Origin of the sequence: Alicyclobacillus acidocaldarius subsp. acidocaldarius Tc-4-1 (assembly GCF_000219875.1) — a bacterium.
GTDB lineage: Bacteria > Bacillota > Bacilli > Alicyclobacillales > Alicyclobacillaceae > Alicyclobacillus > Alicyclobacillus acidocaldarius_A.
In genome coordinates, this window is sequence record NC_017167.1 from 2693246 (window position 1) to 2749807 (window position 56562).

Annotated in this window: 56 protein-coding genes, 10 tRNA genes and 1 pseudogene (2 of these 67 only partly in view); 21 read left to right on the plus strand and 46 right to left on the minus strand. The window is 63.0% G+C overall.

Annotated elements, in window-relative coordinates:
* The 3 genes in view from TC41_RS13055 to TC41_RS13065 are tightly spaced (at most 1 nt apart) and all read right to left on the minus strand, a layout consistent with a single transcriptional unit that may run on beyond the window.
* On the minus strand, positions 1-1111 hold the 5' portion of the coding sequence (locus TC41_RS13055) for an FAD-linked oxidase C-terminal domain-containing protein (protein ID WP_014465549.1). Its footprint begins 419 nt before the window's first position; 1111 of the gene's 1530 nt are visible here — the first part of the coding sequence; its start codon is at positions 1109-1111; its stop codon lies off the left edge, out of view.
* Positions 1108-2436 (minus strand): (Fe-S)-binding protein, encoded by a 1329-nt coding sequence (locus TC41_RS13060; protein WP_014465550.1) that lies wholly within the window; start codon positions 2434-2436, stop codon positions 1108-1110. Before TC41_RS13060 ends, TC41_RS13055 begins: the two co-directional genes overlap by 4 nt.
* Before the next feature lies 1 nt (position 2437).
* A complete protein-coding gene (locus TC41_RS13065; protein WP_014465551.1) occupies positions 2438-3748 on the minus strand; it encodes an FAD-binding oxidoreductase in 1311 nt (436 codons plus the stop codon).
* A 218-nt stretch (positions 3749-3966) separates the two neighbouring features.
* Here TC41_RS13065 and pgaC point away from each other — a divergent pair, with 218 nt between their 5' ends.
* A complete protein-coding gene (gene pgaC / locus TC41_RS13070; protein WP_258165037.1) occupies positions 3967-5274 on the plus strand; it encodes a poly-beta-1,6-N-acetyl-D-glucosamine synthase in 1308 nt (435 codons plus the stop codon).
* Positions 5275-5360: 86 nt separating this feature from the next.
* Complete coding sequence (gene pgaD, locus TC41_RS13075; RefSeq protein ID WP_014465553.1) at positions 5361-5804, plus strand: poly-beta-1,6-N-acetyl-D-glucosamine biosynthesis protein PgaD; 444 nt, start codon at positions 5361-5363, stop codon at positions 5802-5804.
* A gap of 80 nt (positions 5805-5884) precedes the next feature.
* On the opposite strand, the gene pdo is transcribed toward pgaD, so the two are convergent.
* A complete protein-coding gene (pdo, locus tag TC41_RS13080; protein ID WP_014465554.1) occupies positions 5885-6532 on the minus strand; it encodes a protein disulfide oxidoreductase in 648 nt (215 codons plus the stop codon).
* A 230-nt stretch (positions 6533-6762) separates the two neighbouring features.
* Between pdo and TC41_RS16335 the strand changes: the two genes are divergently transcribed.
* Positions 6763-7155 (plus strand): SRPBCC family protein, encoded by a 393-nt coding sequence (locus TC41_RS16335; protein ID WP_014465555.1) that lies wholly within the window; start codon positions 6763-6765, stop codon positions 7153-7155.
* A 278-nt stretch (positions 7156-7433) separates the two neighbouring features.
* Here the strand turns inward: TC41_RS16335 and TC41_RS13090 are convergent, their stop codons facing one another.
* From TC41_RS13090 to TC41_RS13145, 11 genes and pseudogenes are all read right to left on the minus strand, one after another.
* Positions 7434-8114 carry a hypothetical protein gene (locus TC41_RS13090; RefSeq protein WP_014465556.1) on the minus strand — a complete coding sequence of 227 codons (681 nt, stop codon included), beginning with the start codon at positions 8112-8114 and terminating at the stop codon, positions 7434-7436.
* A gap of 4 nt (positions 8115-8118) precedes the next feature.
* A tRNA-Gly gene (locus tag TC41_RS13095) sits at positions 8119-8192 on the minus strand.
* A gap of 404 nt (positions 8193-8596) precedes the next feature.
* Positions 8597-9484 (minus strand): DUF1648 domain-containing protein, encoded by an 888-nt coding sequence (locus TC41_RS13100; RefSeq protein ID WP_237699955.1) that lies wholly within the window; start codon positions 9482-9484, stop codon positions 8597-8599.
* Positions 9485-9797: 313 nt separating this feature from the next.
* Positions 9798-9874 (minus strand) — tRNA-Ile (locus TC41_RS13105).
* A 110-nt stretch (positions 9875-9984) separates the two neighbouring features.
* Entirely contained in the window at positions 9985-10635 is a 651-nt protein-coding gene (locus TC41_RS13110; RefSeq protein WP_014465559.1) for a cyclase family protein, read from the minus strand.
* On the minus strand, positions 10635-12197 hold the full coding sequence (gene zwf / locus TC41_RS13115) for a glucose-6-phosphate dehydrogenase (protein ID WP_014465560.1): 1563 nt from the start codon (positions 12195-12197) through the stop codon (positions 10635-10637). The genes TC41_RS13110 and zwf overlap by 1 nt, the downstream gene beginning before the upstream one ends.
* A 117-nt stretch (positions 12198-12314) precedes the next feature.
* A protein-coding gene (gene prfB, locus TC41_RS13120) for a peptide chain release factor 2 (RefSeq protein WP_148260217.1) occupies positions 12315-13467 on the minus strand; the annotation gives its coding sequence in 2 pieces (ribosomal slippage) (positions 12315-13388 and positions 13390-13467; 1152 coding nt in all).
* Positions 13468-13644: 177 nt separating this feature from the next.
* The gene (gene secA / locus TC41_RS13130; RefSeq protein ID WP_014465563.1) at positions 13645-16035 is read right to left on the minus strand and encodes a preprotein translocase subunit SecA; all 2391 of its coding nucleotides are present in this window, start codon (positions 16033-16035) and stop codon (positions 13645-13647) included.
* Between the two features lie 150 nt (positions 16036-16185).
* Positions 16186-16727 (minus strand): annotated as a pseudogene (hpf, locus tag TC41_RS13135) (ribosome hibernation-promoting factor, HPF/YfiA family).
* A 146-nt stretch (positions 16728-16873) separates the two neighbouring features.
* On the minus strand, positions 16874-17998 hold the full coding sequence (locus tag TC41_RS13140; protein ID WP_014465565.1) for a glycosyltransferase: 1125 nt from the start codon (positions 17996-17998) through the stop codon (positions 16874-16876).
* A gap of 5 nt (positions 17999-18003) precedes the next feature.
* A complete protein-coding gene (locus TC41_RS13145) occupies positions 18004-19077 on the minus strand; it encodes a glycosyltransferase (protein WP_014465566.1) in 1074 nt (357 codons plus the stop codon).
* Positions 19078-19236: 159 nt separating this feature from the next.
* Here TC41_RS13145 and TC41_RS13150 point away from each other — a divergent pair, with 159 nt between their 5' ends.
* Positions 19237-20091 carry a methyltransferase domain-containing protein gene (locus TC41_RS13150; RefSeq protein ID WP_014465567.1) on the plus strand — a complete coding sequence of 285 codons (855 nt, stop codon included), beginning with the start codon at positions 19237-19239 and terminating at the stop codon, positions 20089-20091.
* A gap of 7 nt (positions 20092-20098) precedes the next feature.
* Here the strand turns inward: TC41_RS13150 and TC41_RS13155 are convergent, their stop codons facing one another.
* From TC41_RS13155 to TC41_RS13215, 13 genes are all read right to left on the minus strand, one after another.
* The gene (locus tag TC41_RS13155; protein WP_041695469.1) at positions 20099-22363 is read right to left on the minus strand and encodes a glycosyltransferase; all 2265 of its coding nucleotides are present in this window, start codon (positions 22361-22363) and stop codon (positions 20099-20101) included.
* Complete coding sequence (locus tag TC41_RS13160) at positions 22329-22736, minus strand: hypothetical protein (RefSeq protein WP_237699956.1); 408 nt, start codon at positions 22734-22736, stop codon at positions 22329-22331. Before TC41_RS13160 ends, TC41_RS13155 begins: the two co-directional genes overlap by 35 nt.
* Entirely contained in the window at positions 22729-24258 is a 1530-nt protein-coding gene (fliD, locus tag TC41_RS13165; protein ID WP_014465570.1) for a flagellar filament capping protein FliD, read from the minus strand. The genes TC41_RS13160 and fliD overlap by 8 nt, the downstream gene beginning before the upstream one ends.
* A 61-nt stretch (positions 24259-24319) precedes the next feature.
* Entirely contained in the window at positions 24320-25174 is an 855-nt protein-coding gene (locus TC41_RS13170) for a flagellin N-terminal helical domain-containing protein (RefSeq protein ID WP_008339169.1), read from the minus strand.
* A gap of 107 nt (positions 25175-25281) precedes the next feature.
* On the minus strand, positions 25282-26250 hold the full coding sequence (locus tag TC41_RS13175; protein WP_041695470.1) for a flagellin N-terminal helical domain-containing protein: 969 nt from the start codon (positions 26248-26250) through the stop codon (positions 25282-25284).
* A gap of 18 nt (positions 26251-26268) precedes the next feature.
* The gene (gene flgK, locus TC41_RS13180) at positions 26269-27732 is read right to left on the minus strand and encodes a flagellar hook-associated protein FlgK (protein WP_041695471.1); all 1464 of its coding nucleotides are present in this window, start codon (positions 27730-27732) and stop codon (positions 26269-26271) included.
* An 18-nt stretch (positions 27733-27750) separates the two neighbouring features.
* Positions 27751-28041, minus strand: a complete 291-nt coding sequence (locus TC41_RS13185; protein WP_041695472.1) for a hypothetical protein — start codon at positions 28039-28041, stop codon at positions 27751-27753.
* On the minus strand, positions 28028-28225 hold the full coding sequence (locus TC41_RS13190; RefSeq protein ID WP_041695473.1) for a flagellar biosynthesis anti-sigma factor FlgM: 198 nt from the start codon (positions 28223-28225) through the stop codon (positions 28028-28030). Before TC41_RS13190 ends, TC41_RS13185 begins: the two co-directional genes overlap by 14 nt.
* 144 nt (positions 28226-28369) lie before the next feature.
* A complete protein-coding gene (locus tag TC41_RS13195) occupies positions 28370-28924 on the minus strand; it encodes a sigma-70 family RNA polymerase sigma factor (RefSeq protein ID WP_041695474.1) in 555 nt (184 codons plus the stop codon).
* 25 nt (positions 28925-28949) lie between these two features.
* Complete coding sequence (locus TC41_RS13200) at positions 28950-29357, minus strand: TIGR03826 family flagellar region protein (protein WP_014465576.1); 408 nt, start codon at positions 29355-29357, stop codon at positions 28950-28952.
* A gap of 49 nt (positions 29358-29406) precedes the next feature.
* Positions 29407-30144 (minus strand): ComF family protein, encoded by a 738-nt coding sequence (locus tag TC41_RS13205; RefSeq protein WP_014465577.1) that lies wholly within the window; start codon positions 30142-30144, stop codon positions 29407-29409.
* Between the two features lie 27 nt (positions 30145-30171).
* Positions 30172-31461, minus strand: a complete 1290-nt coding sequence (gene pnpS / locus TC41_RS13210; protein WP_014465578.1) for a two-component system histidine kinase PnpS — start codon at positions 31459-31461, stop codon at positions 30172-30174.
* The gene (locus TC41_RS13215) at positions 31458-32177 is read right to left on the minus strand and encodes a response regulator transcription factor (RefSeq protein WP_041695476.1); all 720 of its coding nucleotides are present in this window, start codon (positions 32175-32177) and stop codon (positions 31458-31460) included. The genes pnpS and TC41_RS13215 overlap by 4 nt, the downstream gene beginning before the upstream one ends.
* Before the next feature lie 146 nt (positions 32178-32323).
* On the opposite strand from TC41_RS13215, the gene TC41_RS13220 reads away from it, so the two are divergent.
* Entirely contained in the window at positions 32324-33751 is a 1428-nt protein-coding gene (locus tag TC41_RS13220; protein WP_148260219.1) for a helix-turn-helix domain-containing protein, read from the plus strand.
* 1 nt (position 33752) lies between these two features.
* Here TC41_RS13220 and TC41_RS13225 read toward each other — a convergent pair whose 3' ends face one another.
* The 7 genes from TC41_RS13225 to TC41_RS13255 form a co-directional block, all read right to left on the minus strand.
* A complete protein-coding gene (locus TC41_RS13225; RefSeq protein ID WP_014465581.1) occupies positions 33753-34163 on the minus strand; it encodes a hypothetical protein in 411 nt (136 codons plus the stop codon).
* Between the two features lie 66 nt (positions 34164-34229).
* The gene (locus TC41_RS13230) at positions 34230-34895 is read right to left on the minus strand and encodes a response regulator (protein WP_041695932.1); all 666 of its coding nucleotides are present in this window, start codon (positions 34893-34895) and stop codon (positions 34230-34232) included.
* Positions 34896-35138: 243 nt separating this feature from the next.
* On the minus strand, positions 35139-36326 hold the full coding sequence (gene metK / locus TC41_RS13235; protein WP_041695477.1) for a methionine adenosyltransferase: 1188 nt from the start codon (positions 36324-36326) through the stop codon (positions 35139-35141).
* A 138-nt stretch (positions 36327-36464) separates the two neighbouring features.
* Positions 36465-37226, minus strand: a complete 762-nt coding sequence (locus TC41_RS13240; protein WP_041695478.1) for a WecB/TagA/CpsF family glycosyltransferase — start codon at positions 37224-37226, stop codon at positions 36465-36467.
* Between the two features lie 234 nt (positions 37227-37460).
* Positions 37461-38648, minus strand: a complete 1188-nt coding sequence (locus TC41_RS13245; RefSeq protein WP_014465587.1) for an MFS transporter — start codon at positions 38646-38648, stop codon at positions 37461-37463.
* Positions 38645-40387 carry a phospho-sugar mutase gene (locus tag TC41_RS13250; RefSeq protein ID WP_014465588.1) on the minus strand — a complete coding sequence of 581 codons (1743 nt, stop codon included), beginning with the start codon at positions 40385-40387 and terminating at the stop codon, positions 38645-38647. Before TC41_RS13250 ends, TC41_RS13245 begins: the two co-directional genes overlap by 4 nt.
* Before the next feature lie 35 nt (positions 40388-40422).
* Complete coding sequence (locus tag TC41_RS13255) at positions 40423-41244, minus strand: dienelactone hydrolase family protein (protein ID WP_041695479.1); 822 nt, start codon at positions 41242-41244, stop codon at positions 40423-40425.
* Positions 41245-41333: 89 nt separating this feature from the next.
* Here TC41_RS13255 and TC41_RS13260 point away from each other — a divergent pair, with 89 nt between their 5' ends.
* Positions 41334-41828, plus strand: coding sequence for a MogA/MoaB family molybdenum cofactor biosynthesis protein (locus tag TC41_RS13260; RefSeq protein WP_014465590.1), 495 nt, complete (start codon positions 41334-41336; stop codon positions 41826-41828).
* Between the two features lie 26 nt (positions 41829-41854).
* Here the strand turns inward: TC41_RS13260 and proC are convergent, their stop codons facing one another.
* Positions 41855-42673, minus strand: coding sequence for a pyrroline-5-carboxylate reductase (gene proC / locus TC41_RS13265; RefSeq protein ID WP_014465591.1), 819 nt, complete (start codon positions 42671-42673; stop codon positions 41855-41857).
* A gap of 25 nt (positions 42674-42698) precedes the next feature.
* On the minus strand, positions 42699-43475 hold the full coding sequence (locus tag TC41_RS13270; RefSeq protein ID WP_041695480.1) for an alpha/beta hydrolase family protein: 777 nt from the start codon (positions 43473-43475) through the stop codon (positions 42699-42701).
* A gap of 207 nt (positions 43476-43682) precedes the next feature.
* Between TC41_RS13270 and TC41_RS13275 the strand changes: the two genes are divergently transcribed.
* The 8 genes from TC41_RS13275 to TC41_RS13310 all read left to right on the plus strand — a co-directional run bounded on the left by TC41_RS13275 (position 43683) and on the right by TC41_RS13310 (position 44475).
* A tRNA-Tyr gene (locus TC41_RS13275) sits at positions 43683-43767 on the plus strand.
* Positions 43768-43814: 47 nt separating this feature from the next.
* A tRNA-His gene (locus TC41_RS13280) sits at positions 43815-43890 on the plus strand.
* Between the two features lie 5 nt (positions 43891-43895).
* A tRNA-Gln gene (locus tag TC41_RS13285) sits at positions 43896-43969 on the plus strand.
* Between the two features lie 54 nt (positions 43970-44023).
* Positions 44024-44099, plus strand: a tRNA-Ala gene (locus tag TC41_RS13290).
* 5 nt (positions 44100-44104) lie between these two features.
* Positions 44105-44179: transfer RNA gene (locus TC41_RS13295), tRNA-Asn, on the plus strand.
* 4 nt (positions 44180-44183) lie between these two features.
* A tRNA-Glu gene (locus TC41_RS13300) sits at positions 44184-44258 on the plus strand.
* 62 nt (positions 44259-44320) lie between these two features.
* Positions 44321-44396 (plus strand) — tRNA-Met (locus TC41_RS13305).
* A 3-nt stretch (positions 44397-44399) separates the two neighbouring features.
* Positions 44400-44475: transfer RNA gene (locus TC41_RS13310), tRNA-Phe, on the plus strand.
* Between the two features lie 12 nt (positions 44476-44487).
* Here TC41_RS13310 and TC41_RS13315 read toward each other — a convergent pair.
* Complete coding sequence (locus tag TC41_RS13315) at positions 44488-44685, minus strand: hypothetical protein (RefSeq protein WP_014465593.1); 198 nt, start codon at positions 44683-44685, stop codon at positions 44488-44490.
* A gap of 96 nt (positions 44686-44781) precedes the next feature.
* Between TC41_RS13315 and TC41_RS13320 the strand changes: the two genes are divergently transcribed.
* The gene (locus tag TC41_RS13320; RefSeq protein WP_041695481.1) at positions 44782-45123 is read left to right on the plus strand and encodes a hypothetical protein; all 342 of its coding nucleotides are present in this window, start codon (positions 44782-44784) and stop codon (positions 45121-45123) included.
* A gap of 80 nt (positions 45124-45203) precedes the next feature.
* On the opposite strand, the gene TC41_RS13325 is transcribed toward TC41_RS13320, so the two are convergent.
* From TC41_RS13325 to TC41_RS13340, 4 genes are read right to left on the minus strand one after another with little or no spacing between them, the layout of a single operon-like run.
* Positions 45204-46073 carry a PhzF family phenazine biosynthesis protein gene (locus tag TC41_RS13325; protein ID WP_041695934.1) on the minus strand — a complete coding sequence of 290 codons (870 nt, stop codon included), beginning with the start codon at positions 46071-46073 and terminating at the stop codon, positions 45204-45206.
* 17 nt (positions 46074-46090) lie between these two features.
* Positions 46091-47779, minus strand: coding sequence for an ABC1 kinase family protein (locus TC41_RS13330; protein ID WP_049784381.1), 1689 nt, complete (start codon positions 47777-47779; stop codon positions 46091-46093).
* Between the two features lie 57 nt (positions 47780-47836).
* The gene (locus tag TC41_RS13335) at positions 47837-48250 is read right to left on the minus strand and encodes a phasin family protein (protein ID WP_237699957.1); all 414 of its coding nucleotides are present in this window, start codon (positions 48248-48250) and stop codon (positions 47837-47839) included.
* A gap of 30 nt (positions 48251-48280) precedes the next feature.
* Positions 48281-49018 (minus strand): pseudouridine synthase, encoded by a 738-nt coding sequence (locus tag TC41_RS13340; RefSeq protein ID WP_014465598.1) that lies wholly within the window; start codon positions 49016-49018, stop codon positions 48281-48283.
* Between the two features lie 84 nt (positions 49019-49102).
* Between TC41_RS13340 and TC41_RS13345 the strand changes: the two genes are divergently transcribed.
* Entirely contained in the window at positions 49103-49339 is a 237-nt protein-coding gene (locus tag TC41_RS13345; RefSeq protein ID WP_014465599.1) for a hypothetical protein, read from the plus strand.
* Positions 49340-49360: 21 nt separating this feature from the next.
* On the opposite strand, the gene TC41_RS13350 is transcribed toward TC41_RS13345, so the two are convergent.
* Positions 49361-49633 carry a DUF1450 domain-containing protein gene (locus TC41_RS13350; protein ID WP_014465600.1) on the minus strand — a complete coding sequence of 91 codons (273 nt, stop codon included), beginning with the start codon at positions 49631-49633 and terminating at the stop codon, positions 49361-49363.
* A gap of 286 nt (positions 49634-49919) precedes the next feature.
* On the opposite strand from TC41_RS13350, the gene TC41_RS16030 reads away from it, so the two are divergent.
* From TC41_RS16030 to TC41_RS13365, 3 genes are read left to right on the plus strand one after another with little or no spacing between them, the layout of a single operon-like run.
* Positions 49920-50579 carry a peptidoglycan-binding domain-containing protein gene (locus TC41_RS16030; RefSeq protein WP_237700124.1) on the plus strand — a complete coding sequence of 220 codons (660 nt, stop codon included), beginning with the start codon at positions 49920-49922 and terminating at the stop codon, positions 50577-50579.
* 33 nt (positions 50580-50612) lie between these two features.
* Positions 50613-51497 carry an FAD:protein FMN transferase gene (locus tag TC41_RS13360; RefSeq protein ID WP_237699958.1) on the plus strand — a complete coding sequence of 295 codons (885 nt, stop codon included), beginning with the start codon at positions 50613-50615 and terminating at the stop codon, positions 51495-51497.
* Complete coding sequence (locus tag TC41_RS13365) at positions 51488-52156, plus strand: ferric reductase-like transmembrane domain-containing protein (protein WP_014465603.1); 669 nt, start codon at positions 51488-51490, stop codon at positions 52154-52156. The genes TC41_RS13360 and TC41_RS13365 overlap by 10 nt, the downstream gene beginning before the upstream one ends.
* 3 nt (positions 52157-52159) lie before the next feature.
* Here the strand turns inward: TC41_RS13365 and TC41_RS13370 are convergent, their stop codons facing one another.
* Positions 52160-53179, minus strand: a complete 1020-nt coding sequence (locus tag TC41_RS13370; RefSeq protein ID WP_041695482.1) for a LacI family DNA-binding transcriptional regulator — start codon at positions 53177-53179, stop codon at positions 52160-52162.
* Between the two features lie 333 nt (positions 53180-53512).
* On the opposite strand from TC41_RS13370, the gene TC41_RS13375 reads away from it, so the two are divergent.
* The gene (locus TC41_RS13375; RefSeq protein WP_041695483.1) at positions 53513-54490 is read left to right on the plus strand and encodes an aldo/keto reductase; all 978 of its coding nucleotides are present in this window, start codon (positions 53513-53515) and stop codon (positions 54488-54490) included.
* 42 nt (positions 54491-54532) lie between these two features.
* Here the strand turns inward: TC41_RS13375 and TC41_RS13380 are convergent, their stop codons facing one another.
* Together TC41_RS13380 and TC41_RS13385 are read right to left on the minus strand one after the other, a co-directional pair.
* Entirely contained in the window at positions 54533-55252 is a 720-nt protein-coding gene (locus TC41_RS13380) for a cytochrome c biogenesis CcdA family protein (RefSeq protein ID WP_041695484.1), read from the minus strand.
* Positions 55253-55287: 35 nt separating this feature from the next.
* A complete protein-coding gene (locus tag TC41_RS13385; RefSeq protein WP_237699959.1) occupies positions 55288-55923 on the minus strand; it encodes a peroxiredoxin family protein in 636 nt (211 codons plus the stop codon).
* 165 nt (positions 55924-56088) lie between these two features.
* Here TC41_RS13385 and TC41_RS13390 point away from each other — a divergent pair, with 165 nt between their 5' ends.
* Positions 56089-56562, plus strand: partial view of a hypothetical protein gene (locus tag TC41_RS13390; RefSeq protein WP_014465609.1) — the 5' portion only. Its footprint extends 27 nt past the window's final position; the window shows 474 of its 501 coding nt (coding positions 1-474); its start codon is at positions 56089-56091; its stop codon lies off the right edge, out of view.

The window sequence follows — 56562 nt, forward strand, 5'->3', positions numbered from 1 at the left end:
GAAACACGTTTGCAATCCTCAGCCCGTATCGCCGACTCACTTCGTCGATCTTCTGCAGCACTTCGGTGAGGCGCGTGCGCGGAATCACGCCGTCCTGCACGATGTAGTCGGGCGAGATGCGCCCCATGGCGCCAAACGCCATCTTGCGGCTCGACCACCAGAGCGCGCGCTCGGCGTCCGACTGCGCCACCCGCACCTCGCGCACGCGGTGACGGCGGCAGATGTCCACCACGCGCGCCATCACTTCGTCGACCCCCGCAGCGAGGCCATCCACTTCGATGAGCAACACCGCCTCGATGTCCGTCGGATACCCGACGTGATAGTTGCTCTTGTCGACGGCCTGCATCGCGAGCTGATCCATCATCTCGATGGCGGCCGGAATGATGCCCGCCCCGATGATGTCCGTCACCGTGTCGGACGCGTCGGCGACGCGGTCGAAGTACGCGAGCGCGGTGCGCAGCGCCTGTGGCTTTTTCAGGATGCGGACCGTGATCTCCGTCGCGATGCCGAGCGTCCCCTCCGATCCGACCAAAAGCCCGAGCAGATCGTACCCCGGCGCGTCGCCAAACGGCGCGCCGACGTCGATCACGTCGCCATCCGGCAACACCACCTTGGCCGCGACCACGTGGTTGGTGGTCACGCCATACTTGAGGCAGTGGCTGCCGCCAGCGTTTTCCGCGAAGTTTCCGCCGATGGTGCAGACCGACTGGCTGGACGGATCCGGCGCGTAGTAGCAGTCTGCGTGCGCGACCCGGCGCGTGAGCGTGAGGTTCACGAGCCCAGGCTGCACGACGGCGCGCAGGTTGTCAAAATCGACGGCGAGGAGCTTGTTCATGCGCGCGAGGCTGATGACGACCTCGCCCCCCGTCGGCGTAGCGCCGCCCGACAGCCCCGTGCCCGCGCCCCGCGGGAGGTACGGGATATCGTTCTCGTAGAGATAGCGGCAGATGCGCGAGACTTCGTCGGTCGTCTCCGGGAAGACCACCGCGCGCGGCAGCCCCTCTTCGGCCGTGTAGCCGTCGCACGCGTACGCCTTCACCTGGTGCGGCCGCCACAGGCAGCGCCGCTCGCCCACGATGTCCACGAGCCGGTCGATGTGGACGTCCCTCATCGCGATCCCTCCCTCTGATAGGCGAGATCGAGCACTTCGACGGTGTGCATGACGCGCAAGGGCTGGTTCCTGCGCTTGACGCCGAGCCGGATCTGCATCATGCAGCCGGGATTGCCCATGACAATCGCCTCCACGCCCGCGGGCACGTCGTCCATCTTGCGCTCGAGCAGTTCGTTGGCCATCGCCGGATGCGTGAGATTGTAGATGCCCGCACTGCCGCAGCAGCGGTCGGAATCCGGCATCTCGCGAAGCGTCAGGCCCGGCACCGACTTGAGGAGCGATCTCGGCTCGTACCGGATCTTCTGCGCGTGACAGAGGTGGCAGGCGTCGTGGTAGGTCACCGTCATCGGCAGCTCGGCCTTCGGCGGATCGAAGCCCACCTCGACGAGGAGTTGCGAGATGTCCCGCACGCGAGAGGAAAACTGCACGGCGCGATCCCGCCAGGCCGGATCGTCCCGGAAGAGCTCCGGGTATTCCTTCAGCGCGGCGCCGCAGCCAGCCGCGTTGATGGCAATATAGTCGGCTCCCGACTGCTCGAACACCTCGATGTTTCGCTTCGCCATCACGCGGGCCATGTCGCGATCGCCCGCGTGCACCTGGAGGGCGCCGCAGCAAAGCTGACCTTTAGGCACGCGCACCTCGACGCCATTTCGCACCAGGACGCGGGCGGTGGCCTCGTTCACGTCGGAGAAGAACACGTCCATGACACAGCCCGTGAAAAGCGCCGCTGTGGCTTTCTTCTCTCCCTTTGGTGCCATGGTTTCCGGCAGGACGTCGATGGCGGGCCCTCGCCCGATGTCCGGAATGACGTCTTCCATCTCGCGCATCTGCGCGGGAAGCACGTTCAGCATGCCGGTGGCGCGCGCCAAGCGCCTGAGACCCGAACGCTGGTAGAACCGCATCAGGCGGCGGATGGCGCGAAGGCGCGCAGGGCGCGGAAACACGCCGCGCAGGAAGAAGCGCATGATGGGATCCCGCTTTCCTTCCGCGTCACGCGCGTAAAACACCTGTCCGCGTGCTTCCTCGACGAGCGCCCCCACTTGCACACCGGACGGGCACACGGTCTCGCAGGCCCGGCAGTCAAGGCAGGTAAAGACGGGATCGATCACGCTGTCGTCGAGCGGCAGTTCACCTTCTGCGCACGCCTTAATGAGGTAGACGCGCCCGCGGGGCGAATGGTTCTCGTCGCCCCAGGCTTGATAGGTGGGGCAGACCTCCAGACAGAAGCCGCAGTGCACGCAGACGGAGTACTTTTCCTCCTCGGGCGCGTCCGGAAAGCGAAAGTCAGACCTTTTCTCCGCGACGGCCGTGGGCTCGTTCACCATCTCACATCCCTCCCCAAAAGCGGCCTGGCGATAAGAGGTGGTCGGGATCAAACGTCTGTTTGAGCCGCTGCATCAGGGCGAGCGACGCGGGCGCGAAGACCGGCTGATGCTTCGCGCGGACCTCGGCGGGCGCGCGTTCCACCACCATGTCGAGCGAGGCACCGGCCGCCAGATCCGCGATGGCGCCGAACGGCGCCTGGCGGTCAGCGATGGCGCGAGCCGGTTGGAACGCGATGCGCGCGACGCCGGTGAGCCCACCGGCGGAAAGCGTGACGCTTTCGGCTCGCTCGGCGAGTGCAGACGCCGCTTCCACCGCGCGCGGCATGGCGGCGAGAAGCGATGTGGGCGGGCCCTGTAAGCGGATACAGACCTGGCGCTCCGCGAGGCGTTGCGCGAGATCCGCCCACCATGCGTCCGCAGACTCACCTTCGACGACGTCCATGGCGAGGCCGAGATCGCGCGACATGGCGCGGATGGCGTCCGTCTGCGCTTTGGCAGAGGGTCTCGGCTCGTCGCAATCGACGGCAAGGACGAAGTCCGAGCCCAGGTCCGCATGCCACACCATTTCGAGGCGGCTTGGCACGAGCGTCGACTGCGCAATGCGCGAGCGCAGTTCGGTAAGCGATGCGGCTGGGCCGCGCACGAGAGCGGTCTCGCGGTGCATCGGCAAGGGCCGGAGTTTCAGGGTGATCTCCGTCACGACGCCGAGCGTGCCGCACGCGCCGATGAACAGCTTGGTCATGTCGTAGCCGGCGACGTTTTTCACGACCTTTGCACCCGTCCGAATGACGCGCCCATCCGCGAGGGCGACGCGGAGCGAAATGGCGAGATCGCGCAGGCTTCCGTAAAGAGCGCGGCGCGGGCCGCTGAGCCCCGCCGAGAGCAGGCCGCCCAAGGTGGCATCGGCAGGCGCGGGCGGATCGAACGGCAGCATGAGTCCGTGTTGGCCGAGAACGCTCGCCAGTTCCCCGATAGTGATGCCGGGCTCCGCGGAGACGACGAGATCGCCCGGAGAGAAGCTCGTCACGCGGTTCATGGGCCGAAGCGTGAGCGCAAGGTCCGGGACCTCACCCGGCGGGCCGTAGGCGAGGTGGCGGCCGGACCCGTAGGGCAGCACGGTCAGCCGGTGCTCCCGAGCGAAGGCGAGCACGGCCATCACGTCCGCCTCGCAGTTGGCCTCCGCGGCGCAGGTGTCCTTGGACGACTCGCCGGGATGGACGGTGCACATGGGCACGGCGCGAGCTCGAAGCCCCGTCGCCCGGTGGAACGCATCCGCGGTTTCGACCGGCAGTGGCTTGGATTGAAGCGGCACGGGGTATCGCCTCCAACGGTCGCGGGAGAGGCGACCTTCTGTTCTGCAATACGGAATACTGTTCTGAATTCTTATATGTATTCTACGACAACGAAATGACCAAAAACAATCGGGAGATGCGGATGTCGTGTAAACAAGTTCCGCTTAGCGCCGATGGCCCGCCATCGTACGATCACTTTGGGCCCCGTTCCACCATTGCGTCGTCTTCGTCTCCGCAAATGAAAAATCCGGGCTGCCGCTTGGGCGTGTGCCGTTGGAAATGCATCGTGCACAACATATTCGTATCGAGGCTTGCGCAGCGGCTGCAAGCTCGCGCGATCCGGCGCGGGGACTCGGCCGGATCGCCGCGGTGGAAGCCCGAGTCCAGTGAGGAGCAAACGGCGCATGGTCTATCATTTCTTTTCCTGTATCCCTTTGTCATGAGCATCGTCTGGATGGTGGGCGGATGCGTCTACGCCTGGTGGCGAGAACGCCGCACCTCCCCCGAACCGCCGGATCTCCCAGAGACGCCGTTTGTGTCCATCCTCGTCCCCTGTCACAACGAAGGAGATGTCCTCGAGGACACCATCGGCCGGATGCTTCAGTTGGATTATCCAGCGTATGAAATTGTCGCGCTGAATGACGGCAGCACAGACGACACGCGCGCGGTGCTGGAGCGCATGGCAGACCGCGATGCCCGGGTGCGCGTGGTGAACCTGCCCGTCCAGCGCGGAAAGGCGCACGCGCTCAACGTTGGGCTCGTCGCGTCCCGAGGCGAGATCCTCGTAACCGTGGACGCGGACGCCGTATTGGCGAAGGACGCGCTTCGGTTCCTCGTGTGGCACTTCGTGGCGCCGGGCAGCGAGCGCGTCGGCGCCGTGACGGGCAACCCGCGCATTCGAAACCGCGGTACGTTGCTCGGTAAGATTCAGGTGCTGGAGTACGCGAGCATCATCGGGCTCATTAAGCGCGCGCAGTGCGTACTCGGCAAGATCATGACCGTCTCCGGCGTCATTGCGGCGTTCCGCAAGCGTGCCCTGGTGGACTGCGGGATGTGGGACGAGGACATGGTGACAGACGACATCGCGGTGTCGTGGAAACTCGAGCGCAGAGCCTGGGACATCCGGTACGAGCCGCGAGCGCTCTGCTTCATGTGGGCGCCCGAACGCCTGCGAAGCCTCATCCGACAGCGCGCGCGTTGGGCGCAGGGCGGCGTAGAGGTCCTCATCCGCAACGCCTCGGTCCTTTGGACCTCGAAGAATCGGCGCATGATCCCGCTCTATGTGGAAGAACTTCTGGGCATCGCCTGGGCGTACCTTTGGGTGGTGAGCCTCGTGTGGACCCTGGCCTTTGATGCGGCGCACGGTATTCCTTGGACGTACGTGGCGGAGGCGGGGACGTGGCTCGGCCTGACCTCGCTCGTGCAGACCGCGATCGCCCTCTGGATTGAGCAGCGATACGAGCGCGACTCGCTCTGGCGCTACTATTTCTATGCCATCTGGTATCCGGCCGCGTATTGGATGATTGGCGCGTTTGTGGTGGTCTGAGCCGTTCCCAAGGCGTGCTGGGCCATGTGGTCGGCTCGGCGCGGGCGGTACGCCACGTGGGAAAGCCCGAATCGGGGGGTGTCGGCATGAGCCTGCCTGAGAAGTCGCGAGTGGAGTGGGATGAACTCGTTGTGCGGCGTGGGTCGCGATCGACTCGGCCGAAGCGCTGGTTCGAAACCGCGGTGACGCTGACGGGATGGCTATGGGTGGCCGTCGTGGCGGTGCAGGTCCTCACGTCCGCGCTGCTCTGGCTCCTTGGATGGCACAAGTTTCACTTGTACGTGCTCGATCTGCTGCCGAGCGCCACGCCGCTTGGCGTCCTTCGCATGGGCGTGACGGTCGCCGCGATGTCGGCCGCAGTGTTCATCGGCTGGGCCTCGTTCAACCGCCTGCGGTTCGGCCGCCTCCGCAGGCGCAGGCCACCCGCGCCCGTGTCCGACGCGGAACTGGCGGAAATGCTCGGCGTGCCTGTGGGCGAGATCGAACGGTGGCAGCGAGAAAAGGTCGTCGATTGGCCGGCAGACCGGTAAGTGGAAAGGGCGCGGCGGGTTTGCCGCGCCCCTTTGATGTGTGGTTCTTTTGGGCGGAATCCCCGCCGCGACCGCGCCCTTCACGCCTGTGTCGCGAGGACCTGCTCCAGCAGGACGTCCTCCGGCACCGCGCCCTCCAAAGCGTACGCCTCCGAATCGTTGATGACCGTCTTCGGCACGCCATAGACGTTGAACCGCGTAGCCCACTCGGGGAACTCGGTCGCCTCAATCATGCTCGCGGTTACAAGTGGCGACTCAAACGCAAACCGGTGCGCAAGCCTGACCGCTGCCGGGCAGTACGGACACGTCGGCGTGACAAACACCTTGAGATCCACGGGCTGTTTCAGCTCCGCGAGGCGGCTCTTTGTACTCGCGGAAAGGCCCGAGTCCCCGCTTGCCATCATGCGAATGTCGTCCAAAAGCGTCGCAAATTCGTACCCCGACGGCGCCCCATAGAAGCGCACGCCGTAATCCTCGCGCAATCCGTCCGTCAACACGATGGTCGGCGCGCGGTCGACGCCGTACTTCTTGGCTTCTTCCTCATCGATGTAGAGATTGTGCACCTCAAGCGTCAGCTGATCCGACAATTCGGCGACCTGCCGCAAAAGGCTGCGAATCTCCGGGCACGTCGGACATCCGAGAGACGCCTCAAAGAACTTGATGACGACGGGCTGTTGAAGATCCGCGAGCCTTTCGCGAATCGCCGCCTGATCCCGAGAGGACAGCATTGTGACTCCCCCCTGCGCGCATTCAGATGCGTTAATACCGTTCTGATTTCTATATACCCATACGGGTATGTGGTGTCAAGAGCAGGCGAAGGAACTCACACTCTCCATCGTTCCACAGCAGGTCTATGACTGGGTGTCGTTTTACGAACCGTTCTGGCGTGCGCAGGTTCTAAGCCTGCAAACGCGCGCTAGAAAGGAACGTTGTGAGTTGTGATATGAAGTCCCTACAGATGGAGTTTCATCTCGATGCGCCGGTGGAGGCCGTGTGGCGAGCTCTCACGGAATCCGAGCTTTTGATTCAGTGGATGTTTTTCAAAGAGAACACGTTCCGCCCGATTGTGGGGCATCGGTTCTACTTCAAGATGCAGGGGACCGACGAGTGGAATGGCGTCGTCGAAGGTGAAGTTCTCGCCGTGGAAGCGCCACGCCGCCTTGTGTACACCTGGGAGAGCCTCGGAGAGAAAAACGAGATCGAATGGAAGCTGGAAGAAACGGCCGAAGGTACGACGAGGCTCCTTCTGGAACAGCGCAACATTCAGGCTGAACAGGCTTACCAGGGTGCTCGCATGGGCTGGGAGGCGGTGGTCCAAGCTCTGGAGCGGGTGGCCAAGGCGCTCGCATGACGGCGCGACGGGTGGCAGAGCCGGCCCAGTCCCCCCTTGGGCCGGCTACTCGGCTACATGCGTGGCGCAAGCTCGTCTCGATGTTGGAACGCGACATCGCAGCCCATCGTTTCGAGTGTCGCGGTCCTCATTCGAAAGCAGGGCGCCCATGTCCGCTGGCCTATGCATCGCGAGATGTCGCGTGGCCCACATCAGCCAGGGATGGTCAGATGGACACTTCATCTCTTCTTTAGGAATGGCGACCGCGCATCACCGTTAACCCAGGAGAAGCACCATACCTAGAGAGGCCCGTACGCAAGGAGAATGGTGTCACGCAAACACTCGGCCACCCCCGCTTTCGAAATGGCGCCGGCGGCAAGCGAAGCCACTTCTTCATACGCGAGCAGAGCGGCAGACATTAAGAACAGGGGCCCAGGGCGGGATCGCAACCATTGCACAGCGGACGCAAAGGAGTGCCAGGTGTTTGTACCCAGCCCGGTGATGGCCAGGACCATCGCAACGGCGGTGACTGTGAGGGCACCGAAGTAACAGGCGCACGCGGCAACCCAAATCAAAATCTTCACAATCGAGAGCGCAGCTCGATTGCCTGACGGCATCGTCAGGTGTGCGATCTCGGCGGCACCGCCCCACACCAGAATGCCCTCAATGACCAGAGGACCGAGGGAACGCCACAGACTCGCGTGCCAACGAGGGACGCTGCGAAAATCAAAACATGTCTTTGCAGCCCACCAGTTCGCGGTCGCAACCGTGATCACGAAGATGACGAGTACCGCGACGGCGTCCACGATGAGCGGTATGACGTGTCTGGTTGCCAGGCGATTGATCAGCCGGTCAACCGCCGAAGCAGCAGCGCTGAAAACCAGCGTCATCAGGAGGAGCAACGTGAGTTTCAAGGGAGAAAATCGACCCCCCGTATATGAAATGACCACCGGCCAGACGAGGTCTGACACGGTGGTCATGCTGTGGAGCGGGTGAGGGGAGTCGAACCCCCGCCGCCAGCTTGGAAGGCTGGAGTTCTACCGTTGAACTACACCCGCACGTCACGGCAAAGAGAATACCAGATTCGTGGGGTCGATTCAAGTGCATGCGCGAACCCGATGTCTGCGCGGGTCACGAAAAAAAGGCAGGCCGCATCTCCACCGAGCAGCCCGCCGTTTCAAATCTGCGAAGCCTGAGCATTCCATGCCGCTTGAGGTGACTGTCTACGGCGTTCTGATGGCGTCCCTTCAGACGCCGTTGTTGTACGCCGGCACCAATAGGAAGAACAGCACAAAGATGATCAGAAACACCACAGCCCACTGTGTGTAGGCACCAAAGCATCCGCCGTACATGATGGTCCCTCCTTCCGCGAGGATCACCACCATGCTACGGAGGAGGACACAAAAGCGACGCGGTCTTTGTCCCGGCCCGCGGGCCCGCGGTCAAGCGGGGAAATACAGCATCACGCGATATGCGCTGGTCGAGTGTTAACGCGCCATACCATCCTCCAAAGAAGAGCAATGGCTACTTCGACAAGCGCCCCCAAGACACACCCCACCCAGGTCATGCATGAGACGAAAGTGAGCAAGATACCCAGGCCAATGGCGACGCCGAGCCCCCATCGGTAGAACCCAGCCCTGCTCATCTGTCCATTGGGCCGCCCAGACACGTCCCAGTGTGACGTCACGCGATCCGGCACGCGCGTTCGGTAGCGGTGCCACATGGCCACGTGAACCAGCAGGGTCGCGGCAGAGACGACGAGCGTGACAAGACCTGCAACAGGATGAAAGGGCAAGACGCTTGTGGGCGGCACAGCGGGAACGACCCCCATGGACACATGGCGCACCAGCGCGTCGAGTCCGGGCGTGCCGAGAATGACGAGCGCGTGGCCATCCGATACGGCGAGCCGAGGCGCACCGGCAAGGACGTACACATGCGCCACCTGCCCATTGTTCAGGCGAAACAAGCCGCTCGCATACGCGCCCGCGTTCGTCCCGAGCAGTCGATCCGCCAGGCCGTAGACGCCATTCTGGGTCACCCAGGCCGCGTGCGCGCGGGCGAGATCGACCGCGGTCACACCAGCGTCTGTACGCACCTGCAGCACGCCGCCGGCGAGCCGCCACCCGCTTCGAAGACCGGAGACAATGATGTTCACCGCCAGAAGAAACGGCACACAGGCGAGGAGCAGCCAAAAGGCAGTCGCGAAACCTTTGACCCCACGCTCCAGGAAGACGCGGCGCCAAAAGAGCCCCACTGTGATGAGCAGAACGGCCATTCCAACACAAATCCAAAGGCTCGGTTCCTGCAGCACCTCACCCACCGGAGGCTGATACCCAACAACACTCGGCACAGTCCTCACCCCTTCGCACATGCGCCGTGGACAACGCACGACCTCAGCCGTACGATGCAACATCCGGTGCAGAAGGGAGGAGCAGCTGTGAAGCATAAGAAGCCGATTGTGGTTGTCCTCCACCCTGGACAGCGGATCTTGGTCGTGGCGCGCGGCAAGCGTCGCCATCACAAGTGAACCTCGGACGGCAACCGACTTGAGCGAAGAATCCCATCCTTCTGCCGCCGAGGCAACCTCCGCTCGTCCGCGGCCGCCAAAAAGCCGCAGCCCCGAAACGTCCCGTCGTCGGGCGTTTCGGGGCGTCCTGCACCCGTGGTGGGCCCACCAGGGCTCGAACCTGGGACCAACCGGTTATGAGCCGGCCGCTCTGACCGACTGAGCTATGGGCCCTTGCGCTTCTCTTCACAGTATATCACACGGCGACCATGTTGTCACTGTTCGGAGAAGCGCGCCGCAGGGCACCCAAAGCTACCGCGTCGCCTGTACAGCCCGTCCGCGGGTCAGGCGAACGTGAGAGTCCCAGGTTCAAGCCCCTCGAAGAGAATGACCCGCGCGGGCGCGGCGTCAATCCCGGAAAGTTTGAGCGGCAGCGCAATCATGAAGTACGTGCCCGCTGGCACATCCTTCAGCCGCAGCCCCTCGAGCACCACGATGTCCTTCGACAGAAGGGCTACGTGCGTCGCGTGGTCCGGTTGGGATCGCTCGACACCAAGGCCGTCCGTTCCCACGCCGCGCACGCCGATCTCGGCGAGGTAGCGGGCGCCGTCTTCCTTCAGGTAAATGAACTCGAAGTTAAACGTCTCCTCGAACGAATTGCGCGTCTTGAAGAGCAGAAACTCGCCCGCCTTCGGCGCGTGCGGCTCGAGGTCGGCGCGCGTGATGCCGTCCTGCACGCCGGTCAGGTCAATCACGCGGCACGGGCCGATGAGCTTGTCCAGTCCGACGGTCTCGATGGTCTTGCCCCCCGGCACCATGTGCAGCTCGGCGTCGATGTGCGTGCCGGTGTGGGCGTCCAGGTGCAACCGGGTCTCGTGCGCAGACCCGGTTTGGAAGTCGGACGTGGTTTCAAATTTCGGCCGCTTCTCGTCTTTATTCTTGTACACCTGCATGCCCTCGTGGATCAGCATGCTCACGTCGTACACTTTCGGCATCACCGCTTCACCTCCACGAGGTGGCCGACAGCCCGTTCCAGATCCTGCATCGGCGACTCGTTCCCGTAGAGCGGCCACCACAGGCCCGGATTCGGCTGGACGAGATCGTCCGAAGCCTTCGGGCCCCACGTGCCGGCCTTGTACGTGTCAAGCGGCACGCGGTCCTCAGCGAACGCGTTGGCAATGGGGTCGACGAACTTCCACGCGAGCGCCACCTCGTCCCAGCGCGTGAAGAACGTCGAATCTCCGTGCATCGCGTCGTGCAACAGGCGCTCGTACGCCTCGGGCGACTTGTCGGCGGGTTGGCTGAACTCGAGTGCAACCGGCACCACGACGTTCTCCGTCCCCGGCCGCTTGACGTTGAGCTGCAGGTACATGCCCTCGACCGGGTTGATACGGATGACGAGCAGGTTCGGGCCGAGCTTGCCGTCCTGGTTGAAGTACAGGTGCTCCGGCATGTTGCGGAACTGGATGACAATCTCCGTCGACTTTTTCGGCATCCGCTTGCCTGTGCGGATGTAGAAGGGCACGCCCGCCCAGCGGAAGTTGTCGATAAAGAGCTTCGCCGCGACAAAGGTCTCCGTCTTCGAGTCCGGCGCCACACCCGGCTCCTCGCGATAGCCCGGCACAGGCTTGCCGTCGATCTCGCCCGCAGCGTACTGGCCGCGCACGACGTACTGCCCGACCTCGTCCTCGCGGTAGGCGCGAAGCGACCGCAGCACCTTCACCTTCTCGTCGCGGATGGCCTCCGTGTGCAGGCGGCTCGGCGGCTCCATGGCGACCATCATCACCATCTGCAGCATGTGGTTCTGCACCATGTCGCGCAGCGCCCCGGCTGTCTCGTAGTACGACGCCCGGTCCTCGACGCCCACCGTCTCGCTCGATGTGATCTGGACGCAGGCGATGGAACGGTTGTCCCAAAGCGGCCCGAACATCGAGTTGGCGAAGCGGATCACCTCGATGTTCTGCACCATCTCCTTGCCGAGGTAGTGATCGATGCGGAAGATCTCGTCTTCGGAAAACGCGGTCGACAGCTCCTGGTTGAGCTCTGCCGCGGACTGGTAGTCGTGGCCGAACGGCTTCTCGATGATGAGCCGACGCCAGCCCTTCGTGTCGGCAAGCCCCGCCTTCTTCAGGTTGAGCGCCGTCTCTCCGAAGAAGCGCGGCGCCATCGAGAGGTAGAACAGCCGATTCCCGCCGTGGTCTTTCTCTTTCTCGATCTCGGCCACGAAATCGGCGAGCTTCCGGAAGTCGTCCTCGTTGTCGACGTTGCCCGCGATGTAGTGAATGCGCGGCGCGAGTCGCGACCAGACGTCCTCCTCGACTCCCTCCTTCACGAACGAATCGAGCGCCTTGCGCACCTCGTCGCGGAACGTGTCGTCCGTGTAACTGCGACGCGCGGTGCCGACAATGCTCATCCCGTCCGGCAACAGCCCCTTCTTCTCGAGCTGATACAGGGCAGGGAACAGCTTGCGGTGGGCGAGATCGCCCGTTGCGCCGAACAGCACGAAGACGTGCGGCGGCACCTGCCTGCGGGTGTTGACCTGGCTCTCCACTCCCATAGCACTCCATCTCCTCTTTGTATATCAGTCCGCTTCCATTCTACACAAAGTCGTCACAGACATACAGAGGCCGAGCGGATGCCCACTCGGCCGTAGTCTTCGATCTTTTGCGCGATGTTATGTCGCGTCCCGCACGGCCTCGTTCTCGCGCTGCTGTTCGCGCGCGAGCTGCCAGCGCAGGTACGCGTGAATGAAGGGATCGATCTCGCCGTCCATGACCGCCTGCGTGTTCGACGTCTCGTAATTCGTCCGGTGATCCTTCACGAGCGAATACGGGTGGAACACGTACGAGCGGATCTGGCTGCCCCAGGCGATTTCCTTTTGCTCGCCGCGCAGCTGCGCGAGCTCCTGCTCCCGCTCCTCCCGGCGCTTGGCCGCGAGGCGCGACTTCAGGATCTCCATTGCGCGGGCGCGGTTCTGGATCTGAGACCGCTCGCTCTGGCACGTCACGACAATCCCGGTGGGAATGTGCGTGATGCGCACCGCGGAGTCGGTGGTGTTCACGTGCTGGCCGCCGGCGCCGGTGGACCGGTACGTGTCGATGCGCAGCTCCTCCGGCCGGATCTCGATGGAGTCGTCGTCCTCGGCAATTTCAGGAATGACGTCCACCGACGCAAAAGAGGTGTGCCGTCGCCCCGACGCATCAAACGGGGAGATGCGGACCAACCGGTGCACGCCCTTCTCCGCTTTGAGATACCCGTATGCGTTGTGGCCCTTGACGAGGAGCGTGACGCTCTTGATGCCCGCCTCTTCGCCGGGCAGGTAGTCGAGCACCTCGACCTTGTAGCCGTGATCCTCCGCCCAGCGCGTGTACATGCGCAGGAGCATCGAGGCCCAGTCCTGCGACTCGGTGCCGCCCGCGCCGGGGTGCAGCTCCAGAATGGCGTTGTTCTTGTCGTACTCGCCCGACAGCATGAGCTGCAGCTCGAACTCGTCCATCTCGGACTTCAACTGCTCCGCCAGCCGGTTGGCCTCGGCGAACAGGTCGGGATCGTCCTCCTCCTGGGCGAGCTGCAGCGCCACCTCAGCGTCCTGATGAAGCGACTCGAGCCGCTTCATCGTGTCGACGACCGACTTCACGCCGTTCATCTCCGCGATGATCTTCTGGGCGCGGTCGGGATTGTCCCAGAAGTCAGGCGCGGCCATCAGCGACTCGAGCGTCGCGATGCGGTGCTCTTTGCCCGCGACGTCAAAGAGACCTCCCGAAATCCGCCAACCTGGTGGCCATGCTCTTCAGTTCCTGGCGAAGCTCGCCGTACGTCTCTGCCATGTAGCTCATCACTCCCTGCGGTGTTTCGGTCGTTATTGTATCAAACGGACGGCCGCCGCGTGCGCAGGTGGGGCGGCTGTCGCCTCGGACCAGCCGGCCCGCCGGCACCATCGCGTCAAAAGCCCAGCCCGCCGCTCTCCTTTGCACGCGGGATGACACCTGTGGACGGCTACGCCATCAGCCTCCCTGCACCGGCACGGCTCCGTGCGCCACCGGCTGCTGCGGGACAGCCTGGACGTTTGCCTTGAACACGTACAGGATGACCTCTTCCTCGATGGAGTGGATCATCGCCTCGAACATCTCGAAGCCCTCTTTTTGGTAGATGACAAGCGGATCCGCCTGGCCGTACGAGCGCAGGTGCACGCTCTGGCGGAACTGATCCATCGCGTCGATGTGATCCATCCACTTGGAGTCGACCGCGCGCAGCAGCACGAGCCGCTCGAGCTGATGCATGATGTCGCCGAGCTCCTCGCGGCGCTTGTCGTAATTCTGTTTCCCGAGCTCGAGGAGCCGCGCCTTGATCTCGTCCCGATCCAACTTGCGCAACTCTTCCACCGTCACCTGGCCCGGGTGCAGGAAATGGTGCTCCGCGTACTGGATGAGCGCCTGCAGGTCCCAGTCTTCCGGCACCTGCTCCTCGGAGCAGTACACCTCGAGCATGTGATCGATCAGATCCTCGAGCATACCCTCTACGATGCTGCGCAGATCCTCGCGCTCGAGGATCTGGCGGCGCTGCCGGTAGATGACCTCGCGCTGCTTGTTCAACACGTCGTCGTAGCGGAGCACGTGCTTCCGGAGATCGTAGTTGTTGCCCTCGACCTTCTTCTGCGCCCGCTCGATGGCGTTGGTCAACATCTTTTGCTCGATGGGCTGATCCTCGTCGAGGCCCAGCCGATCCATGAGCCGCTTGATGTTGTCCGATCCGAACAGGCGCAGCAGATCGTCCTCAAGCGAGAGGAAGAACTGGGAAGATCCTGGATCCCCCTGGCGCCCCGCTCGACCGCGCAGCTGGTTGTCGATCCGCCGGCTCTCGTGCCGCTCGGTGCCGATGATGTGCAGGCCGCCGAGCTCCGCCACACCCTCGCCGAGGATGATGTCCGTGCCGCGGCCCGCCATGTTGGTGGCAATGGTCACCATGCCGCGCTGACCGGCGAGCGCCACAATCTCCGCCTCGCGCTCGTGGTGCTTCGCGTTCAGCACCTGGTGTGGGATGCCGCGCTCGTGCAGCATGCGCGAAAGGATCTCCGACTTCTCGATAGACGTGGTGCCGACGAGCACCGGCTGCCCCTTGGCGTGCCGGCGCGCCACCTCTTCGACCACCGCGCGGAACTTGGCCCGCTCTGTCTTGTACACGACGTCGTCGAGATCGACGCGGATCATCGGGCGGTTGGTCGGAATGACCACCACGTCCATGCCGTAGATCTCGATGAACTCCTTCTCCTCCGTCTTCGCGGTGCCCGTCATGCCGGCCAGCTTCTCGTACATGCGGAAGTAGTTCTGGAGGGTGATGGCCGCGAGCGTCTTCGATTCGTTCTGGACCTTGACACCTTCCTTCGCCTCGATGGCCTGATGCAGGCCCTCGCTGTACCGGCGCCCGTGCAGGATGCGGCCCGTGAACTCGTCGACGATGTGTACCTCGTCGCCAATCACGACGTAATCCTTGTCGCGCTTCATGAGGCCGTGCGCCTTCAGCGCTTGCGTGATGTGGTGCATCAAGGTGACGTTTTCCGGATCAAACAGATTGTCCACGCGGAAAAATTGCTCCGCCTTCTTCACGCCCGACTCGGTCAGGTTGGCGGTGCGCATCTTCTCGTCGACCTCATAATCCTCGCCAGGCTTCAGGCGACGCACCAGCATATCCGCGCGAAAATATAAATCGGCCGACTTTTCAGCCGGTCCCGAGATGATGAGCGGCGTCCTCGCCTCGTCGATGAGGATGGAGTCCACCTCGTCCACGATGGCGTAGTGCAATTTGCGCTGGACCATGTCCTCGAGGGACATCACCATGTTGTCGCGCAGGTAGTCGAAGCCAAACTCGTTGTTGGTTCCGTACGTGATGTCTGCGCGGTACGCCTCGCGCTTCTGCGCAGGCGTCATGTCGGGACCGTTGTAGCCGACCGTGAGGCCCAGGAACCGATGCACCTTGCCCGTGTACTCGGCGTCGCGCTTCGCCAGGTAGTCGTTGACCGTGACCACGTGCACGCCTTCGCCGGTGAGCGCGTTCAAATACGCGGGCAGCGTCGCGACGAGCGTCTTGCCTTCGCCCGTCTTCATCTCGGCCACGCGGCCCTCGTGCAGAACAATGCCGCCCATGAGCTGCACGTCGAAGTGGCGCTGGCCGAGCACGCGCTTCGCGGCCTCGCGCACGACGGCAAACGCTTCAAACAGCAGATTGTCCAACTTTTCGCCGTTCGCCAGCCGCTCGCGGAATTTGGCCGTCATCGAGCGCAGCTCGTCGTCCGACATCTTTTCAAATTCAGGTTCTAATGCATTGATCCGATCCACCATGCGGCGCAATCGGGCAATTTCACGTTCGTTCGAGTTGAAGACCTGTTTGAGGAGTCCCACCGAACGGTTACACCCCCATATGCGGTGAACTTCTAACGATTTATTGTACCGCACGGAAGGGGCCGGGACAATATAGAGATTGGAAATGGCAAGCGGAGGGACCTATCTGGAGGAAAAGGGGCGCTAACGCGCACAGCGCCCCTGCGGTCGTCAGATCTGCGGCTCGATGAGCCCGTAGTCGCCGCTCCTGCGGCGGTACACGACGTTTACTTCTTCGGTCTCGGCGTTCATGAAGACAAAAAGTCGTGCCCAAGCAGCTCCATCTGCAGGACGGCTTCCTCGACGTCCATCGGCTTAATGGGGAACCGCTTGACCCGCACGACCTTGATCTCGTCGTCCGTTTCCGCCACGGCGTCGCGATCGGCCGCTTTCAACTGGGGACGCGGCCCGCGCGCGCGAAACCTCCGGTTCAGTTTTTCTTTATACCGATGAATTTGCTCTTCCAGCTTATCCGTCGCCAAGTCGATGGATGCATACATGTCAGGCGATTTTTCTTCCGCCCGGAAAATCACGCCGTTGACGAACACGGTCATCTCCACGCGGTGATCCAAGCCCTCGACAGCCATGGTGACGTAGATTTGCTTGTCCGCCTCTCGATCAAAGTAGCGAGTGAAGCGCGCGATCTTTTTGTCCACGTACTCTTGCAGTGCGGCTGTGACGGCGATGTTGTCGCCATGAACCTGTGCCTTCATCGACAACCCCTCCTTCGTGGGTGCATCCATTATAACGCGATTGCCCCACGAAGAATTTGAAATTTTGTAGCCATGGGTTGACGATGCACGAGGAAGTCCTGCAGAGCGCGAGGCACTAGCGAAGGCCGTCCTCCGCATCGTTCGACTCAGCAAAGCGCCACGCCCAGGAAGGGCGGAAACGCCTTCGGCTGATACAGAGCACGCACCGCGCAGAGCGCCTCCTCCATGCGGTCGATCACGGCGTCCGTCCGATACCGCTCCACGGAATGAACACACACGTCCTGTGCTGGCAACTGGAGATGGCCGCGCGCGAGCCGGTCGAGAAGTGCCGCCAATTCATCTGAACGCCCGGGTTCGAACAGCCAACCATTGTGCCCATCCTGGACGATTTCCACAGGACCTGAACAGCGCGTCGCGACGACGGGGATGCCCCGTGCCAGCGCCTCCACGAGCACCATGCCGAAGCCCTCGACATCTGACGTTAAGAGGAGCAGCGAAGCTTCGCCGACGCACGACCACGGATCATCCAGCCAACCCACCCATCGCACCCGCGCTCCAAGGCCAAGCTCCTGGGCGAGCCTTTCGAGCGCCTCCCGGTCCGGTCCGTCTCCGATGATGGTCAAGCGAAAATTCATCTGCGTTCGGGCGAGCGCCTGAAACATCACGTCGAGCCGCTTGTGGAGGTTGTCCATTCTCCCGATGGACAGAAGCTCCCAGCGGTCCTTCGGGCGCGCGACCTGTCGTACCCCTTCCCGAGTCACCGGATTCCCAATGGAAAACACAGGTGCATCGTCGGACACGTACCGGCGAAGGGACGCCTCGACGCCCTTTGAGATCGCGAGGTGCCCATCCGCATACGCGAGGAGCTCTCCTCCGCCGTATGCCTCCGCGGGTCCATGAAGCCACGAGATGATAGGCGGTCTCCGCTCGCCAAACACGGCAACGGCCAGGTGCGCAAGGAGCGACAAATAAGGCGTATGGGTCGCGAGCAAGACGTCGGGCGGGCCGAGCTCGAGTATCTTCCTGCGATAGCCCAGTGCTTGGCGAAAGATGGGAACTTCACCTGGAAAAGTTCGTTCCTGACCAGCTGCGACGGGATCGTAAAAGTGCATCTCGGGCAAGGTGGACACCCACTCCGGATGCTGTGGAGGTTCAAATTGAAACATCCTGACGCGATGGCCCCTCTGCTGCAGCGCCTGGCTGACAGTCGTGAGCACGGACTCCAAACCACCGCGGCCGAGCGCGCGACCGAGCACAATATCGATGACCAACGCACTCACCTCCCGACCTTTAGGCACGCTGAAAGCGAAGCCAGCATCCGCCCCACGACGCGATCGACGGAAAATTTCTGCACGCTCTGGACGGCGATCTCGGCCATGCGTTCACGCTCGGTGTCGGACCGCGAGAGTAACAGCGACAACTTTCGGCGCAAGTCGAGGGAGTCGCCACTTCGAAACAAATAACCGTTTGCGCCGTCCTCGACGAGATCGCGCGGGCCGGTGGGACAATCCGACGCAACAACGGGAACACCGCGAGCCAGTGCCTCGGCGAGCACCATGCCGAAACCTTCGATATCCGACGTGAGCAGGAGTGCGGATGCCTCGCTCACTCTCTCCCACGGAGACGGCACGTAGCCATGCCATGTGATCCGTCCGTCGATACCGAGGCTTTCCGCCCAGTCCTTGACCAATCCACGATCGGGTCCGTCCCCGTAGACGTCGAGGTGCCAGTCCTCGTCGAGTTGGCTTAGGCCGTGGAGCAGCACATCCAAGCGCTTCTGACCATTTTCGAGTCGTCCCATGTAGAGAAAGCGTGGCTTCCCCTTGGGCGCGGGAACCCTTGACACGTCGATTCGCACCGGATTTCCAATCCAGTGAACATGCGCCGCCCCACCGACGAGCTCCGCGATAGATGACGCAATCCCCGACGAAATACACCAGTGAAGATCCGCGTATTGGACCAGATGGGGCTCGGCGAAGAGTTGTAGCGGAGCGTGGAGCCAGGACACAACGGGGACACCGCGCAAATGGCCATAGGCCATCCTGGCGTAGAGCGCGGTGTGCGGCACGTGCGTCGCGACCACCACATCCGGCTGCGGCAGAAGGCTTGCCGTGTGGCACAAGCCAATGATGCGGGTGGCGACGTGGTCCAGCGCAGACCTCGGCGGGGGTGCGGACATCGCGTAGTACACCGTGCAAAGTGGAGCTTCCCAGGCCGGATTGTCACTGGGATGGGGCATTAACAGCACGACCTCGTGTCCCTTGTCGCGAAGGTACGTGCTCACCGTGGTGAGGACGGACTCCACGCCGCCCTGTCCCCCGAGGTGTTCTAAAACAAAGAACCATCGCATACGGATTCCTCCGCTCAAATCGTCACACAGGCACCCCCGCGCGCCATGCACATGCTACACTCAATGAAGGCCAGTAGTTCGACGAAGTGCAACCGAAAAACGGCGCACAAGTCGGACGGCCATCTCACTCCAGCTGACGGGGAGCGTTGAACGAAGTTGATGGACCAAGCCTTCCAAGTCATTGATGACGTCATGAAGACGTATGTTTCGCGGGAAGATGTCCCCAACCGATGGCTTATTCACCAAACGCTCGCCACGGCAGCTATACGCCGAGCCGTCCTCCGCGCGCTGCCCATCCGCGCCGGGATGCGTGTCCTTGACATCGGCTGCGGATTCGGCGCCCTCACCTTTGACATCGCGGCGCTTTATGCCGTGCAGCTGACAGGCATCGACCGATCATCCACAGCGCTCGCGGTGGCAAAGCGCGTGGAACACGACCTCAGGAACGCGGGCGCAATAGCCGCGGGATGCGCCATCGAGTGGAAGACGGGCGACGCGGAGGCGCTGCCGCTCCCAGACAACGATGCCGATGTCGCGGTTTCGCGCTTCTTATTCCAGCACCTCACGAATCCGAATGCAGCCGTTCGGGAGATCTTCCGCGTTTTGAAGCCGGGTGGCTTCACGTGCCTGATAGACGCCGACGACGCGCTGAGCCTCGAATATCCCGTCGATCCCGTCGCCGCCGAGGTCAAGGACGCCCTGAGCAGACTACAGCAAACAAACGGAGGCGACAGACACATGGGAAGGAAACTCGCCAGCCTGCTCGCAGGAGCTGGCCTCTCCGTCGTCCAGACGTTTGTCGTGCCTCAAGCGCACTATGCAGAAACACCCAGTCGCCTTGCTCGCCTTACGCTCCTCGAACAACTGCGGGAACGCCGCGCTGGGCTCATCGAAACCGGTATCATCAGCCAAGCGTCGTATGAAGCGCTCGCAAGACGCTTGCAGCAAGAACCGGAACAGCCGCAGTTTTCCATGCACGCGGAAGTCGCCGTGATCGCGAAGAAGCCGGCCTGAACAGCGTTCAGGCCTGCACCTTGGCCCACGTGTCGGCCCAGGACTGCCAGAACTGCCGCATCTCTTGGTATTCGTCTGCCACCCGCGCAGGCTGGAGAAACCAGCCAACGAGCATTTTATAGAAATAGCCGTAAGATGCATTGGCAGCCTTCCCCGCCTCGGTGGACACGTCGAGATTGCTGCGCAGGAACGTGATGATGTCCTGCACATATTGGATGTACGTGCGCGCTCCCATGATGTCCCCCTGCTTCACAAGCTCCATCACCTGATCCACGCACTCGACAGCGCGCTCGTGCAGTTTCACAATCTTCACTTTGAGCGGCATGGTCGCCACGGACATTTGATAGGCCCGGTGTGGGTTCATGGTCGTTCCCTCCTCGAGCAGTTCATCCAAGGAACGCGCTTGGCGCTCCGTCACATGCAGGCGCTCCTCGATGTGTCGCAGAATGTCTGATGACGGAAACCAGGCCCTGGCCTGTCGAACGACCGTGCTGGCGTGATCCACGTTTCGATGTGCCAGGGCTAGGTCAGCCTCCATCACTGCGCGGCGGACCGTGGGTTCGTACGCCAAGCCGCGCTCAAGCCATTTGAGGCTCGTGGCGATGTCGCGGCGGTGAAATGCGGCTGTGGCGAGAAAGTCACACTCCCAGCCCCGCTCCCCTCTCCATGCGACGTGATGGAGCATATCGCGGAGCGGCGAGGCGAGCACACGCGATAGCACTTCGTCGCGATCCGCCGCCTGGGGGAGAGACTGCAAAAGCAACCGATGAGCGCGGACAAGCAGAAGCTCATCAAGGAGCGGCCCGATGTGCAATGGGGTCCCGCCGGATAGCCACGGTTCAAGTTGTGCGAGTCGTTCAGGCTGATCTTGCAAAAGGGACCGCGCCAGATCCCCTTCCCTCCGGTTGATCGCCAACAGGGCCTGAAACCAGCGCTGCTCTAGCTTTGCAGCGGGCTCGTCCGGCAAGGAAGATGGTTCCAACTTCCCCAATGCCACACCAGATGCCCTGAGCTTTGCGAGAATCGGAGACGTCACTGGCGTGTGATCGATTTCGTTCAGCGCGGACCAGACCCAGTCCTGACGCCACATCGCGCCAGCGATGGCGAGGTACGCAAGGCAGACCGGGTCGTGCTCGGCGGCGCGCCAGAGTTGGGACCACACGGGCGCCTCCCCCAGCGGCAAGAGCGATGCCAGAAAGAAGAACACACCCTCCTGGCGGGGATTCGCGCGCAGGCTCTGCACAAAGTAGTCGCGCGCGCGTTCCACATCGCCTTCGAGCAGCCAAAGTTCCCCAAGCTTCGCGGCTGCGACGAACGAACCCGCGCCAGCGATGGTATCTACAATCTCGGACCGCACGGGGCCAATCTCGAGGCATCGCTCAAATAAACGGATGGCCTTGTGCCACCTGCCTTGCTTCATCTCATACACGCCATGGATAAAAGGCAGGTCAGGGATGGACGGAAAGAGTTGTTCGCCTTCCGACGCGAGACGCTCGAGGCGGTTCGAATCGCCGATATCGCCGTAGGCCGCAGCGAGCATGCGGTATAGCCGCAGGACGAGGTGCGGTTCCGTCACGAGGTGCGACGCCGCGATGGCATAAGCCCGTTCTCCCACCTCGATGACGCGCTCAGGCTGATTGATCCTGGCGTATTCAGCCATGAGGTTGGTGAGATGAAACAGGTTTTCGGGATCCTGATCCAGCACCTGCTTGAGTATGGAAAGGTTTCGATCCGGCTTTCCCTTCATGGCAACAAATTCTGCGAGATAGCCGAGATGGTGCAACTCCACATCGAGCACCTGGACGCGGCCGCCCCGCGCCGCAATTTGCGGCAATATCTGTTCGTGAATCGTCCCCTGATAGGTAAAGCCTCGCCGGAACACGCGCACAACTCGCACGCCGGGAGCGCGCACGAAGCGAGCGACGGAGCCGACATAATTGACGAGATCGACCGTATAAGCGTCCGCTTCGCCGGCTTCGATGGCGCGCCGCAGCCGCTTGCCATCCTCTTGGGGAAGAAATTCATCGGCGTCAATGACGAGCACATAGTCGCCCTGCGCGTGCTGGAGCGACCGGTTCCTGGCCTCTCCGAAGTCTCCTGTCCAGGGCGCTTGGTAAACACGTGCACCAAATGCTGCCGCGATGCGCGGCGTATCATCCGTGGAACCGGTGTCCACGACGATAATCTCGTCCGCCACGCCCTCAAGCGACTTCAGACATCGCTCGATGACATGCGCTTCATTTTTGACGATGAGACATGCGGAAAGCAACACGCGAATCCGCCTTTCGATTCGATGATGTCGCTGCGTGCGCCTGACTGGCCGCGTAGGCGCGGATGACCGGCCAAGCCGCCAAAACCCGGTCGCGATCCTTGGTCAAGGACCTGTGTTTTTCCTCCGCCGCGATGCGAATCGCTTCCGTCTGGGCCATGAGGCGGCACATCCACACCTCGGAGACGCCTCGATGCCCGTCCAAGCAAACGGCGAGCACCTCGGCCCGGTGCTGCATGATAGCCGCGGCCTCATGCAAACAATTTGACGCAAGAAGCGACAAGACCTCGTGGCCCAAGTTCCAGGCCTTTTCGATTTCGCGGCACCCCGCCTGCAGAGCGTCGTGGAGTGGCATGCGCTCACCTCGCTTAGCCATTGGACGAAGACGTCTTGAACATCGCGGACAATTGCTGCATCTGCGCCTGTGCCTGCTGCATGACCTCATTCAGCCTGTTCAATTGATCGGTGTACTGCTGCACCCGATATTGAATCTGCTGATCGACCAGGTTGAGATAATTCTGAAGCGACGTCTTTTCGTCACCAAGCGCGTTGATTTCCGCCTGAATGGGCGACTGCCCTGTGCCGTTCGGATTCCCCACGAGCATCGTGCTCAGGAAGTTATAAAGGTTCCCAAGCACGCCGGACGTTGGAACAGCCTGCGACGCTGTGGTGTTGACGACGCCGAACAGCTGCTCCACGTTCGAGAGGCTCGAGGTCAGTGCGTTCTGGAAGATGCTTTGCCCATCCGGCAGCGTTCCCGACGCAGAGCTGAACCCCGAAGCGGACTGGAATTCGAGGTGACCGGTCGATGGGTCGAGGACGATGCCAATCGACGCGAGCGAATTGTACGGCGATGTGGCGCCACTAACGACGCTTGAGACCGCCGCAGGAAGGGCCTGCAATAGCTCCTCCGCGAGCGGATCCCCGAAGAGGGGGCCGGCCTGCCCAGCGCTCGTACCTGTCCCCGGCGTATAGGCGGTGTCCTGCCGGATGGTGTCAATGAGCGTGTTGTATGCGCTCATCCACGTCTGAACCGCCTTCAGCGCCCCGCTCGTATCCTGTGACACGGTGACAGTCGCCGTGCCTTTTGAATTCACCTGGAGCGTCAGGCCGGGAATATAATTGGCAAACGTGTTAGTAGGAGATGAAAGCGTCTGACCGCCGACGGAGATCTGGGCATCTTGAGCCTGGGTATCGGTCTGGAACGTTAGCGCGTCTCCGGAGGAGCCAACATTCGTCTCCGTGACGTCAAACCCGTACGCGGCTCCCGTCTGTACTGATGAAAGGGCGAGGAAATACGACTGCCCTGTTGAGAGAACGGATGCGGCGACACCCGTTTGACTCGTGTATTGGTTGATGGCATTGGCAATGCTTTGTAACGATTCATTCTGGGCTATGCTGATGGAAACCGATTGCCCTTGATTCAGTGTATGCGGCGTGATGACAAGGGTTCCACTCGCCAACGTGGAAGCCCCGGTGGCACTTGTTTGAAGCGCGGAATTTTGAAACATCGTCTGCGCGTAAGCTAACTGACTGACACTTATTTGATAGGTGCCAATGTTCGCACCCGCGGAGGCCGTTACGGAAAGCACGCTCGAGTCGCTGCTCGACGCCTGTACCGTGCTCCAGCTCTGGAGGCTGGCAAGCGTTTCGGTCGCTTGTTGAAACGCCTGAAGCGCCGACTGAAGGGACGTCAGCGCGGACTGTTGGGACGAGAGCGAGGAGATTTGATTTTGAATGGGCTTTTCGAGTTCCTGTTGAAGAATCGTTTGCAGATCCTGAACGTACTGGCTAACAGGCAGGCCGGTGCCAGATGGGTTGGAGACCGTATTCAGTTGCTGCAGCAGGCTGGCGGCCGTCTGCAAATTGGTCGACATGCTTGTGGAGTTCACCGACACAGTGGGCTCCTCCTTTGAGAAAGCCCCAGCCAAGCCGGCCGGGGCTCAAAAATCGGGCGGGTTATTGCAACAGCTTCAGGATAGCATCAGGCTGCTGGTCTGCTTGCGCCAGCATCGCCAAGCCGACTTGCTGCAGAACCTGCTGCTGGCTGAATTCAGTATAGGCCTTCGCCATGTCTGTGTTGGTGATGGTCGACTCGGCATTCTGCAGGTTGTCGGCCGTGTTCTGCAGGTTCGAGACGGTGTAGTTCAGCTGATCTTCCACGGCGCCCACCTGGGCCTGGTACGCCGACAGGCTCGTGATGGCCGCCTGGACAACGGAAATTGCCTGCTGCGCGAGCGTCTGCGATGTGATGTGCAGATATCCTCCGGACAGAACAGCCGAACTGAAGAGCGCCCCGATGCTGACCGCGGCGATGGTCACGGTGAGCTGGGAGTTGGTCGTGCTGTCGGTGTTGATCTGGAATACGACACCACTGCTTGCAAACGAACCATCGAGCAGCGTCATGGTGTTGAACTTCGTCTGGCTCGCGATGTTGTTGATCTGGTTCTGCAGGGCGACGAATTCCTGATCCAGGTTGCTCAGGTCCGTCGAATTCTCCGTGCCGTTGGCCGCCTCGACGGCGAGCGTGTTCATGGTCTGCAGAATCGAGGTGACTTGGTTCATGGCGCCGGACGCGGTCTGCAACATGCTGATGCCGTTTTGCGCGTTTTGAATGGCCTGGTTGAGCGCGTTCACCTGAGCGGTCATCTGCTGTGCAATCGCGTATCCCGCCGGATCGTCAGCGGCGCTGTTGATTCGGTTGCCAGTCGACAGTTGCTGATATGATGTGTTGATTTCGTTGTTGACGTACTGCAGGTTCGAAAGAATGCTTGCGGCGGACGCATTGTTGTTTACACTGAAATTGAGGGACATCTCACGTTCCTCCTCCGTTTTTCAAATGTCGTGTCTTGGGCGCCTCGCGGCGCCTCTTTTTTGCGTGCACGGATGCCTCACGTCCCTTGCGCGGGGCACCCAGCAGCTCAACTCGGCAGATAGCTCACCAATGTGGGGAGCAGAATCTGAGCGCCCATCTGCAGCGCAGCCTCGTAGATCACCTGATCTGTGGAGAACTGCGTCATGACCTGGGCCATATCCGCCCCTTCAATCCCCCCTTTCAAGTTGCTGAGATTGGTCTGATATTGGGTCAACTGGTTTTGCGCAGCGGTCATGCGCTGAATGCGCGCCCCGAGCGCCGCGTTCAGGTTAATAACCTGATTCAAGTTGGCCTGGAGGTTCGTCAGGTCCTGCTTCAAGCCGGCCGTGTTCCCGCTTTGCAGGTCAGTTTGAATGTCGTTCAGCGTATCCTGCAAGTTTGGGCCACCGCCAGGCGACGTGAGGAAGATGTCGTAAGCAGTGACGGTTACACGAATGGAAACCTGATTCCCGATGATCTGGTTCACGTTTGGCGGACTCGCGTTGGCGTCGTCAAACGGATTGTAAGGCGTCGACTGCGGCCCGGCGCCCGGCGGAATCACCTGCGGGGTCCCGTTGGGGGACGTTTTGAGGTACGTGGTAGGTGCCACGTTGTCCGCTTGACCTCCGAACAAGTAGCGGCTGCCGACGGTCTGGTCGGCAATCTGGTACACACCCTGAATGAGCTGCGCGATGGTCTCGGCATAGCCCTGGAGTCCCGCGCTGCTCTGGTTGGATGTGTTCATCGCAGCCACCAAGTTGGATTGAATCTGCTGAAGTTGGGTCACCATCCCTTGCATCGCGGACTGCGTCGCGTTCATCCAGGAAAGGCCGGAAGAAATCGTCGACAGATTCGCAGAGATCTGCGAAATCTCGCTTGCCAAATCCATATCTTGCGATACAGCGACAGGATCGTCCTGCGGGAGGTTGAGGACTTTGCCGGTGGACAGCTGCTCCTGCACGTTCTGCATCGCAGTGTTGATGTTCTCAAGGTTGTACAGGAACTGCTGCTGCTCCATCGCCGTTGTAATCCGCACCTTCGTCACCTCCGCCGCTTACGGTTGAACCATGTTCAACAAGGCGTTCAACATCGTCTGAAACGTCGCGATATATTTGGCCGCAGCCGCGTACGCATTTTGAAACGCAATCATGTAGGATGCCTGCTCGTCAATCGAGACCCCCGAAATCGACTGCCGCAATTGGGAGCTCTGTTGAAGAAGCGCGTCTGCCGTCTTTTCTCCCGCCGCCACACCGGAAGCCGTCATGCCGACTTGAGACACCATGCTTGCGAGCAGTTGATCGAACGTCCCCGTCGCGGATTGCGAATTGCCGCTGCCGTCAATCCATGTAATGGACTGCGCCTGCGTCTGCAGGTTGATGACATTCACGGCGTACGTATTGTCTCCCGCGACATACGTGGAAGATCCGGGAGGACCGCCCGGCCCGAGCGCGAGCGTTGCGCTGGTCATCTTGACATCGACGCCAAACGGGCTCGTGTCAAAGAACGTCTGTCCGCCCAGCGCGGAGTTAATTTGCGTCGCAAGTTGGGACGTGAAAGCATTCAAATTGTTCAAGAGACCTGTGAGTTCCGTAAAACCCTGGGCGTTTCCCGCAATTTGTCCGCCGGAGACAACGGACGAAAGCGAGTACGTCTGTGTATTGGAGCCGGAACCCACACGCAGAACGAGGACGCCGTTGCTGCCTTCCGTCACCGACGCCTGAGTCAACGCGTTAAGCGGTATCACCGTGCCCGAAGAGCCGCCTGGCCCGATGGAGACGGATATGGTTCCATCTTGGTTTTGCGATAGCGTTAAGTTTGCCAACTTCGACATTTCGTCGATGATAGCAGCCTGCTGGTCGAGTAGCTCGTTTGGGTTTTCCACAGCGGACGATGACGCCCCACCCGCTCCCACGTTGCTCTGCGATATCGCTGCAATTTGTGCCTGCACCGCGGAAAGTTCTTGCGCATATTGTTCCAGCTGCTGAAATTGATCATTAATTTGGCTCAGAACATTCGATTGCAAAGTTTGGAGTTGCGACGTCACCGTGTTTGCGGTCTGCGCCAATACCTGCCCCTGGGTGATCACCGCCTGGCGCGCCGCCGTATTCGACGGATCCGTGGAGAGCGTCTGCCACGCGCCGAAGAACTGGTCGAGCGCGTTTTGAATCCCATTCGAGCTTGGTTCGCTTAGAATGCCTTGGACCTGCGTGAGGATAGAACTGTACGTTGAATACATCTGATAGGTACTCTGGTTCTGCCAGTCCTGGCGGTCATAGAACCAACTGTCCTGACGAGTGACGGACTGCACCGACACACCTTGACCGTATTGGCCTCCAATCATCGGGCCGTCGCCAGGCACCGGCGGATACGGATGGCCTTCGACCAAATTCACGCTTTCCTGCGCGTAACCCGGCGTGTTGGCGTTATCGATGTTGTTGCCAACCACACTTTCCGCCTCTTGCATCGCCTGAAGTCCCGACAACCCTATGTACAGAGGGGAGAATGTCGGCGTCCCCATCACACGTCACCTCATCCATCAAGCCCAACTCAAAAAGCCGTTACGTTGATAAATTCGTCCTAGAAACGCCTGCGAAAGACCCAGGCCCTGTTGAATCAGTTGCTGTTGCAACATGGCCCGCTCTGCAATTAGCCTTAACCGCTCCCCGTGTGCCTCAAGCGAGACACCATCCAATTTTTGCAAACATTCACACTGCGCCGACATGAGCGGCAACAACTCTGCGGTCTCGCCGCGGATCAGGCCGTCCAGCACCTGGTCCACAAGGCTTTCCAAGCGCGCCAACAGACTGTCCACGTCAGTCACGCTCATTGAACACGCCTCGCTCCACCATGACTTGTGCGATGCGTTCAAGATTCACCTCGTAGGTTCCATCGTGCACAGCTTGCTGCAGTTGCTGAAGCCGATCCGATTTCACCTGATCCACCGTCGAGCGGAAGGTCCCGTCGTTCGCTGGATTGGGTGAAACGGGAAATGAACTCGGCGGTATGGCCATCCGAAGCCCCCCTTGTCCCTTCACTTGTTACAACGTCCGGTTTTGTCGAATCGTTCGTCGCAGGAGAAAATTTTTTTGCAAACGCGATGAAGGGGCGGTGCGAGAGATTTTTCTCACACCGCCCCGCGCAGCATCAACAACCATTCAAGCCCAGATTTCCTTGTCAGCGGAAAGCCCCAACTTTACACGCAGCTCCTTCAGAATGGCCCGATATCGGTGGTACACCTGTGACTTGGTGAGTCCGAGCACCGTCGCGACATCTTGAAAGCTGAGTGACTGTTCAAAGACGAGTGACAACAAGATCTGGTCTTGTCGCGGCAGTTCGGCCATTTTCGACACAATCTCGCGCACGAGCTCGTCCTGCTCCCACTGCTCAATGGGATTGCCTGCTGGCACGCGCTCCAGCTCGTCAGCGCTTTTCGCCTTCTGGTAGGCCTCGATGGCCTGCGCCATGGGCACGGAACGAGGCATTTTCAGCAAAGATGAATTTCTCAGCAGCGTGAGCATGGCATACTTGATGATCTGCTTGGCATACTTCTCGTCCAGCGCCTGTTCACGACCGCGCTGCCAGAGCGCGCTCATCGCGACCGAAACCAAGTCTTGCTCATCGACCATCGCACTCCTGCGGTACCGGACGAGGCGTTGAGCAAGCCTGTAGATGTACGGTATGTACTGCTCGAATGCCGGCGAACTCCCCAAGAGCCCTCAACTCCTCGACGGCTCATCAAGATTTGCTGTAGTATCCCTTGCCGCGCCCCTGGTCGTTGGCCTCGAGTCCCCGGTCGTCTCGCGCCCGCATGTCCCGCTCCAACGCCCGCCCCATCTCCTTCGCGCAGTTCGCGCAGAGCCTGCCCGACTGCGTCGGCGTGCCACAGCGCTCGCACGGGTACACCATGTTCGGGTTGTTGCGCAACAAGAGCCGCCCGTCGCGGATGAATTGGACAATCTCGTCATACGACACGTCCGTCCCCTTCGCGACTTCGTAGATGTTGGCGAGAGGGTGTTGGCGCAGATACGCCCGGATGGTCGCGAGTTTCTCGTCCTCGTCTTTGACGCACGCCGGACAGATGTCGCGCCCCACGCGGTTGAAGAGCCTCCCGCATCGGCGGCAATTGGCAATGGCCACGGTCATCCCTCCACCGTCATGATTCGCGGTTCCTCGACAAAATCCTGCCACGCCCTCACTCCACCCGCGCCATCACGACGGCGTGCACCGCGCCCGCCCCCGCCCCGTACAACGCCTGGGCGCACGTCACGAGCGTCGCGCCGGTCGTCATCACGTCGTCCACAAGCAGCACGCGCCGCCCCCGAATGGCACTGAGGTCCGCGGCGACAAACTGGCCCGCGAGTTCGCGCAGGCGGCGGGATTTGTCTTTCGAGGTCTGCGAGCGGGTATGGCCAGATGTGCCGAGGCGCGCAAGCGCTCGCGCACACGGCAACCCTTCCGCGCGGGCGAAGGACGAGGCCACGAGCAGGACGTGATCGTACCCCCGCATGCGGAGCCTGTCCGGCGCGGTCGGCACGGGCACCACGACATCCGCCGGTGGATGGGCGCCACGCGTGGCGGCGAGCGCGGAGGTGAAGAAAGGGGCGATCTCGACGACGCGATCGTACTTGTACGCGCGGATAAGCGTGCGGACGAAGTGATCGTAGACGAGGGCGCTCGCGACCATCATCGGGCGCCCGGCGGCGCGAAGCCGGGTATGTTGCACCCGGATGGGCACGAGCGCGAGATTTTGCTGGCAGAAGGCGCAGAGCCGCCCCATCGCGCCACGCTTCCCGGGTCGGGACTCGGCGAACTCGGGCGGGATGAGTCGACTGCAAACGGGGCAAAGTTCATCATTCGAGGGAAAAATCCAGTTGAGCGTCTGCCGCACGAAGCGTTGCACGAGGAACGACGGCGTGTACGCGCGAGGCACGGGCGCGCCTCCCCTCCTATTAGGCCATCACGGACGCGCGTCGAGCCTGGAGAGCGTGAACCAGAAGTCGCTGCCCTTGCCCTCCTCGCTCTCGACGCCCACCTCGCCGCCGAGCGCGGTGACGATGTGCTTGACGATGGCGAGCCCGAGTCCCGTCCCGCCGGAGGCCCGACTGCGGTCCTTGTGCACGCGGTAAAACCGCTCGAACACCCGCGGCAAGGACTCCTTGGGAATCCCGATGCCGTTGTCCTTCACGTGCACCTTCACGCGATCCACCAGGACGTCCCAGGTCACGCAGACGCGGCTCTTGGGCGGCGAGTAGTGGATGGCATTCGTCAGCAGGTTGAGAAACACCTGCAGCAGGAGATCCGGCTCGGCCCAGACGTGCAAGCGCTGCTCGCGCGGCAACTCGATGGTGATTTCCTTTTCGTCCGCGACAGGCCTCACGCGATCCACGGCGCGCACGAGCACCTCGTACAGGTCCACGGCGACGGGATCGACGTGACTGTCGCTCGCCTCCAGCTTCGAGAGCTCGAGCAGGTCCGAGACGAGGTTGCCCATGCGGAGCGACTCCTCATAGATGGTGCGCAGAAACTTTTCGCGCGCCTCCTCGTCCACTTCGCCGTCGAGCAGCGTCTCGGCGAAGCCGCGAATCGCGGCGATGGGCGTCTTCAGCTCGTGCGAGACGTTGGCGACGAAGTCGCTCCGCATGCGCTCGAGGCGGCGCCACTCGGAGACATCGTTCACGAGCATAAGCACGTCGTGCCGACCGTCGGCCTTGCTGCGCATGCGGGGCGCCGCAGAGATGGGCACGAGGCGCACGGCGACGGTGACGCCCTCGCGGACCTGGAACTCCCCGGACCAGGGCGTACCGAAGAGAAGGGCGTGATCAATCGCCGAGCCGAGCTGGTAGTTGCGGAAGACGGTCCAATGGTCCCGGTCCTTCCACTGCTCCGCAGGCCGGCGGAACAGACGTTCGGCGGCGTGGTTGACCATCTGCACCTGGCCGTCGCTTCTCAGGTAGATGACGCCAGTGGTCATGTTCTGCAGGATATGCCGAAGAATATCCCGCTCCTGCGACAGATCCGCGAGCGTCTCCTGGATGCGCTCGGCCATGCGGTTGAAGTGGCGGAAGATGGCGATCTCGGCGGGGCGGCTCCGATACTCGTACATGCGCACGTCGTAGCGGCCCTGAACAATGGCGTCCATGGCGTCGAGCAGGTAGCGCCGGAGGCTGCGAAACCAGCTCATCTGCCAGATTGCGAACAGCCCGCCGATGGCGAGGCCGACGCCGAGCCCGATGGCAAACGCGATCATGACCCGGACGTGCCTTCCGTGAACTTGTATCCAATGCCCCGCACGGTGCGAATGTACTTGGGATTCTTGGAATCCTCCTCAATCTTTTCGCGAAGATGCGAGACATGGACGTCGACGATACGGGTGTCCGTGGCCGCGCTGTAGCCCCAGACCCGGTCCAGAAGCTGATCTCTCGACAGCACGTGCTCCGGATTCTCCATGAAATATTGCAGAAGTTCGAATTCCTTGGGCGTAAATTCCACGAGTTGCCCCCGTACCCGGACCTCGTGGCGCGCCACGTCCATCACGATGTTGCCCGCGCGCAGCACCTTTCCGCTCGATGCGGGCTGGGTATCCTCTTCTCGGCTCTCGGTGCGGCGCAGCACCGCCCTGGCTCGCGCGACGAGCTCCCGCGGGCTGAACGGCTTGGTGACGTAGTCGTCCGCGCCGAGCTCGAGGCCGAGCACGAGATCCACCTCCTCGTCCCGCGCGGTCAGGAGGATGATGGGGATCTTGACGCCCTCCTGGCGCAGGCGCCGGCACACTTCGAGGCCGTCCATCCCCGGCAGCATCAGGTCGAGCACGACGAGATCATACTTCGACGCACCCTGCTTCAGCTTCTCGTACGCGACGCGGCCGTCGTCCACCGTTTCCACGTCAAACCCCGAGCGACTGAAGTTGTATTCCACCAAGGTGCGAATGGACGCCTCGTCGTCCACCACCAACACGGTAGGCACACGTTTTCCCTCCGCTCACTGGTACTGGTCTTATTGTAGCAAGAAGCGACAGACCGAGGCCACGATCAGGATGGAGAATTCCTTTGAATCTTGTCAAATCCATGCCAATATGTGAAACTTAATGTCGGAAGCTAGAGGAAGTGGGTGTGGACGTGTCGATAGGAGAAGCCATCCGAACCCTCCGCACAGCGCGCGGACTGAGCCAGGCGGATCTGGCGGATGATCTCGCCAGCCCAGACCTGATCGACGAACTCGAATCGGGCCGAGCCCTTGCACCGTACTCGCTCCTCATCCGAGTGGCGGATCGCCTCGGCGAGCCCATCGACAAGCTGGTGGCCGGCGCGGATCCGCACGCCCTGCTCCAGGCGGCCATCCGCGTCGCCCAGTACGACGTGGCCGCGGGACACCCGCATCGCGCGCGCGACATCCTCACGCATTTGCCGGAGGCGTCGTTCCACACGCGCAGCCTGAGTGAATACCGGCTCACGCTCGCGCGCGCCCTGCGAGGCCTCGGCGAAGAGGAAGAGGCGGTGGCGCTGCTCATCCCGCTCGCCGAGGCGGCGCAAGGCGCGAACGATCCGCGCATCGCGTTTTACGCCTTGCGGGAACTCGGCTTTGCGGAGTGCGATCGCGGCAACGTCCCCGGCGCCGTGCGCCTGTGGAAGGACGCCCTCGCGCGCGTCGACGCCCTTGCGGCCACGCACGCCATTCCGTGGCACGAGCTCCACGCACTGGCGCTGGAACTGTACCTCCACCTCGACGATCTCGACCCCCACGACGAGGGCTTCGACATCCCGTGGCGGCGCACGAGCTTCGACCCGCAGCCGCGCCTGCGGGCCGAATTTGCGCCTGCGGACGCCGCTCTGCCGGTGTCCAAGCCCCCATCGGCGCCTACGGATAGGCCCTACCTCGCCGCGGCGGAGCGGATGGCAGCCTCGGCGCCGGCGCTTTTCGTCGTGTCCGAGCAGCTCATCGCGGACGCGCTGTGTCACCTCGCCGTCGATCCCGCGCAGGCGAAGGCGCTCGCGGAGCAGGCATCGACCCTGCTGTTTGTCGGGCGGCTCGCCGAGGCCCAAGCGTCGCTGCACGCGCGCCTGTTTGCGAGGGACCGTGCCGCGGTGAGCTTGTCCACCCGGCTCCGGCACGCGTACCTCATGACCGCCGTCTCGCCCGGGCGCGATCTCGCCGCGTTCGCTGACGAGATCGCCCGCCTGTTGGACGAGGGCGAGATCGACCGCGCGGCGACGTTGCTCGAGAGCGCGAAGGCCATTGCGGCCGAACTGCCAGACCTTGAGGACCTCACCGCGAAGCGGGCGCGGCTCAAGCTCAACCTCCTCGACATGGAGGCCGCCTACGCCAAGCGGCCGCGCGAGCGGGCGTCGCTGCGCAAACGGCTCATCGCCTACGAGCAGTCGTTCCCCGACTGGGGCGATGCAGCCCTCCACCGCCGGGCCTGCCAGCTGCTCATCCGCTGGCTCGCGGAGGCGCGCGAGTTCGAACTCGCGCTTCGCTATGTGCAGAAGCTCGACGTGTTGAGCCGCGAGCCGCGCCCGCCGGTGCCGTTTGTCTTCTGACTCAAAGCGCGGCGCAGGTGCGAATGACGCCGCCCACCACGTGGATCACGTGGACGCGCACGTCCGGCGCGGAACCCAGGCGGATGGCGGCCACCTCTCGGTCCGCCTCCGCCCAGTTCGCCACCGCGAGATACACCACCTCGTAGGCCATCTTCGGCGCCAACCGCTCGACGATGGCCCGCGCCTCATCCGCAGGCGCCACGTCGATCACGACCACGCACGATATTGGGCGCCGCCACCGCGCACACGCCCTCCGCAACACGCCCTCCACGGCGCCGCCGCAGCCCTCGGCCACTAGGACAAGCCACTCGCTCTCCTGCGCCCCAGCCGTCGCCCCGCCCGCCCAGTGTCCCGCCAGCGCGCATGCCAAATACACGGCCACCGCCGCGGCAAACGCTATCGCCACCCACATGCGGGCTCACCCCCTTGCCCCAGCGTATGCACCGGAGCGAGAGGGGGCCCTTGCGGCCTTCCACTTTCAAAGCTGATCCGGCAGGATCCACCGCTCCCTATACGCGTGCAGCACCGCCTGACTCCTGTCCGACACGTGGAGCTTCGCCAGAATGTGCGACACGTGATTTTTCGCCGTCTTGAGCGTGATGTGAAGCGACTCCGCAATCTGTTCGTTCGACTTGCCCGCGGCCATCTGGCACAGCACGTCAAACTCGCGCGCCGTCAGAAGGTCCTTCCATCCGTCGTTCGGCTTGGCGTACCGTTCGATCTCGCCGAGCACCGCGCGCATCACCTGCGGGTGCACCATGGCGCGGCCCTCGTGCGCCTCGCGGATGGCGCGCAGCAGGTCCTCCATCGGCGCGTCCTTCACGATGTAGCCGCTCACCCCTGCACGCACCGCCTCGAGCACCACGGGCGACTGCTCGTGCATGGTCAACACCACAATTTTTGGGCGCCAGGCGAGCAGAGGCGCGGCCTTGAGCACGCAGAGGCCGTCGACCTCAGGCATCGTGATGTCAAGCAGCAGCACATCCGGGCGTACATGCTCGACGTCGCGCAACACCTCGTGGCCGTTCGCCCAAACGGCCACCACCTCCATATCCGGTTCGTACGCCAACAAGTCCGCCAAGGTCAGGCGGTATTCCGCATTGTCGTCCGCAATGGCAACGCGGATGGGCAGTTCGTTGGTCATTCCATCCCCCTTGCTTGCAATGAGCCCCGAATGTCCAATCTCTCCTTCAGCTCGATGATACCAGATTCCCGCCCAGGCGCGCGCGACGGCAAAAAAATGCCCTCCGGCATACGGCCGGAAGGCACACATCATGGGGTGTAAGGGTGATGTCACATACATTCGATGCCAAAAGCGGTGTTTGTGAGGGTCCACTGGCGCCGCGACAAACTTTTGTCAGCGTCGGCAACGCGCCCGGCTCGCCGCTCAGCTCAGCGCGAGGCGGCGGATCTCCTCCACCTTGTCCGTGCGCTCCCACGGGAGATCGATGTCCGTGCGGCCGAAATGGCCATACGCCGCCGTCTGGCGGTAGATAGGCCGGCGCAGGTCGAGATCGCGAATGATGGCGGCCGGGCGAAGGTCAAACACCTCGCGGACAATCTCGACGATTTTCTCGTCGCTCACCTGCCCGGTTCCGTAGGTGTCCACCGAGATGGACACGGGCCGCGCGACGCCGATGGCGTACGCGAGCTGGATCTCGCACTTCCTTGCGAGCCCGGCCGCGACGATGTTCTTCGCGACGTAACGAGCCGCATATGCGGCGCTGCGGTCGACCTTCGTCGGATCCTTGCCCGAGAAAGCGCCGCCGCCGTGGCGCGCGTACCCGCCGTACGTGTCGACGATGATCTTGCGGCCCGTGAGCCCAGCGTCGCCCTGCGGCCCGCCAATCACAAACCGGCCCGTCGGGTTGATGAGGTACTTCGTGTTCTCGTCCAGCCACTCCGGCGGGACAATCGGGCGAATGACGCGCTCAATCATGTCGCGTTCGACGGTCTGAAGCGTGGTCTGCTCGTCGTGCTGCGTGGAGATGACAATCGTGTCCACCCGCACGGGCCGATCGCCCTCGTACTCGATGGTCACCTGCGTCTTGCCGTCGGGCCGCAGGTAGGTGAGCTCGCCGCTCTTCCGCACTTCCGCGAGGCGGCGCGCCAGCCGGTGCGCGAGCGAGATGGGCAGCGGCATGAGTTCGGGCGTCTCATCGCACGCGAAGCCGAACATGAGCCCCTGATCGCCCGCGCCAATCTCGTCGATCTGCGCGTCCGTCATGTGCCGAACCTCGAGGGCGCGGTCCACGCCTTGGGCGATGTCCGGCGACTGCTCGTCGATGGACGTGATGACGGCGCACGTCTCGGCGTCGAACCCGAATTTCGCGCGGGTGTAGCCAATCTCCGAGATGGTGCGGCGCACCACCTTCGGGATGTCCACGTAGCAGTTGGTGGTGATCTCGCCGATGACGAGCACAAGCCCCGTCGTCACGGACGTCTCGCACGCGACGCGCGCGAGCGGATCATATGTCAAAATCTCGTCCAACACCGCGTCGGAGATCTGATCGCAAATCTTGTCCGGATGGCCTTCCGTCACGGATTCCGAGGTAAACAGGCGTCGCTGTGCCAATCTGGAGCCTCCTTTGGCGCACAGAGGATTTGGCAAGCCAGGGGATCCCGCTTGTCCATCGCAAAACAAACCCTATCGTAGTCGATGGCCTCTGGGCAGTCAAGGATTTTTCCTTGACAATGTTGAGGAAGGCTGCGATCACGGCGCCTCGCGCTTCGCCGGCGACGAGATGACCTTCAAGGCGAACCTCGGCAGCGCGAGCTGTCGCCGAAACCGCCTGGGCTCCGTGATGAGCCGGTACAGCCACTCCAGGTTCATGCGGCGAAACGCCTCTGGGGCCCGGCGCACGGTGCCGCCCCAGACGTCGATGGAACCGCCCACGCCCATTCCCACGAGCGGCGGTAGCTTCCCCATCACGTCTCGCAGGAACAGCTCCTGACGCGGTTGCCCCATTCCAACGAGCAAAAGATGCGGGCGAAACGCTCGGATCTCTTCGAGAATCCGCCCAAGATCCGGATGTTGAAAATACCCGTGATGTCCCGCAAACGCGTGCGCGGGGTACATAGCCCTGAGTTTCCCCAGGCACGCAGCGAGCGACGATTCGGTGGCCCCGAGCAGGTACACCCTGAGCGGCCGATTTCGCCGCATGGCCTCGGACAGCACCTGAGGCACGAGTTCCACGCCTGTCACGCGCTCGGGCACTGGGCGCCCCTGCCTGCGAGCCGCCCAGACGACGCCGATGCCGTCTGCGGTGACGAGATCAGCCGAATTGACGAGGCGCAGGAGCGCCTCCTGGCGCTGGCACTGCATGACAAATTCCGGCCCCGCCGTCACCACCAGGTGATGGCCGCCGTCCTCCGTCCAGAAGAGGATCTTCTCCACCGCCTCCGCCATGGTGACGCGGTGGAACCTGACGCCGAGCACGTCCACGACGTCCTTGGCAAATCCCTGCACAGCCACTGGCCTATGCCTCCATCATTCGTTGACGTGTGCCGCCCCGCTCGCCCGGCCGCACCCTCACGCCAGCAACCGGCGCACGGCAAGCTCCAGCGCGATGGCCACCAGGCTGATGGCCGTGCACGCAAGCATGACGCTGGCGATGACGAGGTGAACTACGCGCACCAACCGCGCCTTCACCGTTCCGCCTCCCCGCCCCATCCAGTTGGCCACCATCATGGCCAGTTTCGGGCGAGCCTAAACCTCCTCGGCGCCCTGAGGCGCAAGCCGCCGCCGATTCGCCGCGATCACGGCCGCGTTCAGGAGCAGAAGCACCATGGTCACGTAGAACACCGAGCGGATCCCGTACGTCGCGGCGACCTGCCCACCGATGAGCGGCCCGACGAGGTTGCCGAAGAAGGTCGCGCTCGAGTTCAGGCCATACGCGGTCGCCTGCTTGTCTTCCGGCGCGAGCTTGCGCACGAGCGCCTGCAGCGACGGCAGCATGCCGCCGACAAAAAGCCCCAGACAAAACCGACCCAAAAGCAAAAGCCAAAGCGCGTGCGCGAGAGCCTGCGGCACAAACGCGCAGGCGGCGCCGAAGAGCGCGAGCAGCAGAACCCGCTCTTGTCCGACGCGATCGCCCACCCGTCCCAAAGTCGGCGTGCCGATGAGATTCGCAATGCCGCTCGTCGCCACGACAAGCCCTGCGGCAAGGGTGAGGTGCGCGCCGTGGTAGATGCTGCGAGTGAAGATGGTCACAATGGGCTCGATGCTCATCATGGCGAGCTGAGTCATGAACGAGCCAAGAAATACCGGCCAGAGCCCCACGAGGCTTTCCCAGGATCCCCGGGCCTTCGCCCGCGCTCGCCGCGCCCCTTTCGGCTCGTGCACGAACAGGAGCACAATGAGGCTCGCCAGAACGAGCATCGCGCCCGTGAAAAAGAAGCAGCCGCGAAAACCCAGCCATTCGGCCAAGAGTCCCCCCACGAGCGGCCCGATGAGCGATCCGGCGATGTTGCCGGTCTGAAGCGTGCCGAGCGCGCGCCCGGCGTTCTCCGCCGGTGTCACCGAGGCCTGAAGCGAGATGGCCATGGCGATGAACCCGGAGAACACGCCGTTCACGAGCCGGAGAACTAAAAGCTGCCACGGGGCCCCGACGAGCCCCATGAGCGCCGTCATCACGCCCATGCCGAAGCCGGCGCGCAACAGCATCGGCTTGCGCCCATACCGGTCCGCGAGCGAGCCCCAGATGGGCTGAAACATGAACGAGGTGACGAACTGCGCGGAAAAAACCCAGCTCGCCCAGTGATCGATGCTCCGCTCTGTGTGAAGCCCAAGCTCGGCCAGGTAGAGCGGAATGAACGGGATGATCTGGCTCATGCCGGCCGCGGCGCAGAAGTTCGCGCACCACAGGATGACAAGCGTCCGCCGCCAAGCTGTCATTCCATGCGCGCCCTCGCCGTGAGCGCCTGGACCAGCTTGTCCAACAGCTCGTCCCGCTCTGCCTCGCTCCTTCCGCGCACGCCGAAGTACATCTTCATCTTCGGCTCCGTGCCCGACGGGCGAATGGCCGCCCAGTGACCGCCTTCATAGATAAATTTCTGCACGTCCGATACCGGCAGCGTCAAGGGCTCCACGCGATCCGTCCCCGGGAAGCGCCGCTCCCTCGCGAGATAGTCCTCCACGGCGACGAGCGCGAGCCCCGGCACTTCGAGCGGGCGCTCCCGCAGATCCTGGAGCGCGCGCTTCATGCGCTCCACGCCGTCGTGGCCCTCGAGCTCCACGTTGACGAGCTTGTCCCCGTACCAGCCGTATTGCTCATACAAGGAGCGCAACACATCCACGAGCGTCCGGCCGTGCGCCAGGTGCCAGGCCGCCATCTCGGCGATGACGAGCGCGCCCTGCACACCGTCCTTGTCGCGGACGATGGGCGACACGAGGTACCCGTAGCTTTCCTCATAGCCCGCAAGCAAGCGGTACGATCCGTCCGCCTCGTGGCGCGTGACGCGATCGCCAATGTACTTGAAGCCCGTGAGCGTCTCTTCCACATGAACGCCGTACGATTCCGCGATGTGCTTGCCCATGTCGGACGTGACAATGGTCTTGAACACGATGGGCGGAAGTTGAGCCCCGCCCGTGTCGCGATGACGCTCGCACAGGTAGTGGACGATGAGCGCGCCCACCTGGTTGCCGGTCAAAAGCTGCATGCGCCCGGACGCGTCGCGCACGGCGATCCCGACGCGATCGCAATCGGGGTCATTGCCCATGACGAGATGCGCGCCGACCTCCTCCGCGAGCTTCACGCCGAGCGAGAGCGCCTCCTGTTCCTCCGGATTCGGGCTCTTCACCGTCGAGAAGTCGCCGTCCGGCTGGACCTGCGCCTCGACGAGGTGGACGTCCGTGTAGCCCGCCGCAGAAAGCGCCTCTCGCACCGGGATGTTGCCCGTGCCGTGAAGCGGCGTGTAGACGATGGACAGGCGGGATCGCTCGTCGCCAAGGCGCGGATCTCGGACTTCGCGCACCACCGCCTCGACGTACTTTGCGCGAAGCGACGCTGGAATGAGGGCGAAAAGTCCGCGCGCCTCCGCCTCGTCCCGAGCGAGGTGCGGAACCGCGAATAGATCCTGAATCGTCTCCATACGCGCCTTGATGTCCCGGGCGTCGTCCTCGAGGATCTGCCCTCCGTGCTCGTTGTACACCTTGTAGCCGTTGTACTTGGGCGGGTTGTGGCTGGCGGTGATCATGACGCCCGCCGCGCAGCCGAGTTCGCGAACGGCAAACGAAAGCTCCGGGGTCGGGCAGACGACTGGCATCAGGTGCGCCCGTATGCCGTACGCCGCGAGCGTCAGGGCCACCGCCTCGGCGAACGTGGCGGAGTTGTGCCGCACGTCGTACCCAATGGCCACGCCTCGCGTAGCCGCGTCCTCGCCAAAGCGCTCCTTCAAGTGAAGCGCCAGGCCCGCCGTGGCGCGCCGCACTGTGTACACGTTCATCCGGTTTAGCCCCGCGCCCATGATGCCGCGAAGCCCACCCGTGCCAAAATCGAGGTCCGTTCCGAAGCGTTCCTCGATCTCGGCATCGTTGCCGCGAATGCGCTCGAGTTCCGCGCGGAGATCCTCAGGCAGATGCGGTTGTTGCAACCACTGTTCATACGCCTGCTGCGCCTTTGTCACCGTTTCCATCCCTCCCAAATTCCGCGCTCCTACGCGCGGCGAATTCATACGCCCCCAGTCACCTGGTTGAAGAACGTGAGGACTTCCGCGAAGGCCGACCGCGCCGCCCGCGGATGGTAAGACGCCCGCGTGTCGTTGAAGAACGCATGATGCGCGCCTTCGTACACGCGGTACTGAAAGTCCTTCCCCGCCTTTTTCATCTCTTCGGCAAACGCCGGAACCGCGTCCGTGATGCGCGGATCGAGCGATGCGTAGAAGCCGCGCACCGGGCACTGGATGTTGGGAATGCGGTCCGCGCTCGGAGCCTGCCCGTAAAAAATGACCGCGCCCGCGAGCTTCGCATCGAGCGTCGCCAGCCTCGCGGACAGGCCGCCGCCCATGCAGAACCCAACGGAGACCACCGGTTGCCCCTTCGTCATGCGGTACGTGTCTCGCAAAAAGCTCGCGGCAGCCAGCAGATGGTCGTTGTACGCGTCCAGATTCAAACCGCCGAACAGCTGTCCAAACGTGTGGCGAACCGTCGTCCGCTCCGGCTCGGGCAGCGTCTCCAGGGCGCGCTCTCGCTCGGACGCGTCGTGCCACGCCTGAGGCGGTACCGAATCCAGAAACCGCTTCACCGCCTCGATGGCCTCCGGCTCAAGTCCCGGCTTGCGCTTCCCGCCTTCCGCGTACAGGTCCGGCGCGAGCGCCACGTATCCTGCCCGGGCAAACCGCTCCACGACGTCCCGGATGTGGTCGTCCACGCCCCAGATCTCCTGAAGCACGATGACGGCCGGTTGTCCATCCGACAACCTGTCGTGATGGGCCAAATACCCCAAATACTTCCCGTTTTCGCCGTATCGAACCCATTCCGTGTGCAGTGCCACGTTTGCCACCTCCACGGTTATTGTGTCACAGTGAGAGGAGAGGCTCAACATGGAAGCGTATGGATTACACTGCACAGAGGAGGTAAAACATGGACACCATGCGCACGGCCGCCGTGATCACTGTGAGCGACTCCGCGAGTCGAGGCGAGCGCCAAGACGAGAGTGGGCCGCTCCTCGCATCGTTGCTCCGCGAGGCGGGGTTTGACGTGCGCCACGCCGTCGTGGTGCCGGACGATCGAGCCCGCATCGCCGCGCGCCTGCGCGCGCTCGCGCTCGAAGGCGTGCATCTCGTCGCCACCACAGGCGGGACGGGCCTCGGCCCGCGCGACGTGACGCCGGAGGCGACGCGGGACGTGATCGAGCGGGAGATCCCGGGTATCGGCGAGGCGATGCGCGCCTCCGCCTGGCCCAACAAGCCGCACGCCATGCTCTCCCGCCAGACGGCTGGCATCCGCGGCCAGACGCTCATCGTCAACTTCCCGGGCAGCCCTCGCGCCGTGGAGGAGGGGTTCCAAGTGATTGCGCCCATTCTCCGTCACGCGCTCGATCTCGTCGCAGGCATCACCGAGCATCGGCCAAACTGAAGCGTCAGAGGGCCTGGGGCCAAGCCTCAGCCCTCGCGCGTGTACTCGCGCCCCATCTCCTCCGCACGGACAGCCGCCCGCCTCACCGCCTCGACGATGGCCTGATACACGCCCTGCGACTGCATCACCTCGACGCCGGCGTGCGTGGTGCCGTTCGGCGACGTCACGCGGCGGCGCAATTCGCTCGGGCTCAGGTTCCACTCGCGCAGGACGTGCGCCGTGCCGATGACCGTCTGCACCAGAAGCTTTCGCGCGAGTTCCGGCGCAAAGCCGAGTTCCACCGCCGCCTGCTCCATCGCCTCGAGGAGATAGCTGATGAACCCTGGCCCGCTGCCGGAAAACGCGGTGGCAGCGTCCATCAGTCCCTCCTCAATCTCCACCACCTGCCCGAGGCCAGCCAACATCTCGACGACTCGGCGAAGCTTGTCCCGCGGCACCGTCGAAGGCGCCGACAGCGCGATGGCGCCCATGCCAACCGCCACCGGCACGTTCGGCATGGTGCGGACGATGTACGGATGCCCTCCCGTCGCGCGCTGCATGGCTTCAATGGGAACGCCTGCGGCGAACGACAAGAGCACCTGATCCGACAGATAAGGCCGCAGTTGCTTTAAAACCTCCATCATGTCGTACGGCTTCACCGCGAGAATGACGAGGTCCGCGTCCGCCGCCCGCGCCATCGAGTGGGCGGGCGTGATGCCATACCATTCGCTCAATTCCAATAATCGCTCGCGGCGCGATCGGTTGCAGACGAAGATGTCCCGCGGATCGATCACGCCCTCTTCCACGATCCCTTTGATAAACGACTCGGCCATCGAACCGGCGCCGAGGATAAAAAGCCGCTTCAACCCTCCACCTCCCGTGGGCGCGCGGTCATTGCGACCGGTCCACGTCCGTCAAAAACCGCACGGTTTCCCGAATGACCTCGGCCTCCCAGTGCCGGTTGTTGAACGTGTGATCCGCCTCTTCGATCAGATGAAGCCGCGCGCGCTCGCCGTAGACTTCGTTCTGGTACTTTAGGGACACCTCGTATGGGACGGCCTGATCCTCCATCCCGTGGATGATGAGCACCTTGCCGCGAAACGGCTTGGCTCGCTCAAACGCGTCGATTTGTTTGAGATCTTCGTACAGTCGACGGCCCACGAGATTTCCGCCGAGATCCACGACGTCCGCGTCGGCTGCAGCGCCGAGCGCCTCTGCCTGCTTCTCTGCGATATCGGCCATGTTGCCCGCCGGCGCAAGCAGCACGAGCTTATCCACTTTGTTCGGCTCGTCCCCAGCCACGATGGACGCGACGTAGCCCCCCATGCTGAGGCCGATAAGGCTTACGCGGTCCGGGTCAATGCGGGGATCTCGTCTCACCCAGTCCAAGATGGCCTTCGCGTCTCGGATCTCCGAGGAAGCCGTCATGTCTTGAAACTCACCGTCGGAGTCTCCGCTACCGGCGAAATCGAGGCGGAACGCCGCCACGCCCTCGGCCTCGAGCGCGCGGCTGAGTTTGACGAACAACTGATGAGGCTCGATGTGAGTTCCCGTAAAGCCGTGAAACAAAATCGCGGCAGGCACGGGTCGGTTCGCTGACTCGTCCGGCACGTGCTCCATCCCGCGAAGGACGAGCCCTTCCACTTCGAGCTCAACGGCTCTCTGCATCCCAACACGCTCCCTTGACGGAATCGCCATGGATTTCCCCGAATGGGACAGTTTCCGCACACCATGTTACCACGAAACCGCCGGTCACGCTGGCCACCGCGGACGCAAAAAATCTACGGCGAAGACTTGACTTCACGCGCGGGACCATGGTAATGTACTGAATGCGCGCGGGGCCATCTTCCTCGATGGAACACCGGCGCAGGTCGCGGAGGGGTACCAAAGTGGCCAAATGGGGCGGACTGTAAATCCGTTGCGTAATGCTTCGCAGGTTCGAATCCTGCCCCCTCCACCAGCCCAACGCTTTGGCGTTGGAGTTTGCTTTCCCTTTGATCTCGTGTGGTGAGTGTGGCGAAGGGGTTAACGCACCGGATTGTGGTTCCGGCATGCATGGGTTCGAATCCCATCACTCACCCCAAATGCTGGGGAATAGCCAAGTGGTAAGGCAGCGGTTTTTGGTACCGCGATCGAAGGTTCGAATCCTTCTTCCCCAGCCATTCACGGCGCAGCGAGGACGCGCCCTTCGGCGCCGCCGGGGGCGCGTCCTTTGTGGGGGTATAGCTCAGTTGGGAGAGCACCTGCCTTGCAAGCAGGGGGTCGTCGGTTCGAATCCGGCTACCTCCACCACCCGTTCCTCGATAGCTCAGCGGTAGAGCATCCGGCTGTTAACCGGAGGGTCGCAGGTTCGAATCCTGCTCGGGGAGCCAGCTCGGCCCCATGGTCAAGTGGTTAAGACACCACCCTTTCACGGTGGTAACGGGGGTTCGAATCCCCCTGGGGTCACCAGTGCCCAGGCATGTTCCATGCCTGGGCGTCCGTTTCTCCAACGAGCCATCGCGGAAAAGCGGCGCGGGGTGGAGCAGTCGGCAGCTCGTCGGGCTCATAACCCGAAGGTCGCAGGTTCGAGTCCTGCCCCCGCAACCATGCGGCTCGGTAGCTCAGTCGGTAGAGCAGAGGACTGAAAATCCTCGTGTCGGCGGTTCGATTCCGTCCCGAGCCACCACTCGTTTTTCCCTCACCGCCTTCGGACCAGGTTGTACGCCACAGGCCCTTCCGGCGTCTGGATGACGTCAAACGCGACGTGATCGCCCGGGCGCACGCGGCCCAGTCCGGGACAATCTGCGGCGTCAAACGGCAAATCCCCTCCCCCGTGCACGCGGAGTATCCCTTGTCGGCCATTCGGATGCACCAGGCAGATGACGCCCCGCTGCATCGTTACACCCCCTTCTTTTCCCGCGCGTGTCGTCTACAATATTCCCGTTCCATCACGATTCCCTTCGATCACGCTTCAGGGGCGAGGAGGCTAGCCATGGGCACACGGACAGATCAATCGGAAGGATGGAAGCGCTGCGTGGAAGCCGTGCGAGAGGCCGCGGATATCGCGTCGACGTTCGATGGCCGTCTGTCGCACGAGCCCATGGACGGCGGCGTCAGGCTCGTGTTTTCACACCCCGGGCGACCCATACGCTCGTTCACCCTCGCGGTGAGCGGACATGCAGGCGAAGTGCGCGTCGACGCGCGCGCTGAGGAGGACAAAGCGAGGGTCTGCGTCTATGAAGGGCCGCCCAAACCGGCGTCCGTGATGCAGGCGGCCATGCAGGCCATTGGGCGGTGGTACGGCGGAGAAGTGCGGCGGTTGGGAACCACGTAAACTCGGCCGTCGACGCCCCGCGCGGCAGCCGGGAATGGCGCGGCATGCTCCCCCCTCCCCCCCGCGGCGCGTATCCCCGCTTATTTGGCCACGCGCATCTCGCCGCGGAGCACGGTGACCGCGTGACCGCCCACCCAGGCGCGCATCGGCGGACCCGCTTCCACGCGCGTCAGGATGACGCCCGGGCGCCCGAGATTGGCGCCCTGTTCGAACGCCATCTCGCCCGCCTGGACCACACCGCGATCCGCCAGCAGACACGCCAGCGCGCCCGCCGCCGTGCCCGTATGCGGGTCTTCCGCGACGCCGACCGCAGGCGCGAAATCGCGGGCCACGGCCACAGCCGACGGATGGGCCGGATCGAGCGCGTACACGTGGACGCAGATGGCTCCAAGCCGCCTCGACACGTCGCGCAGGCGCAACGTGTCCGGTGTCAGGGCGAACAGGGCGTCGCGGGATTTCACGGGCACCATCACCTGCCAAATCCCGGTTGACGCGAGGGCAAACGGCAGCTCTCCGTCGAGATCGTCCTCGCGAAGCCCAAGTGCCTCGAGCAGAACCGGGCGGGCATCGTCCGGCACCTCGCGGAACTTCGGCTCGGCCTGACGCATCCAGACCGGCCCTTCCTCGTCAAGCCGCATGGGCAAGATGCCCGCCCTCGTCTCCGCCACGATGTCGCCGACGATGTCTTGTCGCTCGCGCAGCAGATGGAGCGCAGCGATGGTCGCGTGCCCGCAGAGGTCCACCTCCGCCTCCGGCGTATGGTACTGGAAACGGAACCGATCCCGCTCGTACTGGACCACAAACGCCGTCTCCGAGCAGTTCATCTCGCGCGCGATGCGCTGGCGCAGATCGCGCGGCAAGTCTCCCCCGTCGATCACGACCCCGGCGGGATTGCCCGAAAAAGGCTCTTCGGTGAACGCATCCACCTGGAACACTTCGATCTCTCGCACCACCTATCGCTCCTCGGTCATTTGTTTGAACGCCAGATCGAAAGGATCAGCAAAAAGAGCAGAAACAGGCCGACGGCCACGCCGACTTCGGTCGTGGGAAAGGACCAAAGCCCCGCAGGCGATTTCTTCAGCACCGTCGCGATGAGAAGCCCAGTCATAAAGATGCTGAATGCGAGCAGCGTGATGCTAAACGACAGCCGGTTCCCAATGCGCACCAACTGCCGGGTCAGCGCGTCCAGTTCAGCCATTTCGAGCTCGATGCGGATTTTCCCTTGTCGCCAGTGGCGCAGAATGTCCATGACGTGGCGGGGCACGTCGCTCAGAAACTCCAGCCCTTCGACGGCGCCGCGGGCGAGGTACGAGGCGAACTGTCGAGGCCGTGCGCGCTCCTTGAGCAGTGCGCGGCCGAACGGTTCTGCGATGTTGAGGATGCGGAAGGACGGATCGAGCCCTTCCACGACGCCCTCGACGGTCACGAGCGCCTTGCCGACGAGGGCGAGATCGGCGGGAATGCGGACGCGATGGCGATAGGCGACGGCAAACAGCTCGCTCACCGCCTCGCCGAGGCTGATCTGGGTGAGCGGAATCTCGTAATACTTTTCGCGCAGGTGATCCACGTCGCGATACAACCGATGTTCATCGATGTCGTGCGGCACCACACCCATTCGGTTGAGCACGCGGAGAATGGCGCGCGTGTCCCGGCGCATCAGCGCAATGACGAGCCCGGCCAGGTGCTGCTTCATGTCGGCCGACAGCCGGCCCACCATGCCGAAGTCCATGAAAAGGATGCTGTGGTCCGGCAGCACAGCGAGATTGCCCGGATGCGGATCCGCGTGAAACACGCCGTGCACCAACATCTGCGTGAGCACGGCGTGCGTCACGCGCCTGGCGATCTCGTCTGTCCGGTATCCCTTCGCGATGAGCTCGTCCCGATGCTGGAGCTTGATACCCCGCACGTACTCCATGGTGAGCACGCGGGGCGTCGTGTACTCCCAGTAAATCTCCGGAATCCGCACGTACGAATCGCCCTCGTGGACGCGCCGGAGGCGATCCGCGTTGTGCGCCTCAACCGTGTAATTCAGCTCGTTGAGGAGCGTGTGCCGGAATTCTTCGACCACGCCCGTCAACTCGTAGTGCGCGGCCCACTCAAAATGGCGCTCGGCCAGGCGGGCGAGATCCATGAGAATGTCGAGATCGATCTCAATTTTCCGCCGAATATCCGGGCGCTGAACCTTGACGGCCACCTCGTCGCCATTCCGGAGCTCCGCGCGGTGCACCTGGCCGATGGACGCCGAACCGACCGGCTCCTCGTCAAACGCTCGGAAGACCTCGTCGAGTGGCTGGCCGAGCTCATCTTCCACAATCTTTCGAACCTCAGCAAACGCCACGGGAGGCACGTCGTCCTGGAGCTTGGCAAGCTGCTCGATGAGCTCGGGCGGAAAGACGTCCGCGCGCAAGCTGGCGATTTGACCCAGCTTGACAAACGTCGGCCCGAGCTTCTCGAGCACCACCCGGACGCGCTCGTAGGTCGAGAGCGACTCCCGATCCTCTCGCCCCGAAAACAGTCGACGAGGCAGCGAAAGCAGATCGAAGAGCCCTATCTCGTCGATGAACCAGCCGAAGCCATTGGCCACCAAGATCTGCGCGATGTCCTTGTAGCGAGACAGATGGCGCACCCGTCTGCCGAGCATGTGTCCTCCGACCATGGTCTACTCCTTTGCGGCGAAAAGACGAAAAGAAAGGTTGCGCCAACGCGCCGGCGCTCACGCCTGCGGCTCACCAGGATTGCCTAGCCGTGCCTCGAGTTCCGCCACGCGCGCGTCGAGCCGCTCGATCATCGCCCGAAGCTGTCGGATCTCGGCCCGCAGCGCCTCCTGATCCTCCCGGATGCCGAGCCTCGTGAGCGTGCGCTGTACGCTCTCCTGGATGGAGTTCTGAAATTCCGCGCGCTCCTTCTCTCCGCGCTCCACCAGCTCTTGCACGAACTCCTTGGTCTGTTGGGGCGTCATGCGCTTCTCCTCGGCCCATTGCCGAGCTGCCTCGGCAATTTTCTCGCTGCTGTACGTGATGAGCCCAATGCCTAAGTCCACCATCTTGCGGAACTGATCTTCGACGTCCATCTCGTGCACCTCCACCGGCATGCTTTTCCTCACCAGGTTTTCTTTTAAGTGTACCACGCGAACCTCGCGTTCGCTTCGAAAAGACGCCTATCTTTCGCCTCTTCCGTCGTAGGCGCGAAGCGCCTCGATCTCTTCCTCCGTCAGCCGGCGGTACTCGCCAGGCTTTAAGGCCGGATCGAGCGACAAAGGGCCCATGCTGATGCGTTTCAGGAAGGTCACGCGCTTGCCGAGCGAGGCGAACATCCGCTTCACTTGGTGGTATTTGCCCTCGTATACCTGGATGACGGCCTCTGACTCCGCGCCGGATCGCAGAATCTCAAGCTCGGCGGGCATCGCCTTATACCCGTCGTCGAGCACCACGCCCTCAGCGAGCGCCCGCGCGTCATCTTCCCCAAGCGCGCCCCGCACGCGGACGAAGTAGCGCTTGGGCACGTGGCGCCGGGGCGCGAGCAGGCGATGGGCCAGCGCGCCGTCGTTGGTGAGCAGGAGAAGCCCTTCGGCGTCCTTGTCGAGGCGCCCGACGGGAAACACGTCCCGCCAGATATCCTCCTCGTCCAGCAGTTCCAGGACAACCGGATCGCGCGGGTCTTCCGTGCTGGACACGTAACCAGGCGGCTTGTACATCATGAAGTAGACGAGCGGCTCGTACGGCACCCATTCCCCGTCCACCTCGAGCACGTCCACGGCTGGATCCGCGTGCTTCGCAGCGTCTTTCACCGTTGCGCCGTTCAGGAGAACGCGGCCGGCGCGGCAAAGCTTTTTGACTTCGCTGCGCGATCCATACCCGGCCGTGGTCAGCCATTTGTCCACTCGAATGGTTGCCATGGTTCTGCCCCCATCGCATCGCTCTGCGTGAGCGGGTTGTGTCTTGCACTCGAAGCGGTACAATAAGGTTAGCTCGTTCGCTTGGTGCGAACGGAAAGCGAGGTGTTGGCCATGCATGTGGCGACCATTGTCCTCATTGCGCTGCTGGCCGTCGTGGCTGTGTTTCTCGGCGTGATTGCGTTTGTCGCGCTCACGGTGTGGTGGACGTTCAAGCCTATTCTGGACGTGCTCGGCAAGATTGCGCTCGCGCTCGATCTCGGCCGTTTCCTTTACCGCCACAACCGATGGCAAGTCTTTCGCCGCGCACGGCATCACGAATAACCAAGAAGCATTCGGCGCGCCTTAGGGCGCGCCTTTTTCGTCCTCTCCTGAGGTGAGCCACCGAAGCACCGCGCGAGCCTCGTCCTCAATCTTCTCCACACACCTCGCTGGATCCGGGTCATGCACGAGCTTGCCGTTCACGTACGCAAACGCGTGCACCTGGCAGAGGCCGCAGGTGTTGGTGCAATCTGTCTCCAGCACCGTCGCACCCGGCACGCGCCGCTCCGTCTCGCCAAGCCAGCCGCCATGAAGCCGGTTGTTGGCACAGACCTCGATCACGACAAGCCCCTCCATGAGCCTTCCCTCCCGATATCTCTACGAAGTCCATTGTACACCGGTGCGACCCCGTTCTGCCCGAGTGCGTATCCACGCTCGTCCTAGTATGCTCTTTCCCACGCGCAGCGCCCTCTCCAATGAAAATTCAAGGTCGGCATGGAACACTGCGGATGAAGACGAGATAGCAGGAGGTTAGACCATGACGCCAGATGACAAGAAGCTTGCCAAGCTGGCGCGCGAGCGAAAGATGCACCGCTGGCTCACGGCGCTGTCCTGGTCCGTCCCCGCCGTGTCCTTTGGTGGCATGTTTACGATATGGCACGCCATCGCGAAAAGCCCGGCCTCCACTGCGGCCAAGTCGCCATCCACCCAGTCCGCTCAGACGGGAGGCACGCATGTGACCTCGGCGACGGGCCGGGCGACGATTCGGACCTCGGCGGCCGCGGATCCCGTAGTGCTCCAGCAGGGTGACAAGGGCAGCAAGGTGGCCGCTCTCCAGCAGGCCCTTTCGACCCTCGGCTTCTTCAACTACGCCATCACGGGAACCTATGGCCCCATCACGGCGGCGGCCGTCGAAGCGTTCCAGGCCGCGGAAGGGCTGACGCCCACCGGCGTGGTGGACGAGCGCACGCTCACGGCGTTGCAACAAGCCGTGAAGGCACACGCCACAAGCGCACTGACAGGCAGCGGCTCATCCAGCAGCGGTTCATCCAGCAGCGGTTCATCCAGCAGCGGTTCATCCAGCAGCGGTTCATCCAGCAGCGGTTCATCCAGCAGCGGTTCATCCAGCAGCGGTTCATCCAGCAGCGGTTCATCCAGCAGCGGTTCATCCAGCAGCGGCTCATCCAGCAGCGGCTCATCCAGCAGCGGCTCATCCAGCAGCGGCTCATCCAGCAGCGGCTCATCCAGCAGCGGCGGCAGCACCATGCCGAGCTTTCCGGGCCCTGTGACGTCCGCCTCTTGAGGTGATGCGATGCAATCCACTGCATTTCGCGCCATGGGCACCGACGTCGAGCTGTTCGTCGACGACTGGCTGACCGGCCCCGAACTCTCGAGCCTCGCCTGCCAACTTGAGGCTTCCATTCGGCGTTATGAGCGGATCTTCTCTCGGTTCGATCCGGCAAGCCATCTCTCGCGCCTCAATCGACAGGCGGGATGGTGGGTGACGGTCCCTGCCGAACTCTACGAGGTTCTGAAGCTCGCGGCGCACTGGTTTGAGCAGACCCGCGGCTATTTTGACCCGTTTATCGGCGAGGACATGCGCCGCATCGGCTACAGCGTGAGCTTTGATCGACTCGACGTCACCGTTGAGCCCGTCCTCGCCTCCAGGCGCGTGCCGCCCGTAATACCGCCCATCGAATTCCGACCAGACTGCACCGTGCGGCTGCAGCCCGGCTATGAGGTTGATCTTGGTGGAATTGCCAAAGGCTTCATCGTCGCGCGCTGCGCCGAGGAGCTTCGCGCCCAGGGTCTCCGCAATTTCGCGCTGTCCGCGGGCGGCGACGTTCTGGTGACGAGCGACGCTGAGCCCTGGCCGGTCCGCGTGGCGAATCCGTTCGGCGGCGCGGAACCGGTGGGCACGCTCTACGTGAAACAAGGCGGCGTCGCGACGAGCGGCACGTACAAGCGCCGGTGGCAAACTCCAACCGGCCGGGTGATGCACCACCTCATCGATCCCTTCACCGGGCTGCCGGCCGACACCGATGTCGTGTCCGTGTCCGTCTGCGCCGACGAACTCACAACCGCCGAGGTGCTGGCCAAGGTCGCGCTGCTCCTCGGGGCGGAGCGGGGCACGCCATATCTTTGTGCCGCGCGCGAAGCGGGCATCTGTTCTTCCTTTCTCCTCGCCACCACGAAAGGAGCTGTGATCCCATGCAATTGATGGCGAAACCGCAGCGATGGCCGTTCTTGTACACGTGGATCGTGATCCTCGGGATGGTCTTCGCGTCGTACGCGCTCACGGTCCTGACGAACCCGGCGCCTGCCACCGCCAATCTGACCCACTGGTACATGGCGCGAGCCGCGGGGATGACGGCGTACCTGCTCCTGTCGCTCACGGCGTTCCTCGGTGTCACCACGACGAGCGGCGTATGGGACAAGTTGAAGCTCAGGAAGCTCGTAACGCAACTGCATCAGTTCTCCGCGATGCTCGTACTCCCGTTTGTGTTCTTTCACCTGTGGGGTTTATACGAGGATAGGACGGTCCCGTTTTCGATCTCGGCTCTCTTCGTCCCGTTCGCGGATACCTACCGGCCCACCGCGGTCGCGCTCGGCATCTTGAGTCTGTACACCTGGGTCCTGCTCGTCCTGACATCCTACCTTCGAGAGCGGCTGAACGCCACGGCGTGGCGCCGCATCCACCTGCTCGCGTTCCCGATGTTCGCGGCGGTGACGCTGCACGGCCTGTTGGCGGGATCCGACAGCCACACCGCCTGGGCGAAGCTCGTGTACGCGGTGCCGAGCGCGCTCATCTTGGCTGCGTCGGTCGCGCGGTGGCGAAAGGCGAGAACGAAGGCCGGCCGCCAGCCGTCAGCGGCGTGAGGCTCATCCGCCCATTCGCGCGACGCTCTCCCGCGAGACCAATTCCACGGGAATGGTAATGACGCGCGGAGGGCGATTCGGATTCTGCATGAGGTCAAGGAGTTCGCGCGCCGCCTCCTCGCCCATGGCACGCGTGTTCTGCCGGATGGTCGTCAGGGCGGGCGTCACAAGCCGGGCAATCGCCACGTCGTCAAAGCCGACGAGCGAAATGTCCCGGCCAGGCTCAAGCCCCCTTTGGCGCAGCGCCTTCATCGCGCCGATGGCCATCATATCCGAAGCGAAAAAGACGGCGGTCGGCCACTCGCGTGCCTCGAGAATCCGGTGCATGGCCTCTTCGCCCGACTCCTCCATGAAATCTCCTTCCGCGACCCACTCGCTTCGAAACGTGAGTCCCAACTCCTGCATGGCCATGTGATAGCCGAGCGCGCGGTCCTGGCCCGGCTTGGTTCCGTAGCGATCGCCGACAAAGCCGATCTTGGTGTGCCCCATGGCAGCGAGGTGCTCGACGGCGAGCCGCGCCCCGCCGACGTTGTCGGAAGACAGCCAGCTTGCCCGCGGGCCGAACAGGTCGAGATCGACCGACACGACGGGAATGCGACTGCGGACAAGCGAAGGCAGGCCTGGCGACGTGCGCGGAATGCCGAGCAGGAACAGGCCGTCCACGCCGCGATGGCGGGCCCGCGCCTCAAAACCCTGGGGCGCGTGGGGAGGTGTGGTCCGGGAGAAGAAGAGGAGATCGTAGCCGCTTTCGCCGACGACATCCTGGAAGCTGGCGACGATATCGTGGAGGAACGGATGCCGAAAACCCATTCGGGCGTCGTCTTGAAAGAACACGCCGATGGACATGGAGCGGCGCGTGACGAGGCCGCGAGCCGCCGCGTTTGGCTGATACCCCAATTCGCGCGTGATGCGCTGCACCTTCTCGCGAGTCTTTTGGCTCACGTCGGGATAGCCGTTCAGCACCTTGGACACCGTGGTGGCGGACACGCCAGCCCGGCGCGCGATATCGTAAATGGTGGTCATCGGACAACACCTTTTCTCGCGGCGAAAGGGCCGCGACGTGATCGAAAGCGTTTTCGACACAAGCTGAACACGTGTACGAATGACCGTTCTCACCGCCTATTGTACGTTGGCGCATCCAAGGCCGCAAGAGGTGAACGGCGGATCGAAAGCCTTGGACGAATTTCGCCCCGTGTCCGTCGCATGCCGCGCCAAAAAGGCATTCCACGCCTGCTTCGAAACACGCTCGATGGACGTTTTCGCGCCGGATTCGAAAATCCCAAACGGTTTGAAAGCGTTGCCGCAACGTGATATGAATCATAGCGTGAGGACAACCGCAAAGGAGTGTGGTCTCAAGTGCAGTACACGACACTCGGCCGATCCGGCCTCAAAGTGAGCCGCCTCTGCCTCGGCACGATGAACTTTGGGCCCGAGACGGAGGAGAAGGAAGCCTTCCGGATCATGGACGCCGCGCTCGATGCAGGCATCAACTTCTTCGACACGGCCAACGTGTACGGCGGACCAGGCCATCGCGGCTGGACCGAGGAGATCATCGGCCGCTGGTTCGCGCAGGGCGGCGGTCGCCGCGAGCGCGTCGTTTTGGCCACGAAAGTGTACAACCCCATGGAGGACCCGCTCGACGGCCCGAACGATGGCCGCGGCCTGTCCGCGTACAAGATTCGCCGTCACCTGGAGGGATCGCTCAGGCGTCTCCAGACGGATCACATCGAGCTGTATCAGATGCATCACGTGGACCTCTCGGTCTCGTGGGACGAACTGTGGGAAGCATTTGAGGTCGCTCGATATCAGGGGAAGATTGACTACGTGGGCGCGTCCAACTTCGCGGGATGGCACCTCGCGGTGGCGCAGGCGGCCGCCAAGGCGCGCAATTTCTTCGGACTCGTTTCCGAGCAGCACAAGTACCACCTGCTCTGCCGCGAGCCAGAGCTCGAGGTCTTGCCTTGCGCGCAGGCGCACGGCATTGGCGTCATCCCGTGGAGCCCGCTCGCCGGAGGCCTCCTCGGGCGCAACGCGCTGACGGGATCCGGGCAGCGCACGGCGCGCGCGAAAGACGAGATTGAGCGGCTGCGTCCGAAACTGGAGGCGTTTAAGAAGTTGTGCGACGAGATTGGCGAGCCGCAGGACGTGGTGGCCTTGGCGTGGCTGTTGCACAATCCGGCCGTGACGGCGCCCATCATCGGGCCACGCACGCTGGATCAACTGGAGGCCAACCTGCGCGCGCTTGAAGTCAAGCTCGACGACGAAGTGCTGAAGCGCCTGGACGAGATTTTCCCTGGGCCTGGCGGTCCCGCGCCGGAAGCATATGCCTGGTGAACGGCGAGATGTGGGCAGGGGCACCACGGCCCTTGCCCGCCCTCATCCCCCTCCAACCCACTGCCCTAGCATTTGCACCGCGCCACTCACGCGCTCGATGCCGTGCGTCACGAGCAGGATTCCCATGAGGACAAGCAGATAACCGCTCACCCGCGAGATCCACACACTGTAGCGAGCCATGCCGCGCAGGCGGCCGAGAGACGCGAATGCGCCCGCGATGGCGAGAAACGGTATCGAGAAGCCGATGACGTACGCGGAAATAAGCGGAAGGCCAAGCGCGGCGTGCGTTGCCGTGAGTACGAGCACGGAGGACAGAATCGGCCCGATGCAGGGCGTCCATCCGGCTGAGAATGTCACGCCGACGAGAAATGATCCAAGGTAGCTCACACCTCTGCTGTGACCGCGCAACTTCCATTCGCGCATCAGCATGGATGGCTTCAGGACGCCCGCCAACACCAGCCCCATGCCGATGATCAGGAAACCACCCGCGACGCGAAGGATGCCCCGATACTGGATGAACGCGCGGCCCAACGCGCTCGCGGATAGGCCAAGCGCGAAGAAGATGACAGAGAAACCGAGCACAAAGAACAGCGCGTGAGAAACCACACGGATGCGGGCGCGCCAAGTCAGGAGCTGCTCGTCGGCCGGGCGGAGCGATACGCCGGACAGATAGGACAGGTACGATGGGTAAAGCGGCAGGACACAAGGCGAGAAGAAGGAAACCAGCCCAGCTACGAACGAGATCCAAACACTCGGTGTCATGGCGCCTCCTCGTTCTTCCGCGCCCTGCGCCGCGATCAGCGGCTCGCGAGGGCCTGTCCCACGACGGCCCGAAGCTCCGACGCGGAGAGCGCTCCCACATGGATAGAAACCACCTTACCGGTTTTGCTGATGACGTAGGTCATGGGCTCGGCAATTACGCTGTAGGCGCGATAGAAGTCTCCCTGCGTGTCGAAGAGAACGGGGTATGGGATCTGATAGCGGCGGACGAACGCCTCGGCGGCCGGGACGCTGTCGAGCGAGGTCAGGTTGACCCCGAGAAACTGGACTTTAGACCCGTAAGTCCGGTACATGGAGACGAAATGGGGCGTCTCTTCCCGACACGGCGGACACCACGACGCCCAAGCGTTGAGGACCACCGGTTTCTTCCCCAGGTAGGCGGACAGCCACACGCGCTTACCGCTCGGCTCCGCGGTCAAAAGCACATCTGGCGCCAAAGCGCCGGGCACCAGGACCTGCCCGCCGGTCATGGACGCGACGTCGTTCGCGGAACGATGGGCCGTGCCGTAAGCCCCGTTACGCGTCACGGCGGGATTTTGCGATCCGGCATGCGCCAAAGCCGGCTGCGGGGAGGAAAGCCCACAACCGCTGAGGCCGAACGACAGTAAGAAGATGATCGCAGAGACACCCCACGGTTTACGCCTCATGTTCATCTCCCTGCCCTCCCACGCCGGTTCTCCACCTGTACCTCCTAGGGTATCATAGAAGTGTGCGGAAATGTACCTCTCGCGCAACCAACGCGACAGGTTTCGTCGGCACCCACGCGTCCGGTAAGATCACTGAACAGAGCGTTGGAACCACTTCCCAGGGAGGATAACATGAAGCCGAATCGTATCCTTGCGTGGACCGCGATGGTCCTATTGGCCGCATGCGCAGTGGGCTGCGGGACGCCGCATATCGCGAAGCCCGCGGCTCCCCCGCCGTCGACTCCGCCCAGCAGTTCGCCGGTCATCATCGCAGAGGCACAGCTCAGTCCTCGATCCAAGGACGCCATCAACGCGTCGGCGACGCTCGTTGTCAACCGAGAGAATCAGACGCTCACGGTGTCGGTGGACGCCGTGCGCCTGGCGCCGCACCGCAAATACGGCGTGGTGCTCGTCGCGGCGCCAGGCGCGGAAGGCCCGTCGCGATGGCTCGGGACCTTCCAGGCTGACGCGCACGGCGAGGCCGCATACATGGCCGTTGTACAGCAGGTCACGAGCATTCCGGCTTCCGGCTGGCAGGTCGAACTCACGTCCGGCTCTAGCGTGCTGGCCGCAGGCGACGTGCACTTGGTGCCCATAAGCAACCAA

Coding starts and splice junctions, on each gene's coding strand:
- TC41_RS13360 (WP_237699958.1), top strand. CDS start 50,613: ATGGGCACCGACGTCGAGCTGTTCGTCGACGACTGGCTGACCGGCCCC.
- TC41_RS13190 (WP_041695473.1), bottom strand. CDS start 28,225: ATGGCCATACCGCCGAGTTCATTTCCCGTTTCACCCAATCCAGCGAAC.
- TC41_RS13320 (WP_041695481.1), top strand. CDS start 44,782: ATGGGCACACGGACAGATCAATCGGAAGGATGGAAGCGCTGCGTGGAA.
- TC41_RS13060 (WP_014465550.1), bottom strand. CDS start 2,436: ATGGTGAACGAGCCCACGGCCGTCGCGGAGAAAAGGTCTGACTTTCGC.
- TC41_RS13145 (WP_014465566.1), bottom strand. CDS start 19,077: ATGCGATGGTTCTTTGTTTTAGAACACCTCGGGGGACAGGGCGGCGTG.
- TC41_RS16030 (WP_237700124.1), top strand. CDS start 49,920: ATGTTTACGATATGGCACGCCATCGCGAAAAGCCCGGCCTCCACTGCG.
- TC41_RS13350 (WP_014465600.1), bottom strand. CDS start 49,633: ATGGAGGGGCTTGTCGTGATCGAGGTCTGTGCCAACAACCGGCTTCAT.
- TC41_RS13110 (WP_014465559.1), bottom strand. CDS start 10,635: ATGCCGAAAGTGTACGACGTGAGCATGCTGATCCACGAGGGCATGCAG.
- TC41_RS13150 (WP_014465567.1), top strand. CDS start 19,237: ATGGACCAAGCCTTCCAAGTCATTGATGACGTCATGAAGACGTATGTT.
- TC41_RS13315 (WP_014465593.1), bottom strand. CDS start 44,685: ATGCAGCGGGGCGTCATCTGCCTGGTGCATCCGAATGGCCGACAAGGG.
- TC41_RS13340 (WP_014465598.1), bottom strand. CDS start 49,018: ATGGCAACCATTCGAGTGGACAAATGGCTGACCACGGCCGGGTATGGA.
- TC41_RS13245 (WP_014465587.1), bottom strand. CDS start 38,648: ATGACAGCTTGGCGGCGGACGCTTGTCATCCTGTGGTGCGCGAACTTC.
- TC41_RS13185 (WP_041695472.1), bottom strand. CDS start 28,041: ATGAGCGTGACTGACGTGGACAGTCTGTTGGCGCGCTTGGAAAGCCTT.
- TC41_RS13385 (WP_237699959.1), bottom strand. CDS start 55,923: ATGAACATGAGGCGTAAACCGTGGGGTGTCTCTGCGATCATCTTCTTA.
- TC41_RS13090 (WP_014465556.1), bottom strand. CDS start 8,114: ATGACCACCGTGTCAGACCTCGTCTGGCCGGTGGTCATTTCATATACG.
- TC41_RS13260 (WP_014465590.1), top strand. CDS start 41,334: ATGGACACCATGCGCACGGCCGCCGTGATCACTGTGAGCGACTCCGCG.
- pdo (WP_014465554.1), bottom strand. CDS start 6,532: ATGCTGTCCTCTCGGGATCAGGCGGCGATTCGCGAAAGGCTCGCGGAT.
- TC41_RS13365 (WP_014465603.1), top strand. CDS start 51,488: ATGCAATTGATGGCGAAACCGCAGCGATGGCCGTTCTTGTACACGTGG.
- zwf (WP_014465560.1), bottom strand. CDS start 12,197: ATGGGAGTGGAGAGCCAGGTCAACACCCGCAGGCAGGTGCCGCCGCAC.
- pgaD (WP_014465553.1), top strand. CDS start 5,361: ATGAGCCTGCCTGAGAAGTCGCGAGTGGAGTGGGATGAACTCGTTGTG.
- TC41_RS13250 (WP_014465588.1), bottom strand. CDS start 40,387: ATGGAAACGGTGACAAAGGCGCAGCAGGCGTATGAACAGTGGTTGCAA.
- TC41_RS13160 (WP_237699956.1), bottom strand. CDS start 22,736: ATGGCTAAGCGAGGTGAGCGCATGCCACTCCACGACGCTCTGCAGGCG.
- TC41_RS13330 (WP_049784381.1), bottom strand. CDS start 47,779: ATGGTCGGAGGACACATGCTCGGCAGACGGGTGCGCCATCTGTCTCGC.
- pnpS (WP_014465578.1), bottom strand. CDS start 31,461: ATGATCGCGTTTGCCATCGGGCTCGGCGTCGGCCTCGCCATCGGCGGG.
- pgaC (WP_258165037.1), top strand. CDS start 3,967: ATGAAAAATCCGGGCTGCCGCTTGGGCGTGTGCCGTTGGAAATGCATC.
- TC41_RS13380 (WP_041695484.1), bottom strand. CDS start 55,252: ATGACACCGAGTGTTTGGATCTCGTTCGTAGCTGGGCTGGTTTCCTTC.
- TC41_RS13370 (WP_041695482.1), bottom strand. CDS start 53,179: ATGACCACCATTTACGATATCGCGCGCCGGGCTGGCGTGTCCGCCACC.
- TC41_RS13200 (WP_014465576.1), bottom strand. CDS start 29,357: ATGACCGTGGCCATTGCCAATTGCCGCCGATGCGGGAGGCTCTTCAAC.
- TC41_RS16335 (WP_014465555.1), top strand. CDS start 6,763: ATGGAGTTTCATCTCGATGCGCCGGTGGAGGCCGTGTGGCGAGCTCTC.
- TC41_RS13170 (WP_008339169.1), bottom strand. CDS start 25,174: ATGTCCCTCAATTTCAGTGTAAACAACAATGCGTCCGCCGCAAGCATT.
- flgK (WP_041695471.1), bottom strand. CDS start 27,732: ATGGGGACGCCGACATTCTCCCCTCTGTACATAGGGTTGTCGGGACTT.
- TC41_RS13270 (WP_041695480.1), bottom strand. CDS start 43,475: ATGCAGAGAGCCGTTGAGCTCGAAGTGGAAGGGCTCGTCCTTCGCGGG.
- TC41_RS13230 (WP_041695932.1), bottom strand. CDS start 34,895: ATGACCAACGAACTGCCCATCCGCGTTGCCATTGCGGACGACAATGCG.
- TC41_RS13225 (WP_014465581.1), bottom strand. CDS start 34,163: ATGTGGGTGGCGATAGCGTTTGCCGCGGCGGTGGCCGTGTATTTGGCA.